The organism is Microbacterium sp. A93 (assembly GCF_051842835.1).
The window spans coordinates 569,830-624,949 of record NZ_JBPXMT010000001.1 but is presented as its reverse complement, the minus strand read 5'-3'; the positions used below and the strand labels follow the sequence as shown (position 1 = coordinate 624,949).

Below are 55,120 nucleotides of genomic sequence, written 5' to 3'. Positions count from 1 at the left end.
AGTATGTTGACCGCCAGTCCGATGGCTACACCGAGGCCCATCTGGGTGAGGTATCCGAGCGAATACGCATCTGCGTTCTGCCCGCCGATGATGAGCACGAACAGCGCGGCGATTGGTATGTACTCTTGCCCGGAACCGAACCAGCCTGTCCCGGATACAAGGACACCGAGGCCGACGACAATGGGGATCGACCACCAGCTCGGGCCGACGGCAACCACCACGAGCGCTGCGAGCCCGATGCCTGTCACGAGCCCGAGAACGGTCTGCAGGCTGGAACGTAGCGAGCTCATCAGCGTCGGGTACATGCTGACGAGTGCACCGAGCGGCGCGTAGTACGGGTAGTCATCGGTGACACCTGGCAGGTGCGGTGCAATCATCCACGCTAGACCGACCGCGAGTGCCGTCTTCGCCACGAGCAATAATCGTGCGGGGAGCACTGCGCCCTTTAGCGAACGAACGATGCTCGCCGCTCGCCGCACAGACGGCGGATTGCTCTCACTCAATGCGAGCTCTTCCCTTTTTTGCGCAGGTTTGGATGCCCACTGGGATAGGAGTATCGCTTGTCACGGCGGGTGCCGTCCCTGTGGAGTGGCTTCGAACACGTCAAGGCTTGGCTTTCACCCGCCCGACGGATTTTCCAGCGGGAACCCGTTCTCGTCGGTCGTTTCTGGCAAGCTGTCCTGCCGGTGCGGCTTGTCTCCGACGATGATCGGGGCTTCCCCGGGTGCCCCGCCGTCAGTGATTCCGCCGCTCGGCTCAGCATCCTCGATGGCATGCCGGGAGCCATGTGTGTGGGCGAACTCGCTTCCTTCCGAAATTGCCTCGATGCGACTACCGAAGCTGCGCGATAGCTCATTCGCGCCTTCTACTTCATTCACCCACTGCCCGTTTTTACTCCGGGTCGTGACGTCGAATTTGGCCATGTCTACACTCCTTGCTTATCCCTATTTGTGGGTTCTGATGAGAATAGGCTCCCGTCTCCGCGCCTACGACAGCCTTGACGTCGGCACCTCGGAACGCTAAGAGGCGGGTGGTTCCGTATCGAGGCTGTCTACGTCAGTGCCGCTCGTCGGTGCATACCGCACCTGATCTGGTGGGGTCGGATCTATCGAGATTTGTTGGGACGTGATAGCTCGCCCCAGGTGCGATGTCAATGGGCATCACAACGGCCGGTCTGGTTGAGAGGGTGTCCACTACGAAGATGTCTAGGACCGAAGGAGAGAAGAATGTCAGATCCACAGGAAGTACCGGATCGGGACCGACCAGTCCTACCGGAAGAAGACGACAGGGTGGAGCGCACCGGGGTCCAAGGTGACCTCGCACCTGAAGACGAGCGGGATGCCGAAGCGGAGACTGAACCGTCGACCGAAGATTTGCAAGAACCAAGCACGGAGAAAGAGCCAGGCGAAGAACCGAAGGCACCGGACAGGAGGCACGAACCACAGCCGAGCCATGAAGCTGTGGGCATCGGTGTAATCGGGAGGCCTCAGACGGACATTGATGAGACGTCAGAGCGCTGAATAGGTAGCGAACCATCGAGCGAAGTCACCTCGCGGCAGACCCTGCCCGCGTTTAACTAAGCGATCGAGTAGGAGATCATCATGGACACACAAGACGCAGGAACGCTTGTCAAGCTCAGTGAGACCGATGAAACGATCGGCAGTCGCGATGAGGACATCCGCAACCGCGACGTCAAAGACCGAGACGGCGCAGACTTGGGCAAGATCAAGGATTTGCTCATCGATGACGCCGAAGGCAGAGTGCGGTTCATCGAGGTTGCCTCGGGAGGCTTCTTGGGAATGGGACAGGACCGGACGTTCGTCCCGGTTGACGCCATCACCTCCATCACCGAGGACGAGGTGCGAATCGATCAGACCCGCGAGCACATCGCTGGCGCGCCCACGTACGACCCGGAACTGGTCCGTGTACGTGAAACGTATGGGAGCATCCTCGGCTATTACGGGTACGCCCCATTCTGGACACCGAATTATCAGTACCCCAACTACCCTTACTACCGCTGACCTAAGCAAGGAAAGATCCCCACCCGCTCTGAGGCAGGGTGGGGATCTTTCTGTGCGCTGAGGCTCGGTGTGAAGCCTCTCGGTCCATTGTCACGCCGTTGCGGGGTACCCGTCGCCCCGCAACAGCGTTGCTAGGTGAATCGCGTTGGTCAGCGCTGCTGTCATCGATGCCGTGACGGCCGAAGGGGTCTGGTCGAGGTCTTTGTAGTCGATTGTGTGCATTGCTTCACCGTTCCAGTACACGCATCCTTGTGCGGGCACGGTGAAGCCGACATCGTTCAGTGCCTGGTAGAACACTCCGACAATGTGGTGCGCGCCGTCCTCGTTTCCCACGACACCGGCGACTGCCACCTTGTCGAAAAGGATGGGACGGCCTTTATCGTCCGTTTCTCCCAACTCGGCGTCGAGACGCTCGAGAACCCGTTGAGCAACACTCGAATGCTGTCCCAGCCACGTGGGTGTCAGGAGGACAAAGATGTCTGCACTCAGCACCTTCTCGCGCAAAGCCGGCCACGCATCGCCGTCTCCCATGTCTTTGTCCACACCGGGGAGAAGTACATGGTCGACTGCACGGACGTTCACACATTCGACGTCCTGTTCCGCCAAGAATTTGGCGATCTGGTCGCCCATGACGTCCGTGCTCGACGCAACCGGCGATGGCTTCAGCGTGCAGTTGATCGTGAGGGCAGACAGCTTCGTGTCCATGACCACGTCCTCGGGTCAGGTGCGGCTGCGTCCGCTGATGACACGGAAGAGGAATGCGATGAGCGCGATTACGGCGACGACTACGGCAACCCAGAGCAGCCAGTTGAGAGCGGTATTCAGTCCACCGACGATTGCTAAGACAACCGCGATGACGATGATGATGATGAGAGCGATATTCATGCTGTTCCTCCTTCTAAAAGCGGAGAGCGGCGATGGCCGCCTCGGTAAGCACCTTGAGCTTGGCAGGACTTGTGCAAGTAATCGCGGGGGTTGACGTCAGGGGCGGACGATGCTATTTATGCGACTCGTCGCTGATACTGTCAACCCCCTCGCGACAGTGCGGGGGAGTGGTCAGTATCTTCCTAAACAAGAAGGAGAAACCCATGCCCGGAACACGTGGCGGTAACAGCCTCAAAGATCCGGAGCTCTATGAGGAGCTTCGCGAGGACGGCAATTCGAAAGAGAAGGCCGCACGGATATCGAATGCGGCAGCACGAGATGGCCGCGCTGCTGTCGGCAGACGCGGCGGGAAAGCAGGTGACTACGACGACTGGACCGTTGACGAGCTTCGTAAGCGTGCGAAAGAACTCGGTATCACCGGCTATTCAGGCAAGCGCAAGGCGGAGCTGATTTCGATGCTCCGCGACCATTGATTGGCGATGTGCCGTGTCGAGGCTCGTTCGGGCGAGTCCTAGAGTTGACCCCGGGTTTCGGCGAGTGCATGCGGGGCGGGGCTTTCGCTACCTCGACGTAAACGGCAAGCTCGTCGCGGAATCGGTCCGACGACGCATCCGCGATCTGATGATTCCACCAGCGTGGCTGGACGTGTGGATAGCGGCCGACCCGATGGCGCACATCCAGGCGGTCGGAACGGATGCCGCGGCGCGTAGACAATACATTTACCACTCACGCTGGCGTCAACGTCAGGACCGTAACAAGTTCGCCCGAGCACTCGCGTTGGCGGCGGCACTACCGCACGCACGCGCTTACGTCACAATGGCACTGCGACGTGAAGGCTTCGACCGTGAACGGGCTTTGGCGGTGGCGTTCCGGCTGTTGGACGAAGTAGCGCCCCGCGTTGGCTCCAGCCGGTATCTCGCTCGTCATGGAAGCCGAGGCCTCACGACATTACGACGACGCGACGCATCCGTCACAGGCTCCGTGGTGACCCTCGCATTTCCAGGGAAGAGCGGCAAGCGAGCGCATCTGGAGATTGAGGACGAGGATCTTGCTGAGGTGATATCGGTTCTACACGCGGGCCGCCCCGGATCTGCTCTTCTTTGGTATTACCGGGGAAGACGGCAGATTGCGCTCACCGCGTCTGAGGTCAACGACCACATCCGGGTACTCACCGGCGGCACGTTCACGGCCAAAGATTTCCGGACCTTGCGCGGCACGACACTCGCAGCTGAGGCACTCGCGCGCATCGGGGCTGTCGACAAGGTGCGCGAGCGAGGGGCGGCGGAAAAGCTCGCCGTAGCTGCGACAGCCGATGCCCTTGGCAATACTCCGGCCGTCGCGCGCAGAAGCTATATAGATCCTCGTGTCTTCCGGCGATACGCAAAAGGAGAGCTTCTTGACCTCGCCTTGAGTCCAGAAAGCGCGATCCGACGTCTGCTCGAGCCGAGTCAGGCGAGCGAGCGACGCAAAAAGAGTAGGCGATGACGCCGCGGAGGGCGAGTTCTTATCCTCGTCGAACTCACCGTTCTGGACAGGCCGAGACACTGCCCATCACAGTTTCTCAGCTAATCGCCATCGTGGCGGGTCTGCTGAGGCCCGCCGAGCCACCCGCGGTGTCGAAACAGCATGTAGGCGAGCAGATCGGTTGCGACCACGACGACGGCAACGGCGACCCAGCCGTACTCCCAATCGATAAGGGGGAGATTCTTGAAGTTCATCCCATAGAGCCCGGCCAAGACGGTCGGGATTGCCAGCAGCGCTGCGAAAGCCGAGATCGTGCGCATGTCCTTGTTCTGGCGAGTGGCAACGTTGCTTTCGTGACTGCTAACGACCGCATCCAACGAGAGATGTTCGGCGGCAGCAAGTTCAGAGACGCCATTCGCATCATGCTCAAGGTGCAGGAGATAAGGCTGCATGCTAGGTGCCGTCGCAGTTGCGGTCTGAATAGCATCCTGGCCCGATTGGAGAGCTTCGGCCAGGCCCCTCGCCGCGCGGTCGATTCGACCTATCCGTTGTCTCAATCGATAGATACGTGAGTAATCCTCACGAACGCGGCTATTGAAGACTTCGGCCTCAAGATCTTCGAGGTCATGCTCGATCTCAGCACCCAACTCTACGAAGTCCATCACTACCGCGTTGAGAACCCGGTACACCGCAGCGATTGAGGCAGGTGCCGAAACCGGGCCTGACGCGCCAACCAGGGCATCGAGGTCACGCAAGCCATGGTCGGGCCCGCGCTGAATTAGCAGAAGCTCTCGTGCGTTGAAAATCAGAGCAAGGTCGGTATCTACCCCTGACAGATCATCACCTTCGCGATTTAAATCCCACAGAGAGACGTAAAGATGTTCGTCGAAACGCTCGAACTTCGGTTGCTGGCGCCTCCCAAGTACGTCCCCGACTATCAGCGGATGCACATTGAAACGTCGCTGAGCCTGCATCAATTCGGCTTTGGATGGGTTCACGAGCACCACACATTCCACTCGCTCTTCGACTGCGTCGTGTGTCTTCAACATCGTCGTCCCTTCGGCTTCTGTCTGTCTCCGGAGTGAAATCTTGTGGGGTAGCTGGCGGAAAGCGGTGGCATCCAAGTACCGCCCGCAGGAACGACTTCGATCTGCTCAGACGGCTTGGGTCGCCGCTTCGTCGGTTCCTCGTTTTGGATATCGATATCACTCATGTCGTACCGTCTTGCCGGTCAGAGGGCGCATCGCCGCTGATGATATCGGGCTCGTTGTCTTGAGGCTCAGGCTGGTGTTTCTCAGATTCACTGCCAGTGGCGAGGCGGTCTGCGCTCGCGCTATCGACAAGGTCGGCGTTGACGTCGGGATCCAGCGTGGTTTCGCCATCGACTTCCGTTGTCACCAGATCATCCGGATCTTCTGCACTTGGTACGGGAATTGGGGCAATGTTCGGGTTTGACATGAGTACGTCCCTTTCGTGTTGTGGGTTCACCGTAAGTCCGCAAGGGCGAGGTTGCGATTGGGTTGACCATCGCTCGTTCGTGAGCTATGCAGACGAGCTCGCAATTCTGCGTGTGCGGTATCGCTGGGTGTCCCGAGGAGCGTCGGGCGATTGTCAAGGGACACGGCAGTTTTGCTCATTCGGCTCTAGTTTGAGGCGACAGCGATGATCCACAGAGGCTGAGGCGCCGTCCCCAGCTGCTTCGCGATCATGGGACCGATGCTGTTCGCCTTCATTCTGGGTGACGTCCTGGGTGCCGGAATCTACGCGCTCCCAACTGGGGCGACGTCGAGGGAAGAAAACGAATTGTTCACTGGAAGCCTGAGCGAGGCAAACGTGCGGCTGTACGAGGAATGCGGGTATTGCCTCGCCGAACGGGTCGAGCAAGGGAACGGCACGTCACAGATACTCATGCGCAAGCCACTCAACTCCTCACAACGCGGAGCGTAACTGCGGTTTCGAGGCGCTACGTGCGCTCAGCGTGTGGGCGGATAGTGCGGGATGTGTTGCCGTTGGACGGATCGGGAGAGACGGCCCTCCGCTATCGCTACGTCGAGGTCGGCCAAGAATTCCTCAATGTCGCGGTAGCGCGATCGCGTTGGGCAGGGGCTCCGTAGCCAAAGCACATCAAGGCTTCCGGTCTCGCTGCGATCCAGATAAGCCACAAGCCGTGAGGGATCCATCGGCTCGCGAGCACTGTCGCAGACTCTCCACGCGTTTTCTCCCAGAGGGAGCACCTCCCAAGCGGCCGCTGACTTCGGACGCTCCGGGGATGCGAGTGTCATAGTGGCATCTCCCTGGTGACGCTTCTCGTCTGGGTGTGGTTCATTGCCATTCTGATCGCCTCATTGAGTTCAGTGTGATTGACACTTTCCCCTATTCACGTGTACCAACCAAGGGGGTTGACACCTTGGATGAGCTGAGCGTGCTTAAGTACGACAGCGAAGCCAACCTTGCGGAGTTGCCACTAACGTCGACAGTAAAGCTCAGACCGGCGGGTCTCAGAGCCCCATGAAGTCCGCTACATTTCAAGTATGGGCAGGATTCATTACGGTGGACTTGGCGAGCCAATCTATATTGAGGACCGTGCACTGTCGCATTTGAAGATTGTCATTGCGACGAAATTGCGCCGACAGGAGAGCTTCACGCTGTCCTGGGTGCACTCGGACGGAGACGCGGAAGGTCGCTCCACTATCTGGTTCCACCCTTCGATTCCGTTGCGGTTTGTGTTCGATGCAAAGGACAGTCCGCAGTTGAACTCGCAATGGATCGAGAGGCTGATGCATTCTGCCAACTCGACGGGCGGGATCACGCTTGTTGACGAGATGATTGACACTCCAGAACCTACGTGAGCGCGCACCTTTTCTGGCACAGCTGTCTCTGCTGAATCTCGTCTCCGAGGAACAGAGACTCTCGATTCTGCGGCATCGTGCATTCCCGTCCCTACCCGCAGTTCGCGTACCGGTCAATGCCCTTTGCGTCGCTCCGTTCGTCTGTCATGGTGTGTTGACCGATCGATAGAAGGAGTCCACAATGCCCGACGCTAAGGACCCGCGCGAGGAGCAACAGCGGGCAGATGTGCCGCTTGAAGAGACTCGCGAAGACGACAGCTTTGAGCCCATCACACCCGACGGTGTCGACAAGGGGAAGCCTGCGGTGCCAGACCCCAAGGATTCTCAGAATCCTCCTCCTCGACCGCTCTGATGCCGATGTGACGACCAGGTGTGGCGGCTCGCATTGTGCGGTCCGCCATCCAATCCTGGAGTCGGTATGTATCGCCACGGATGGGGACGCGTGACAGGAATCGACTCCATCACCGAGGTGGTTCGATACCTAAGTGCGGATTAGTCGGCCGACGGCACAGATACCTCGCCCGTGGCAGATCCATCCCCGGTATCAGCAGGTTCAGGAACAAGGTAAAGACCGGTTGGGGTGTTTGCCGTGAATGCCAAGGCATCGACCCACGCGCGGTTGATAGACGGCTGGCGACCGCCGTAGTACTTGTAGACGAGCGAGCTTCCGGGGTGGACCCAGACCGTGGTCCGCCCGCCCCCGACGCTCGCATCCTCGCGCCAGCTGAAAGCGAACGGCTCTCCCCGGCGCAACTTTGCACTGATGACGAGCTGCAAGTGAGTGAGCGCACGATCTTCGATCTCGACCTTGATGCCAACGTCGTAGATGAGCTTTCCCATTTGTGTACTACGTCCTTTGTGAAACGCTCGCTCAGCCGAGCGTGCTCCGTCGCGTGCTGTTCCCTTTCGCAAGAGTATCTGCGTTCCCTCTTCGAAGAGTTCACACTGAGAGAAATACGACAAGGGGAGTGCTTCACGGATAGCGTCGAGCCGTAGCCGCGCAGCCAGTGTGGTTGGCGTGTCGTCCGCCTCGGTAGAGTACCTGCATGGTTGCGATGAAAGTGTTGTTCATAGGTGGGACGGGGAATATTTCCTCGGCAGCGAGTGAGCTCGCATCGACGCGTGGCATGGACGTGACGCTGCTAAATCGCGGTCAGTCTCGCCGCGCGCCCGCGGACGGGGTCGAGGTGCTGAGGGCAGACATCTCGGATGCTACTGCAGTCGATGCTGCGCTCGCGGGTCGCGAGTTCGACGTCGTCGTGGACATGATTGCCTTCACTCCTGACCAGGTTCAGCGCGATATCGATCGCTTCGAGGGTCGGACGGGACAGTACGTCTTCATCAGCTCCGCGTCGGCCTATCAGAAGCCGGTCGCGCACCTGCCGATCACCGAATCGACGCCGTTGCGCAACCCGTACTGGCAGTATTCTCGCGACAAGATTGCGTGCGAGGATCTGCTCACCAGGGCGTACCGCGACCGGGCTTTTCCGGTGACGGTGCTGCGCCCATCACACACCTACGACAAGTGGACGATCCCCGCATTTGGAGGTTGGACGGCGATCGATCGAATCCGCCGAGGCGAGGAGATTATCGTTCACGGTGATGGCACATCTCTGTGGACCCTCACACACGCGAGCGACTTCGCGGTGGGATTCGTGGGACTCCTTGGCAACTCGCTCGCGTACGGAGACACGTTCCAGATCACGAGTGACTTCGTTTACACATGGAACGAGATCTATTCGATCCTCGGACGAGCGGCCGGGGCGGAACCGAAGCTCCGCTACGCCACCAGTGCCGCAATCGAGCGGGCCGCGCCGGAACGTGCGGGGCAGCTCACCGGCGACATGGCACACTCGGTTGTCTTCGATAACACCAAGATCCGTCGAGTGGTGCCCGACTTCAACCCAACCGTCGCGCTCCACCACGCCGCGAACGAACTCATTTCGTGGCATGACGCGCACTCGGAACTGCAGCGCCTTGACCCGGGTCTGAACGCGCTCTTTAACGAGCTCATCGGCTAGCCAACAACGTGCGACGGTGATCACTTCGCCGCCGGCGAGTTCTTGTAGCCCGCGCCGATGCTCCTCTTTCTGCATGTCGCGCGCAACCGGACCAATACACCGTATTGGTATCTGTGGTACCATCGATCGATTCGACCAATACAGCGTATTGGTTGCCTCTCGATCGAAGGAGTGTGCCGCATGCTGAGCGATCGTCAGCGCCGCGAGGGTGCGAACCGCACGGGTGCCGGTGACGGGCGCCCGCTTGAGCCGTTTCGCTGGTGGCACCTGCTCTCCGGGCGGAAGCTACTCCGGCTGCCGCTCACCTACGCAGATGGCAGCCGTATCGACTACGTCGTCGACGTCCGCACGTCCGGCAAGCAGGCCCGAGACGACGACACAGACCTGTACGACGGCATGGCGCACCTGTACCTCAATGGTTGGCACCATTCCGCGTCACCCCTGCCCGCTGTTATGCCCGTCGAAGGGGGTGTGGTCGAGGTGTCCCTGGGGTCGGCCGGACTACGACGTGCCCACTATCTGCCGGACGACGGCACTGCCCAACGCCTGATTCCGCACCCTAAGACAGCGATCGGCCGCAGGCTTCGTTTCGATCGAGAGCATCCCACGCTCAGCCACTTGCTGGGCGCGATCTCGATCATCGTGTTGGTCATCGGCGTGGGTGTGAACGGGGTGCAGCTGTTGGAGCAGCTCTCCCAGATTCCGCCGGTCGCCGAGCGCTTCGGGCATTTCGACTCGCCGCTAGACCTCCCGCTCTGGCTCAACATCGCACTGGGTTTCGGCGCTGGACTCGCCGCCACTGAACGTGCGCTCCGACTGAAGTTCCACTGGCTGCTCGACGCTTTCGGCGCCTGAGCACCTACGTCAACCCACCACATAACCGCTCAGTAATCATTCGATTCGAAAGGAACCAACATCATGAACCAGCGCACCAAAATCATTCCGCCCGACGTTGAGTATCACCGTGTGCTCGCAGGGGAGAAGCGACGGATCGGTCGAGGCATCCTCGCGATTGTGCTCCTGATCGGCGGGATGCTGTTCTTCAGCATCCTGTTCTCCGCCGTGGTAACGATGGTGCAGGGCTCTCGCGCCGACGGCACTGTGGCGTACACACCCCTGTTCCACGCGGCAGGCATGGCCTCAGTCGCGATACTCATCCCGTGGAGCATGCTCATCCAGCGCTGGCTCTACGGTCTGAAGGGCGCATCGTTGCATTCGGTGATCTCGCGTTTCCGGTTCGACATCTTCGGGCGGGCGCTGCTCTTCCTCGTCCCCGCGTGGACCGTCATCACGGCCATCCTGTACTGGGCGCCGCTGCCGGAGACCACCTGGAGCCAGACGGATGTGGTCTGGTTCCTTATTGCCACGCTGCTGCTCACCCCACTCCAGGGAGCCGGCGAAGAATACGGGTTCCGTGGGTTGATCCTCCGGGTCGCCGGCGGATGGGCGCGCGGAGCACGGGCGGGCCTCGTGGTCGGCATCGTCGTTTCGAGTGTGCTGTTCGCTCTCGTTCACTTCTCGACTGATCTGTTGCTGAACGTTAACTACCTGATTTTCGCCCTCGGGACCGCGCTGGTCACCTGGCGCTCGGGCGGCATTGAGATCGCGGTGGTACTGCACGCAGGTTTCAACACCTTGGGCTTCCTTTTTGACGCGGCACTGCACGTCGATATCACCGCCGCGTACGATCGCACGGCCGGCGTCGGAACGATGACGACACTTCTCCCCGGAGTGGTCATCGCCATTACCGTTCTTATCGTGTGGATGCGCACCCGCCGCACTGGTCCGGCGCGAACCCCGCACAAGATCAAGTCGAACGTTGGGGCAGGGGTAGCCTAGAAACACAATACGGCGTAACGGGAGGTACCAGATGGAAGCTCGTCCACCGGAAGGCCTGAGCAGCCGCGACAAGATCCTCTGGGCGGCGGCGACGATGCTGGGAGGGGAATCCGCGACGACGCCGAGCGTTCGGGCAGTCGCCGCACGGGCCGGGGTAAGTGCGGGGTCGGTGCAGCACCACTTTCCCACCCAGCGCGAACTGATGGACGAGGTGCTCGTCCTGGTCTACGACACCGTGCTTCCCGACGACAGCGTGCACGACTCGTCCATACCAGCGAGAGATCGACTCGTCGCCTCCCTTCAGCGCCTGCTCACACTCGGAGTGGAAGGCCTGGAACCGCGCGACACGTGGGGTGAGGCCTTCGACCGTTACGTGAGGCCTGCGCCGACAGACGCGGCGCGCGAGGAATACCTGGCGAGCGAGCGGGAACTGCGCCGTCGCATCGAGTATTGCCTCACGGTTCTCCAGGGTGAGGGTTCGCTCGTGCCGGGGGACAACGCACGCCGAGCCAGGTTTCTCCACACCGTGGTCAACGGGCTCTCAATCGCGCAGGCGTTCCCCGCTGAGGCTCCGCTCCTGCCGGTGGAGCTCGACGTGTTGCGGACGGCCACCGACTACGTCCTGAACGAGCAGCTGCCTTAAACGCTGACGGTGATCACTTCGCCGCCGGTGAGTTCTTCGAGCAGGTCGAAGGTCAGTGGCATGACCGTGTGCGGGTGGCCGGCAGCGGCCCAGATCTCGTCGTGCTCGCGCAGTGCAATGTCGATGAAGGTGCGCAGCGGTGAGGGGTGTCCGATCGGCGCGACGCCGCCGATTGCTTGGCCTGTCGACTCCCGGACGACGGACGCGGGAGCCATCGTCACGTTCTTCGCACCGATGCTCTCTGCCAGGACAGCGAAATCAACGCGGTGTCCACCGCTGGTCATCACCAGTATCGGAGCGTGATCTGCGAGCAGAACCAAGCTGTTGGCGATCGCGGCAACTTCGCATCCGATGGCCGACGCCGCTTCGGCGGCAGTGCGTGCCGAATCGGGGAGCACACGGATCTCTGCTGTGATGCCGGCACGGTCGAGATGCCGTTTGACAGCCAGACTGCGTTCAGGGAGGGGCAACGTTGTGCTCATCGCTCCAGCGTATCGAAAGCAGAAGCGAGCGCGGGCTTGACGAAAGCGCAAGCCGGATTTAGAGTTTAGAAAACCTGAATCAGCTTTCAGGTTCAGCGTCAAGACCTTCCAACGGCGAGAGGCATTCACATGCGATTTTCAAAGAAGTTGCTCCTGGGGTCCGTGGTTGCCACGGCCGCCCTCGTTCTGGCGGCGTGTGCGCCACAGACCGGCACAAGCAGCGACACCGGCGGCACCAGCGGCGATGAGGCCTCCGGCCCTGCCGAAATCATCGCGGGCGTCATCACCAGCGAGACCGGGCCCCTCGCCGGCTACGGCAAGCAGTACCTCGACGCGTTCAAGGCGGGCCTTGACTACGCCACCGACGGCACTGACGAGGTGGACGGCACGAAGATCATCATCGAGTATCGCGACGACGCTGGCGACCCTGACACCGCAGTGACCGCAGCCAAGGAACTCATCGGCGACGGCGTCAACATCCTCTTGGGCAGCGCATCCTCCGGCGTGGCATTGGCGATGGCCGAGCAGGCCGCCCAGAACCAAGTCCTCTTCATCTCTGGCCCCGCCGCCGCTGACGCGATCACCGGAGTCAACGAGTACACCTTCCGCTCCGGTCGGCAGTCGGCACAGGATGTCGCGACAGCGGGCAGCTTCCTGGACGACATCAACGGCAAGAACATCGCCGTGTTCGCTCAGAACAACGCGTTCGGGCAGGGCAACGTCGCAGCCGTCGAGGCGATTCTCGGTGCCGAGGGTGCAACGGTCACTCCCGTTCTCGTCGCAGAGGACGTCACGGAGTTCACGCCGTTCGCGCAGCAGGTGCTGAGCGCACAGCCTGACCTCGTGTTCGTGGCCTGGGCAGGTGCGACGTCGGGTGCCATGTGGCAGGCGATGAGCCAACAGGGCGTGCTCGATAACGTTCCCGTTGTCACCGGTCTCGGTGACGCCGCGACCTTCGGCGCCTATGGCGAGGCGAGCGAGCAGATCAACTTCTTGAACCACTACTTCCCGGGGGCTCCCGACAACGAGGTCAACGCCGCGATGGTGGACGCGATCGAGGCCGCGGGCGGCACTCCCGACCTGTTCAGCCCCGACGGCTTCAACGCGGCCATCATGCTCGTGCAGGCCGTCAAAGAAGGCCAGGGCGACGTGGATGCCATGATCGCAGCGCTGGAAGGCTTCGAATTCGAGGGTCCGAAGGGCACGAACACCGTCCGCGCGGAGGACCACGCACTCCTGCAGGACATGTATCAGGCGCGTCTCATTGCTAACGGTGACTCGTTCGTCGCGGAGCTCATCGACACGGCGGATGCCGCCGACGTCGCTCCGTGACCGAAAGGCTGACCAGCATATGAGTACCCCAGTCCTGCCCGAGATCCCGTCCTTCGGTGCGGCTCTGCGCGTCGAAGGGCTCGGTCTTCAGATCGGCGGAGCGACGATCCTCAAGGACGTCGACCTCGATATCGCCCCGGGCTCCCTCGTCGGAGTCATCGGCCCCAACGGTGCCGGCAAGACCACGCTGTTCAACGCCATCTCGGGAGTGATCAAGCCCACATCGGGCCGAGTCCTGCTCGACGGTGAGGACATCACGCGGCTGTCTGTTCCGCGACGTGCCAGGGCGGGACTGGGGCGCACCTTCCAGACTTCGAGCTTGTTCCCCAAGCTGAGCATCCTCGAAAACGTTCGCATCGCGGCGCAGGCCACCCACGGTGGCAGCTATTCACTGCTGAAGTTCCCCCGCCGCGACGACCCCGCGACTCAGCAGGCGATCGCCGTGCTGGAGGAGGTCGGACTCGGCCACCGGCTCGACACTCTCGCGGGTGACATCAGCCACGGCGACAAGCGCAAGCTCGAGATCGCGTCGCTGCTGGCCACGCACTCTCGCCTTGTGCTGCTCGATGAACCGATGGCAGGAGTCGCTTCGGGTGATGTGTCCGGACTCGTCGAGAACATCCGCGTCATGCAGCGTGAGAAGGGCTGCACGGTGCTCATGGTCGAACACCACATTGATGTGCTGATGGGGCTGGTTGATCTTGTCGCCGTCATGTACTTCGGCACGATCATCGCTCTTGACACGCCCCAAAAGATCATGGAGAACCCGACCGTGCAGAGCGCCTATCTCGGAACGGGGACAGCAGCATGACCGATCCGATTCTTCAGGTACGCTCCCTGCGAGCATCCATCGCCGGACAGCAGGTCGTCGAGGACGTCTCCTTTGACGTACCCGCCGTGGGTATCACTGCCATTCTCGGCCGAAACGGCGTCGGCAAGACCTCGACGCTGCGCGGCATCCTCGGACTCATCACGCGCCGCGGTGAAGTCCTGCTGGATGGGGAACGGATCGACAACCTACCCACCCACAAGATCGTGCAGCGTGGTGTCGGCTACGTTCCAGAGGACCGAGAGGTGTTCGCCGGTCTCACCGTCGCGGAGAATCTCGCTCTCGCAGAGCGACAGCGCGATCCGCGTCACGAGTTCGTCGCCCACCTCTTCCCCGACCTTGTACAGCGCCGTGACCAGCGCGCGGGAACGCTCTCCGGTGGGCAGCAGCAGATGGTCTCCGTTGCACGTGCCCTCCTGAACGACAACCGGATCATCCTCGTCGACGAGCCCACCAAAGGCCTCGCTCCGAAGATCGTCAAAGAAGTGTCGGATGCTCTCGCCGAAGCCGCCAAGACCACGCCGATCCTGCTCGTGGAGCAGAACCTCGAGGTCGTGCGGCAACTCGCCGACGGTGCCGTGGTGATCGCGGGTGGTCGCGTCGTGCACACGGGATCCGCACGCGCAATCCTCGACGACGCCGATCTCACTCGCCGGCTGCTCGGAGTCAGCGCGGAGGCCCACGCATGAGCGTACTCATCCTCACCCTCGTGATCGGCGTCGGCCTCGGCGCCCTGTACTTCCTGGTCGCGAGCGGCCTGAGCCTCATTTACGGACTCATGCACGTGCTGAACTTCGCGCACGGCGCCTTCCTCACCCTCAGTGCCTTCGTTGGCTGGGCAGTCGCGCAGGCGATTGGCGCCACGACCTGGCTGGGGTTCCTGGTCTCAATCCTGGTCGGCGCGGTCGTCGGAGCGGTCTTCGCGACGCTCACGGAACTGGTGCTGATCCGGCCGCTCTACGAGAGACACATCGAGCAGGTACTCGTCACCGTCGGTCTTTCCTTCGCCGCGATTGCGCTGTTCGAAGGAATCTGGGGCACTGACGCCATCACGATCGCCGGGCCGCCCTGGCTCGGACAGACCACAGATGTGCTCGGCGCCAGCATCCCGAATAAGTACTGGGTGCTGATCATCGCGGCGGGCCTGGTTCTCGCGGGACTGGTGCTCTTTCTGAAGAAGACTCGCTACGGCATGATCATCCGCGCTGGCGTCGAGAACCGGGCCATGGTCACCGCGCTCGGCATCGACGTGCGCCGATCCTTCACGCTCGTGTTCGCGATCGGCGGGGCCGCAGCAGGAATCGGAGGAGTGCTCGCCATGCACGCCATGACTTACGTCTCTGCGCACCTGGGCTCGACGCTGCTCATCTTCGCTTTCATCGTCACTGTGGTTGGCGGGCTCGGATCTCTGACCGGTGCAGCCGTCGCCTCCGTGCTGGTCGCGGTGCTGCAGCAGGTCGCCAACACCTATCTCGGCGGAACCGGCGACTTCATCGTCGTCATCCTGCTCGCCGTGGTGCTGCTCGTGCGACCTGCGGGCCTGATGGGGAGGAAAGCATGATGTCGTCCCTCAAGCGCTTCGCGCCCGTGATCATCGGCGCCGTGATCGTCGTCGTGATGGCGGTGCTGCCGCTATTGAACCTGTCGCTGCCCGGCATCCTGCCCGGCCCCACCTACACGCCGGGCTCGCTCGCTTTGATGTCGCTGTGCATGGTGTTCGCCGCCCTCGCGCTGTCGTACAACCTGCTGCTCGGCACTGCGGGCATGCTTTCCTTCGGCCATGCGCTGTACTTCGGTGCGGGAGCCTACGGACTCGGCATCCTGCTGAAGGCGTTTGAACTGCCGCTCGCCCAGGGCGTGTTCATCGCCCTCATCGGAGGCATGGTGATCGCTCTCGTCACTGGCGCGGTCGCCATGCGCGTCAATGGCATCCCGTTCGCGATGGTCACGCTCGCGTTCGCGCAGGCCGGCTCCGTACTCGTCCGTCGCAACCAGGCGATCACCGGCGGGGAGGAGGGTCTCGGACTCAACACCGCCAGCGTGCCGGACTGGCTGGTCGGGGTGATGAATACCCGCAACCTGTATTGGTTCGCGCTGATAGTCGTCGTCATCGTCTACCTCCTGGTGCTGTGGGTAGACAAGTCCCGCCTCGGCCACCTCGCCGCCGCATCGCGCGAGAATGAATTGCGCGTGCAGGTTCTCGGCCTCAAGCCCGCTCGCGCGAAGCTCATCGTCTTCGTGATCGCCGCCATGTGCGCGAGCCTTGCCGGTGTCGCCTATCTGCTGCTGCAGTCCGGCACCCAGCCCAGCGCGGTCGGGGCTGACCTCACCATCACAGTGCTCGTGATGGTGGTGCTCGGCGGCGTCGGATTCCGTTGGGGGGCCGTCGTTGGCGGCGTGCTCTACACGATCCTCGACCAACGATTGACAGTGCTGGCACGTGCCGACGGCATCCAGACGCTGCCCGACTTCCTGCGCATTCCGCTCTCCGAGCCGCTCTTCCTGCTCGGCGTGCTCTTCATCCTCGTGGTCATGTTCCTGCCTGGTGGCATCGCCGGTACCGTGGACTCCTGGCTGCGACGCCGTCGCGGGGCGGCGGTGGCCGCGGCCGGATCCCTCGGCGCCCTCGACGACAGCGATCTTCAGGGAGCGGAGGTGGGAGCGCGATGAACCTCGAGGTTGATGGATCTCACACAGTGGGCAGATGGCTGCGTGAACGCGCGGCATCCAACCCGCACAAGGTCGCGATCGATGACCGCGGAGTGGGCGTGGACTACGCGACGTTGACGGGTCGTGCAGAGCAGCTTGCGACTCGTCTTCAGGAGGCGGGGTACGGGGCAGGTCAGCGCATTGCCACCGTGTCGGGGAACTCGACCGACCACGTTGTCGCTTTCTTCGCCTGCGCGTTCCTCGGCATCGCGTTCATCCCGCTGTCGTGGCGGCTGACGCCGACGGAGCTGTCCGCTCTCATCAGGCGAAGCGGCGCAGGACTGGTGCTCGTGGAAGATGAGCACATCGCGCTTGCGGGAACGGCGCTTCAGATGCTGGAGCACGAGGCGCCCGCGTATGTCTTCCTCGGCGCCACCGGGGTTGAGGCGCAGGTTCCCGTCCCGGCAATCACTGCTGTGAGGCGGCCGGTGCGCGACGATGACCCGCTACTGGTGATCTTCACCTCCGGCAGCGAGGCCGCGCCCAAGGGCGTCGTGCTCACCCACGAGAACTGCTTCTGGACGAACATGGCGCTGTCGCGGATCATGCCGATGATCTCCACCGATGTGGTGCTGGCCATGTTGCCGCAGTACCACGTCGCCGCGTGGAACGTGCAGCCGCTGCTGGCCTGGTGGATGGGCGCGACGGTTGTGCTCGAGCGATCCTTCCAACCAGGACGTGTCTTGCAGCTCATCTCCGAACGCCGGGTGACAACGATGATGGGTGTGCCGACGCAGTACCGCATGTTGCAGCAGGCTCCCGGCTGGCAAGGCACCGACCTGTCGAGTCTGCGCCACGTATTGGTGGGCGGGGCGACGATACCGGAGACGCTGGCTGAGGTCTGGGCAGACCGCGGTGTCGGCATGACCCAGGGGTACGGGCTCACCGAGGCCGGACCCAATGTGCTGGCTCTTCCCGCCGAGGAGCTCGCCACGCACCGCGGCACGGTAGGGCGTCCATACCCGTCCGTCGACGTCTGCCTCGTCGATGTCACGACAGAGCTGGAGCTCGAGGGCGAGACGACCGGAGAGCTCTGGGTTCGCGGCCCGAGCACCTTCGCGGGTTACCTCGATGATGCGGATGCCACCGCCCGTGCGCGTTCGGGGCCGTGGCTGCGCACCGGTGACCTCGCGCATCGGGACGCCGAGGGCATTTACCGCATCGTCGACCGACTCAAGGAGATCTACGTCTCCGGCGGAGAGAACGTCGCCCCGGCTGAGGTCGAGGGCGTGCTCGCGCAGCATCCGCTCGTGGACTCCGTCGCTGTCGTCGGTGCACCCGATCACGTCTGGGGCGAGCGCGGCATCGCGTTTGTCGTCGCCCGCACGCCGTTCTCCGTCGACGAGCTGCTCGCCTTCGCGAGGGAGCGACTCGCCGCCTTCAAACTCCCGGCACGGATCGTCTTCGTGGACGAGCTGCCGAAGTCGACGATCGAGAAGATCGCTCGTGCGGCGCTGCGCCGAAGGGCCGCCGAGCTCGTGTCGGCAGATCAGGAAGAGGATGCTGATGACCGAGTCCGTTGAGATCATCGCCGACGTCAACGTGTCGCAAGCGACCGGGCGTCCACTCACCAAACGCGGCGAAGCGACCAGGCGCAAGCTGCTGGAAGCGGCGGAGTCGGTCTTCGCCGAGCTCGGATACCACGAGGCGTCGATCGTGAAGATTACCGAGGCGGCAAGGGTCGCGCTCGGGACTTTTTACCTGTATTTCGACAGCAAGCAGACGATCTTCGAGGCGCTTGTCATCGACTTGAACCGTCGCGTTCGTCACTCGATGTCCGAGTCGATGGCGGAGGCCGAGAACCGTATCGAGGCAGAGCGGCTCGGGTTCGAGGGCTTCTTCCGTTTCACCGCGGCCCACCCCGCGCTGTACCGCGTCGTACGGGAGGCGGAGTTCGTGTCGCCGGCGACGTTGAAGCTGCACTACGAGCGCATCGTCGACGGCTACCGTGCAGGGCTACGCGATTCCCAGCAGAACGGTGATGTCGACCCGCAGCTTGACCCCGAAGTAGCAGCCTGGGCGCTGATGGGCGCCGGCGAGCTGATCGGTATGCGCTACCTGCTTTGGGAGCGCGATGCGGATGGCCACACACCTGCCGCAATCGACCCTGCGGTGATCGATGGGATGACGCGGTTCATCGGCAATGCGCTGCGCCCCACTGGGGTCGCACGAGCAGCGGCCGAGATGCCGGAGAAGGAGAACGAGAATGGCTGAGCAAGATCTGGCCGGACGCCGCGCCGTCATCACCGGGGGAGCGAGCGGAATTGGACTCGCGTGCGCGCAGGAGTTCGCCGCACGCGGGGCCCACGTGGTCATTGCCGATCTCAACAAGGATGCGGCGGAGGAACACGCTGCTGCCATCGGCGGCGAAGCCTGGGCGGTCGACCTGTCCGACACCGCGGCACTCGACACGCTGAAGTTGGATGCAGACATTCTCGTCAATAACGCCGGCATCCAGCGGGTCAACCCGATTCAGGATTTCGTCCCCGATGACTTTCGCACGATACAGCGCATCATGCTCGAAGCGCCCTTCCTTCTCATCCGCGCTGTGCTGCCGGGCATGTACGAGCGCGGGTGGGGGCGGATCATCAACATCTCCAGCGTGCACGGCCTGCGCGCCAGCGCCTTCAAATCCGCCTATGTCGCAGCCAAGCACGGCTTGGAGGGCCTGTCGAAGGTGACCGCACTTGAAGGCGGCCCGCACGGCGTGACCAGCAACTGCATCAACCCTGCCTATGTGCGCACCCCGCTGGTCGAGAAGCAGATCGCCGATCAGGCGAAGGTACACGGTATCCCGGAGAGCGAAGTCGTCGAGAAGATCATGCTCACGGAGAGCGCTGTGAAGCGACTCGTAGAGCCTGGCGAGGTCGCGTCGCTCGCCGGCTGGTTGGCGTCACCGCACGCGTCGATGGTCACCGGAGCGTCATACACGATGGATGGCGGATGGAGCGCTCGATGAACACGCACAGCTATCGGACGATCGACGTCCCCGTCAGCGGCGGCAATCTGCGCGTAGGGATCTGGGATCCGGTTGTGCCTGCCGACGGCGCACCATCGGTTCTCGCGATCCACGGTGTGACCGCATCACACCTGGCCTGGCCGTTCGTTGTCGCTGAGCTCGCCGGCGTGCGCGTGATCGCACCCGACCTGCGCGGGCGTGGAGCGAGCAACTCGATCGCGGGCGCCGCGGGGATGGCCGCGCACGCGGATGATCTGAGCGCCGTGCTGGATGCTCTGGCGATCGGGTCAGTGCCGGTGATCGGTCACTCCATGGGAGCCTTCGTCGCAGTGGTCCTCGCGCACCGTCACCCCGAGCGCGTGCAGCAGTTGATTCTCATCGACGGCGGGCTTCCATTGGACGTTCCGTCCGGTGTGGAACCCGAGCAGCTGGTGTCGCTGATCCTTGGACCGACAGCAGATCGCCTGTCGCGCCGTTGGACCAGCGTCGCCGATTACACCGACGGGTTCTGGCGGCACCATCCCGCATTCCAGGATGACTGGAGCGAAGAGCTCGAGCAGTACATCGCGTACGACCTTCATCCGGATGGAGATCAATATCGTCCGGCGACGAGTTATCAGACGACGGTCGAGGACACGATCGACCTGAACCTCGGCTCCGCGCTGACGGAGGCACTTGCGGTTCTCCGGCATCCGACGCTGTTCATCACCGCGTCCCACGGACTGCAGAACGAGGAACCAGGGCTGTACTCCGCCGCGCACCGCGCGAAGCTTCTCGCCGCGTATCCTGCGATCAGGCATCAGCACCTCGACGGGCTGAACCACTACACAGTGGTGATGAGCGCGCGAGGTGCGAAGGGTCTGTCGCCTCTTCTTCGGGTGGACCTCGGTACTGCGATCGTCTGATCGGAGCGAATTCAGCGCCTCGTGCTCGCGATCCGCGAGGACAGCTGGTGCGCGTGCGCGAGCAGGGTGCGTCCGAGTTCGGCGACGCGGTCTGGGCCGAAGCGGAATTCCACGCCGGTCAAACTGAGCGCCCATTCTGGCCGTCCCGTCCGGTCGAACACCGCTGCCCCCATTCCCCAGCTACCTTCGACGATCAGCCCAGGATTGATAGCGAAGCCACGCTCCTTCGTCTCAGCCACCCTCGTGCGCAGCGGTTTTGTGCTGTGGGTGCGTCCCCAACGTTCACTGAGTTCCGGATGCCGTTCGAGGTAGGCATCCACATCGTGGTCAGGCAGGAACGACAGGATCGCGAGGCCTGCGCTGGCCACGCCGAGTGGGAAGCGCACACCCTCGCTGAGGACGAAAGAGCGGATCGGGAACGAGCCTTCTTCGCGTAGCAGGCACACGGTCTCATCAGCGCGCCGTACCGAGAGGAATGCACTCTCCTCTGTCTTCACAGCGAGTGAGCGAACGATGTCGCGTGCCAACGCCGTCACGTCGTATCGCGCCGCGGCGACAGCGCCCATGAGGAACAGTTCGGGGCCGGGCATCCATCTGGCCGTCTGGTCATCGCGATCAACCAAGCCCTCTACGCGCAGGGCGCTGAGCAGCCGATGCGTCGTGGAGCGCGACAGATCTGCCTGACGCGCGAGGTCCTGCAGGCTCGCACCGTTCTCGCCTCCTGCAGTGACGAGGCGCAGCAGGCTCGCGGCGCGGGCCACTGCCTGCGTTCCGGGGACCGAAGGTGCTGAACTGTTCACAATGTGGACGTTACCGAGAAGAACACCCACATCGCAAGACCGGAGCTTCCGTCGGGCCGGAAAGAGGCGGATGCTGGAAGTAGACCTCACACGAAGGAGTGCTGCATGATCGACAAACAATGGGCCACTGCGGCAGAAGCAATCACTGACATTCCGAACGGCGCGTCCCTGGCAGTCGGAGGCTTCGGGCTCTCCGGAAACCCGATTGCCCTCATCGAAGCGCTGCTCGCACAGGGCACGACCGACCTGAGCATCGTCAGCAACAACTGCGGCGTCGATGACTGGGGCCTCGGCATCCTGCTGAATGCCCAGCGCATCCGCAAGATGACATCGTCGTACGTCGGTGAGAACAAGGAGTTCGAACGACAGTTCCTCTCCGGTGAACTCGAGTTGGAGCTGACTCCCCAGGGCACGCTGGCTGAGAAGCTGCGTGCCGGAGGATCCGGTATTGCCGCATTCTTCACTCAGACCGGCGTCGGCACACAGGTCGCCGAGGGTGGACTGCCACGGCGCTACAACCCGGACGGCACTATCGCCGTCGCCTCCCCGGTCAAGGACACCCGTACCTTCGATGTCAACGGAACGCCCAAGGAATTCGTGCTGGAAGAGGCGATCACGACAGACTTCTCGATCGTGCACGCGCTCATGGGCGACCGGCACGGCAACCTGGTCTTCAACAAGGCCGCCCGCAACTTCAACCCGATCGCAGCCATGGCGGGTCGCGTCTGCATCGCGCAGGTGGAGCAACTCGTTGAGCCGGGTGAGATCGACCCGGATCACGTGCATCTGCCTGGCGTGTTCGTGCACCGTGTCATCGAGGTGGGCACCGACATCGAGAAGCGCATCGAGCGCCGCACCATCACGAAATCCGAAACCGCAAAGGCAGGAGTCTGACATGGCACTCACCCGCGAACAGATGGCGGCCCGTGCGGCTCTCGAGCTCACCGATGGCTCCTATGCGAACCTCGGAATCGGTCTGCCGACCCTGGTTCCCAACTATGTCCCAGAGGGCATCACCGTGGTGTTGCAATCCGAGAACGGCATTCTGGGTGTCGGTCCGTATCCGACCGAGGACGCCGTCGATGCGGATCTCATCAACGCCGGAAAGGAGACCGTGACGACGCTGCCCGGCACGGCATTCTTCGACTCGGCCACCAGCTTCGGCATGATCCGCGGCGGGAAGATCGATGCGGCCATCCTCGGCGCGATGCAGGTTTCTGCAAAGGGAGATCTCGCCAACTGGATGATTCCAGGAAAGATGGTGAAGGGCCCAGGCGGCGCGATGGACCTCGTGCACGGCGCAGGCCGGCTCATCATTCTGATGGAGCACGTGGCCAGGGACGGCTCCGCGAAGATCGTGAACGAGTGCTCGCTGCCGCTGACCGGGCGGGCAGTGGCACACCGGATCATCACCGATCTCGCCGTCATCGACATCACAGACGCCGGCCTCGTCCTCGTAGAGACCGCACCAGGCGTAAGCGTTCAGGAAATCATCGACGCAACAGAGCCGCCGCTGATCATCTCACCAGAGCTGAAGGAACAGTCATGACCGACATCGTCATCGTCGCCGCCGCACGCACACCCCAGGGCCGCCTGAAGGGACAGCTTGCCTCGTTCACGGCTCCCCAACTCGGGTCCTTCGCGATCAAGGGTGCACTTGCGCAGGCATCCATCGATCCCTCGGCGATCGATGCCGTGATCGTCGGGCAAGTGCTCTCAGCGGGCTCTGGACAGAACGCCGCACGCCAGGCTGCGATCGGCGCTGGACTCGGTTGGGACGTCCCTGCGCATTCGGTCAACAAGGTCTGCCTGTCTGGCCTCACCGCCATCATTGATGCCGCCAGGATGATCCGCACCGGGGATGCCACGACCGTCGTGGCCGCCGGTATGGAGTCGATGACACGCGCACCGCACTTGCTGATGGGCTCGCGTGACGGCTGGACCTACGGCAGCGTCGAGGTTCTGGACCACATGGCCTTTGACGGGCTCACCGACGCCTACGACGAAGAGAGCATGGGCGCATCGACCGAGCGTCACAACGACCGCTTCGAGCTCACCCGCGAGGCGCAGGATACGGTGGCAGCGCTGTCGCATCAGCGTGCTGCCGCAGCATCCGAAGCGGGTATCTTCGACGCCGAGATCGTACCGGTCGAGGTACCTCAGCGACGGGGGGAGCCGGTCGTGGTGACCCGTGACGAAGGCGTTCGGCCTGAGACGACCGTCGAAACGCTCGGCAAGCTCCGCGCGGCGTTCGCCGAGGGCGGATCAATCACTGCCGGCAACTCCTCGCAGATCTCGGACGGGGCCTCTGCCGTCGTCGTGACCTCGCGAGAGAACGCCGAGGCGCAGGGATGGCCGGTGCTCGTCACAATAGGTGCCAGCGGCCAGACCGCAGGTCCGGACAACTCGCTGCAGGCGCAGCCGGCGCAGGCGATCCAGCGGGCGCTCGAAAAGCAGGGGATCACCGCCGCAGATCTCGATGTGCTGGAAATCAATGAGGCGTTCGGCGCTGTTGTCGCCCGCTCTCAGACTGAACTCGGCGTGTCCAGCGACATCGTGAACGTCCATGGAGGCGGGATCGCGATCGGGCATCCGATTGGCGTGTCCGGCAACCGACTGGTTGTGCACCTGGCTCACGAGCTCGTTCGCCGGGGGAGCGGCACTGCCGCTGTCGGGCTGTGCGGTGGTGGCGGTCAGGGAGAGGCACTCATCCTTACCCGCTGATCTCACCCGCTGACGGGAAGGAAGCCTCAGCGCTTCTGGGCGGCCTTGAGCTGCTTGTCGAGCTGTTTGGCTTCCTTCTTCATGCGCTTGGTCTGCTTTGCCGCAAGCGGAGAGTCCATGGCGACGGTGACGCCACGTTCGTTGCGGCGCATATCGACCGCGGCACCGATTGCGAGCGCGAGCGTGATGCCCCAGCTCAGCCACGCAAGCGCGGCGCGCCAGGTGATCGGCGCCTCACGCGTGCCGCGAAGCAGTGACACACCCGTGGTCAATGCTGCGATGAGCCCGGTGCTGAAGAGGTAGCGCATTCCTCCAATCTACCTTCGCTCAGGTGGCGCGGCTAGAATGGGCGGCGGCGCTTCGGCGTCTGAAGCTGTGTAACTACCGGCCGTCGGCACTCCGACGGACAGCGGCGGCACCAGATCCCCGCGTCCTTGGGCGCGCGAGAGTCATGACCCACACACACGCACCCACTCAGCCTCCCGAGCCGACGAAAACCAGCCTGCTTCACGTCGCAGGTTTCCCCTACTTCCTGGTCGCCTTCGTGGCCCGCCTCCCGTTCGCGATGATGGTGGTTGGCGTTCTCACCGTCGTCGTCTCCGCCCGCGGATCACTGTCTCTCGGCGGGCTGACCTCAGCTGCTGTCGGCCTCGGCACCGCCTGTTTCGGACCGCTGCTCGGTGCGGCTGCTGATCGATTCGGCCAGCGAGGCGTGCTCGTGCTTCTCGCCGTCTCCAACGCAACGATGCTCATCGTCTTCACGCTGGTCGTCTACAGCGGGTCTACGGATGCCTTCGTGCTGTTGGCCGCGTTCGGCATCGGCGCCACCGCACCGCAGGTTGCCCCGATGTCGCGCTCTCGACTCGTTGCGATGATCAACGAGCGGATGCCGGAACGCACGCGCGTGCGCACAGTGTCGCGCACCATGGCGTACGAATCGGCTGCAGACGAGACTGTTTTCGTTTTCGGCCCCTTCATCGTCGGTGTCGCCGCCTCAGTGATCGCCCCCTGGGCACCGCTGGTGGGCGCCGCGGTGCTGACGGTGTTGTTTGTCGGTGCCTTCGCCCTGCATCCGAGTGGACGCCATGTCTCGCAGGAGCGCGATGCCGACGGCCGGGCGCCCTCGAAGGTCACCGAACTCTTCCGTCCGCAGCTGCTTGTCGTGGTTGTCGGAATTCTCGGCGTCGGCATTTTCTTTGGCACGATGCTCACCGCATTGACGTCGTTCATGGCCGATCGAGGCGCTCCCGAGCAGGCGGGTGTTCTGTACGGCGTGATGGGCGTCGGATCCGCGATTCTCGCTCTCGGAGTGGCGTGGCTGCCACCGCGATTCTCCTTGCGCGCGCGTTGGTTGGTCTTCTCCAGCATCCTGCTGCTCGGTTCGCTGTTTCTCGCCGTGGTCGACACACCCGGAGCCATGATGGTGGTCCTGGGCGTCATGGGAATCGGAATCGGACCGACACTGGTCACCCAGTACAGCTTCGGCGCGGCACGCAGTCCGCTGGGCCGCTCTGCCACCGTCATGACGATGCTCGGCTCCGGTGTGATCGTCGGCCAGTCGATCGGAGCAGCGGTCACCGGAGAGATCGCGGAAAAGCTGGGCACCACCCCTTCGCTGCTGCTGCCGATGATCGCGGCGGCGATCGCCTTCCTCGCCGGCGTCGTGAACTGGTTCCTGAGCAGGGTCCAAATAAGGACTCGCTAGCCTGGGGTCACTGATCCACTGTGTGAGGAGTCACCATGGCCACCGCAGATTTCGTCGTCGTTGCTAACAGGCTGCCGGTCGATCGCGTGGTGGGAGCGGACGGCACCGAGATCTGGCGCACCTCGCCGGGCGGTCTGGTCGCGGCGCTTGAGCCGGTGATGCAGCAGGTGGATGGCGCCTGGGTCGGGTGGGCAGGTCAAGCCGACCTGGAGCTCAAGCCCTTCGAAGCCAATGGCATCCGGCTTATCCCGATCGCACTGTCCGCGCAAGAAGTCGCCGAATACTATGAGGGTTTCTCGAACGACACGATCTGGCCGTTGTACCACGATGTCATCGCCCCACCGCAGTTTCACCGCGAGTGGTGGGACTCATACGTCATCGTCAACAGGCGCTTCGCCGAAGCAGCGGCCGCTACTGTTTCGGAGAACGGCACAGTCTGGGTGCACGACTACCAGCTGCAGCTCGTCCCAGAGATGGTGCGTGCACTGCGCCCAGACGTGACGATCGGGTACTTCCACCACATCCCGTTCCCGATGCACGGGCTGTACGCACAGCTGCCGTGGCGCGATCAGATGCTGCGAGGTCTGCTGGGCGCCGATGTCGTCGGGTTCCAGCGGGTGCAGGACGCCTCCTACTTCCTGGCTGCCGTTCGGCGCCGACTGAAGTATGAGGTGAAGTCCACGACCGTCGCGGTACCAGGCGAGGATGGCGCCCGGACGGTCATCGCGAAGGCCTTCCCGATCTCGATCGACACCACGCCATATCTCGAACTCGCGGCAAAGCCGGAGGTACAGGCCAGAGCCATCGAGATCCGCGAGAGCCTGGGCAATCCGAAGACGATCCTGCTGGGCGTTGACCGCCTCGACTACACCAAGGGCATCCGTCATCGGATCAAGGCCTACGGTGAGCTGCTCGCAGAGGGACGTCTCGAGGTCGAGGATGTCATCCTCATCCAGGTCGCGAGCCCGAGTCGTGAACGGGTGGAGGCCTACGTGCAGCTGCGCGACGAGATCGAACTCGCCGTCAGCCGCATCAACGGCGACACCGACACGATGGAGCACTCGGCGATCCGCTACCTGCACCAAGGATTCCCGCGTGAGGAGATGGTGGCGCTGTATCTGGCCGCCGATGTCATGCTCGTCACGGCGCTGCGCGACGGTATGAACCTTGTGGCAAAGGAGTACGTCGCGACACGCACCGACAACCGGGGCGTGCTCGTGCTCAGCGAGTTCACCGGCGCTGCCGACGAACTCCGTCAAGCGGTTCTCGTCAACCCGCATGACATCGAGTTCCTGAAAGACGCGATTATGACTGCGGTGGAGATGAGGCCCGCTGAGCAGGGCAAGCGGATGCGGTCGCTGCGGCGCCGTGTACTCGAGCACGATGTCCAAGCCTGGTCATCCTCGTTCTTGAACGCTCTCGCGACAGTCCGCTCCCAACGTGCGTGAGAGGCTGGTCGGGATCGAACCCGATGAGGAGACGCTGTGACCCGCACCTGGACCCCTGGATCCGTTGATGACGCGCTGACGAAGATCGCCAGCACACCGCGACTTGTTGTCGCGCTGGATTTCGATGGCACCGCGTCGCCGCTTGTGGCTGAGCCCATGGCGGCGCGCGCGCTCCCTGAGGTGAAGGCGCAGCTCGAGCGACTCGCGGCGCTGCCCGACACGTTCATCGCGTATGTGTCCGGTCGCAGCATGCACGATCTGAAGGAGATCACCGAGCACACCCCCGACTCGCTCGTCGCTCTGGCAGGCTCTCATGGTGCCCAGTACTGGTTTCCCGGGACCGGCGATGCCGACACGCCCGGGGACACCACGCAGGAGGGTGCTCGCGAGGCGCTCTGGGCGGCCGCTCAGCCGATCGTTGACCGCTACGAGAACGTGCGCCTCGAGCCGAAGACTTTTGGCATGGGCATCCACACTCGCCAGGCGACGCCCGAAGTTGAGGCCGCCGTGTTCGCGGAGATCGACGCTTTGGTTGCGGAGCGTTTCCCGCAGTGGCGGCGCCGGTCTGGTCATCGCGTGCTGGAGTTTTCATCACGTGTCGAGGGCAAAGACGCCGCGATGACCGTGCTGCGCGAGCACTTCGGTGCCACCGGCATCCTGTTCGCTGGCGATGACGTGACCGACGAAGACGCGATGCGGGTGCTGCAGCCGGGTGATCTGGGCCTGCGTGTCGGCCCAGGGGAGTCTGCCGCGGCGCTCCGTGTGGACTCTCCACAAGAGATGGCCGCTCTTCTGGAGGCGCTCGCGACCGAGCGGGCCGCCGGACGGGAATAGACTGCCGTCATGTCCTCGCAAGATCCTGCTTCGAACGCGCCCATCGACATCAAACCCCGCAGCCGTGTCGTCACTGACGGCATCGAGGCTACGACCTCCCGCGGCATGCTTCGTGCCGTCGGTATGGGGGATGCCGACTGGGACAAGCCCCAGATCGGAATCGCGTCCAGCTGGAACGAGATCACGCCGTGCAACCTGAGCCTGGATCGTCTTGCTCAGGGCGCGAAGGAGGGCGTGCACTCCGGCGGCGGCTATCCGCTCCAGTTCGGCACCATCTCGGTCTCTGACGGCATTTCGATGGGCCATGAGGGCATGCACTTCTCGCTGGTCTCCCGCGAGGTCATCGCCGACTCGGTCGAAACGGTCATGATGGCAGAGCGGCTCGACGGCAGCGTGCTGCTGGCCGGCTGTGACAAGTCCATCCCCGGCATGCTCATGGCCAGTGCGCGTCTGGACCTGTCCAGCGTGTTCCTGTACGCCGGATCCATCGCACCCGGCTGGGTCAAGCTCTCGGATGGCACCGAGAAGGACGTCACGATCATCGACTCCTTCGAGGCCGTCGGCGCGCACCGTGCCGGTCTCATGAGCGAAGAGGACCTCAAGCGCATCGAGTGCGCGATCGCCCCGGGCGAAGGCGCCTGCGGCGGCATGTACACCGCCAACACGATGGCGTCTGTCGCCGAAGCGCTCGGACTCAGCCTCCCCGGTTCAGCGGCGGCGCCTGCGGCAGATCGCCGGCGTGATTACTACGCGCACCGCTCTGGCGAGGCCGTGGTCAACCTGCTTCGCCAGGGCATCACGACACGCGACATCCTCACTCCGGAGGCGTTCGAGAACGCGATCGCACTCGCGATGGCGCTCGGCGGCTCGACGAACGTCGTCTTGCACCTGCTGGCGATCGCCCGTGAGGCGGAAGTCGAGCTGAACCTTCACGACTTCAACCGGATCGGCGACAAGGTGCCGCACATCGCGGACATGAAGCCGTTCGGCAAGTACGTCATGAATGACGTCGACCGTCAGGGCGGCATCCCCGTCATCATGAAGGCGATGCTCGATGAGGGTCTGTTGCACGGCGACGCGCTCACAGTGACGGGCAAGACCCTCGCGGAGAACCTCGCGGATCTCAACCCGGCGCCGATCGACGGCGAGGTCATCCACACGTTCGACAACCCGATCCACGCCACCGGAGGCCTCACCGTCCTGCACGGTTCGATGGCACCAGAGGGCGCAGTCGTGAAGACGGCTGGCTTCGACGCGACCGTGTTCGAGGGCCCGGCTCGCGTCTTCGAGCGCGAGCGTGCGGCGATGGATGCTGTCGCGAACGGCGAGGTCGAGGCAGGCAGCGTGGTCGTGATCCGCTATGAGGGCCCCAAGGGTGGGCCCGGTATGCGTGAGATGCTCGCGATCACCGCAGCCATCAAGGGCGCTGGCCTCGGAAAAGATGTACTACTGTTGACTGACGGACGATTCTCAGGCGGCACAACCGGCCTGTGCATCGGCCACATAGCACCCGAAGCGGTGGACGCAGGTCCAATTGCCTTCGTGCGCGATGGTGATCTGATACGGGTCGATATCGCAGCTCGCTCTCTTGACTTACTCGTCGATGATGCAGAGCTCGCATCCCGCCGTTTTGGCTGGGAACCACTGCCCCCGCGCTATACCCGTGGCGTTCTTGCCAAGTACGCAGCCCTCGTGCGCTCCGCCGCCGAAGGCGCGACGACCGGTTGATCCACGTCGGCGTACTGTCGACGACACTTCAGATCATCAAGGAAAGACATGACTGCTGATTCTGGTTCGGCCGTGCCTCGGCCGCCATCCTCAAAATCCACTGCTCCAGAGATGAGTGGCGCGGAAGCCGTCGTTCGCTCGCTGGAACTGCTCGGTGTCACCGACGTGTTCGGTCTGCCCGGGGGAGCGATCCTCCCGGTCTACGACCCGCTGATGGATTCCACCGCTCTTCGGCACATCCTTGTGCGCCATGAGCAGGGTGCCGGTCATGCCGCGGAAGGATATGCCTCGGCATCCGGTCGCATCGGCGTCTGCATCGCGACCTCCGGCCCCGGTGCAACGAACCTCGTCACAGCGATCGCGGACGCCTACATGGACTCGGTTCCGATCGTGGCGATCACCGGCCAGGTATTTTCCACGCTGATGGGGACGGATGCCTTCCAGGAGGCAGACATCATCGGCATCACGATGCCGGTGACCAAGCACTCCATCCTCGTGAAGAATGCCGCCGATATCCCCGGTGCGATCGCAGCGGCCTTCGAGATCGCTGGCACCGGGCGCCCCGGCCCCGTCCTCGTCGACATCACGAAGGATGCGCAGCAGGCCACCGCACCCTTCATCTGGCCGCCCAAGATCGACCTGCCTGGCTACCGTCCGGTGACCAAGGCCCACGGCAAGCAGATCCAGGCTGCGGCCGCGCTGCTGGTCGAAGCCAAGAAGCCGGTGCTGTACGTCGGTGGTGGCGTCATCCGTGGCAAGGCCTCGGCCGAGCTGCTCGAGCTCGCTGAGTCGACCGGTGCGCCGGTGGTCACGACGTTGATGGCTCGCGGCGCGTTCCCCGACTCGCACCCGCAGCACCTGGGTATGCCCGGCATGCACGGCACGGTACCTGCGGTGCTTGCGCTGCAGGAGGCCGACCTGCTCATTTCTCTTGGCGCGCGGTTCGATGATCGTGTGACAGGCAAGGCCGCGTTGTTCGCTCCCAACGCGAAGGTCGTGCACGTCGACATCGACCCGGCGGAGATCTCCAAGATCCGCACGGCAGATGTGCCGATCGTCGGCGACGTGCGTGACGTCCTGATCGATCTGGATGCCGCCTTCCGTGGCGCGCTGGACGGCGCGAAGGTCGACACCGCTGAGTGGTGGTCGTACCTCGATGGTCTGCGCGATGAGTTCCCGCTCGGCTATTCCGAGCCCAGCGATGGCTTGCTCGCACCGCAGTACGTGATCAAGCGCATCGGCGAGTTGACCGGTCCTGAGGGCATCTACGCCGCGGGCGTCGGACAGCACCAGATGTGGGCTGCACAGTTCATCAAGTACGAGCGGCCGAACGCCTGGCTGAACTCGGGTGGCGCCGGCACCATGGGGTACTCGGTTCCTGCGGCCATGGGTGCCAAGGTCGCAGAACCTGACCGCGTGGTCTGGTCGATCGACGGGGACGGATGCTTCCAGATGACGAATCAGGAGCTTGCCACCTGCGTGATCAACAACATCCCGATCAAGGTCGCGATCATCAATAACTCGTCCCTCGGCATGGTGCGCCAGTGGCAGACGCTGTTCTACAACGGGCGTCACTCGAACACCGATCTGAACACCGGGCACGGCACAATTCGGATTCCCGACTTCGTCAAGCTCGCCGAGGCCTACGGGTGCCTCGCGATCCGCGTGGAGAAGGAAGAAGAGGTCGACGCCGCGATCAAGCTCGCGCTGGAGACCAACGACCGCCCCGTCGTGATCGACTTCGTCGTCTCCGCCGACGCGATGGTGTGGCCGATGGTGCCACAGGGCGTCAGCAACAACTACGTGCAGTACGCACGCGACCACGCGCCCGCATTCGACGAGGAGATCTGAGCCATGTCAACTCACGTGCTGAGTCTCCTTGTGGAGAACACCCCGGGTCTGCTGACCCGCGTCGCCGGGCTTTTCGCTCGTCGCGGGTTCAATATCGAATCTCTCGCCGTTGGCGTGACCGAGGTTCCTGGTATCTCCCGGATCACCGTCGTCGTCGATGTCGACGAGCTGCCGCTCGAGCAGGTGACAAAGCAGCTGAACAAGCTGATCAACGTCATCAAGATCGTCGAGCTTGATCCGGCATCCTCTGTGCAGCGACAGCACGTCCTCGTGAAGGTGCGCACCGATAATGCGACCCGCTCCAACGTGATCGAAGTCGTAAACCTGTTCCGCGCTTCGGTTGTTGACTACGCCTCAGATGCACTGGTGATCGAGGTCACCGGCGACAAGGGCAAGGTCGAGGCGCTGCTGCGTGCACTCGAGCCGTTCGGCATCAAGGAGCTCGCACAGTCTGGGCTGCTAGCCATCGGTCGCGGCGGCAAGAGCATCACCGAACGCGTTCTGCGCGGCTGAGCACTGACTAACACAAACCTCCAGAAGAAAGAGAAACACAACGTGAGTACTGAGATCTTCTACGACGCTGATGCCGACCTGTCCCTCGTTCAGGGCAAGAAGGTCGCGATCGTCGGTTATGGTTCGCAGGGCCACGCCCACGCGATGAACCTTCGCGACTCGGGTGTCGAGGTCACGATCGCGCTGAAGGACGGCTCGAAGTCGATCGCCAAGGCAGAAGAAGCCGGCTTCCCGGTCAAGAACGTGGCAGATGCCACCGTCTGGGCTGACCTCATCATGATCCTGGCGCCCGACCAGCACCAGCGCACGATCTACGCTGATTCGATCGCGCCGAACCTGACCGCGGGCAAGACCCTCGCCTTCGCACACGGCTTCAACATCCGCTTCGGCTACATCGACGCACCCGAGGGCGTTGACGTCATCCTCGTCGCGCCGAAGGCTCCGGGGCACACCGTGCGTCGCGAGTTCGTCGCGGGCCGTGGCATCCCGGACATCATCGCCGTCGAGCAGGACGCGTCGGGCCAGGCCTGGCAGGTCGCCCTCTCGTACGCGAAGGCCATCGGTGGCACCCGCGCCGGCGTCATCAAGACGACGTTCACCGAAGAGACCGAGACCGACCTGTTCGGCGAGCAGGCTGTGCTCTGCGGTGGCGTGAGCCACCTCGTGCAGGCCGGCTTCGAGACCCTCACCGAGGCGGGCTACCAGCCGCAGATCGCGTACTTCGAGGTGCTGCACGAGCTCAAGCTCATCGTCGACCTCATGTGGGAGGGCGGCATCGCCAAGCAGCGCTGGTCGATCTCCGACACCGCTGAGTTCGGTGACTACGTCTCCGGCCCGCGCGTCATCGACGCTCGTGTCAAGGAAAACATGCAGAGCGTGCTGGCCGACATCCAGTCTGGCGCATTCGCCAAGCGCTTCATCGAGGACCAGGACAACGGTGCCGAGGAGTTCCTCGCGCTGCGCGCCAAGGAAGAGCAGCACCCGATCGAGGTGACCGGCAAGGAGCTGCGTTCGCTCTTCGCCTGGAAGCAGGAGGACGAGGACTACGTCGACGGTTCGGCCGCGCGCTGATCCATCGCTTCACAGAACGGGCGTCCCTCGCGGGGCGCCCGTTCTTGCGTTCAGGGACGGGTGAGTTCCTCAAGAACCTCAACCACGTGGCGGTAGGGCTTGCCGGTCGCGCGGCTCATGCCGATTTCGCACGTGCGGTTCGCCGAGACGAACGCGTCGAACCCGTTCCGCTCAGCGTCTGCCGCGGCGACCTCGGCAGACTCGACAGCTGTGGCGCTCTCGGTGAGCTCAGGATGCAACATGCCACGGTCGCCGGCGAAGGCGCAGCAGCCCCAGCCCTCCGGCACGTACACCTCGTCGGCGACCGCGGAAGCGAGCGCAGTCAGCGCTCCGCTCGCGCCGAGCGCGGTCGTCGAGCACGTCGGGTGCACTGCAATCGAGTCGATCTTCTTCGTGACGCCTCTGTTCAGCGCCGTCAATCGGGGGAGCACCTCGCGTGCGACATAGGTCGTCGCATCCTCGATGCGCAACCCTGCGTACTCCGGGTACTCCTCCAGCGACTTCTCCAGCATCGTATGCAGGCCCTCCGTGCAGGATGCCGCATCGCACACCACCGGCAGCTCGCCAAAGCGGCTGGCAACCCACAAGGATGCGAGAACACGCTCGGTCATGCGGTCGTAGCCGGTCAGATGTCCCTTCGACTTCCACGGGGTGCCGCAGCAGAGGCCTCCGGTGTCGTCCGGAATGGCAAAGGGGATGCCCGCGCGATCGAGCAGAGCCTGTACAGCGTCACGCGATCCGATGCCGTGATCCTCCGGGCCGAACATCGTGCCGATGCACGCGCCGAAGAACACGGCCTGCGCATCTGCAGGCGATGACGTGGCCGGAGCCTTGGAACCGCCGCGGGGGAGCCCGGCGTCGTACAACGGCATGGTGTCGGCACCGAGTACGGCGCGGCCGAGCTGGGTGACACCCTTCACGAGCGGTACGGGCATCGCATCGGCGACGGTCAGCGCCACACCGCCAATCCTCGTCACCGCACCCCAGCTCTTCGCTGCGACGTCCCACAGGCCGTCCTCGACCTTCGACGCCTCCTCCGCGCGCAGACGTCGCACCAGATCGCCCGTGTTGATGTCGACGGGGCAGGCGACTGCGCACATGCCGTCGACTGCGCACGTCTGCACGCCGTCGTAGTCGTAATCGGCGCGCAGTTCCTTGAGCAGTTCGTGGTCGCCCTGCTCTTCCGCCCATGCCATGTCGCGTCGAAGCACGATGCGCTGGCGCGGTGTGAGCGTGATGTCCTTGCTAGGGCAGGTCGGCTCGCAGTAGCCGCATTCCACGCAGCGGTCGACTTCGCTTTCGACAGTCGGCACGCGTTTGAGGTCGTACAGGTAAGAGTCGGCGTCTTCGGAGAGAACAACACCAGGGTTCAGGATGCCAGCCGGGTCAAGCAGTCGCTTGATGTCCCACATCATGTCGGTGAGGAAATCGCCGTACTGACGCCTCACGAAAGGCGCCATGATCCGGCCTGTCCCGTGTTCGGCCTTCAGCGAGCCTCCCTGGCCCAGCACGAGGTCGACGAGGTCGGCGGTGAAGCGACGGTAGCGCGCGACGCTGGCGTCATCATCGAAGCGCTCATTGAGCAAGAAATGCACATTGCCGTCCTTGGCATGGCCGAAGATCACCGAGCCTTCGTAATCGTGCTTCTCGAACAGTACGATAAGCCGCTCGCACGTCGTCAGCAGACGATCCACCGGAACCACAATGTCTTCCAACAGAGCAGTCGTGCCGGACGGTCTGGCGCCGGCAACAGCCGTGTACAGCCCCTTGCGCACGCTCCATAGCGAGGCGCGCTCTGCAGCGTCGGTGGTCAGTGCTGCCGTGACAGCGAGAGGGAGTGCGTTGAAGTGCGCCAGCGCGCTGTCGCTCGCGCTGGTGAGCTCGTCGACGCTCGAGCTGTGCACCTCGACGAGGAGCGCCGCATGATCAAGGACGTCAATGGCGGCGATGGATGCCGGAACATCGCTCAGCCCCTGTGCAACGCGAAGCGATGCGGCATCCATCAGCTCGATCGTGGCGAGACCCTGTTCGGCGAGCCCAGGAAGCGCAGCCATGGCATCGGCGAGGCCTGCGAACACGAGCAGACCGGTCGCGATCTGCGGGCGGATCTCGATCGTGCGCAACCGCGCCTCAGCGACGAACGCCAGGGTGCCTTCTGAGCCGATGACGAGATGTTCGAGAATGCGCACGGGATCATCGAAGTCGACAAGCGCATTGATTCCGTAGCCCATGGTGTTCTTCATGGAGAACTGCTGGCGGATGAATGCTACGGAATCGGGTGCGGCCAGCAGTCGCTCGCGAATGGCGAGCAGCCCGGAGGCGATCTCAGGTTCTGCAGACTGAAGCTGCTCGAGAGCATCGGGTGCACCGGTGTCGAGAATCGTTCCGCTGGGGAGCACGAGGAGCAGCGATTCGACGGTCTGGTACGAGTTCTCGGTGATTCCGCATGCCATGCCGCTGGAATTGTTGGCGATGACACCGCCGATCGTGCAGGCGATCTCGCTGGCCGGATCCGGACCGATCTTTCGCTTATAGCGGCCGAGGCGCGTGTTGACCTGCCGCACGGTGACGCCGGGGCCGACGCGGGCGATCCGACCGTCATCTTCGATCTGGATGCCGCGAAAGTGGCTGCGCGTGTCCACAAGGATGTCTCCGGAGACGGCCTGCCCAGACAGGCTTGTCCCGCCGGAGCGGAAGGTGAGCGTGCGACCGGCAGCGCGAACTGCGTCGAACGCTCGAGCGACGCCGGCAGCATCTCGGGGTGTGAGTACGGCATCCGGGATCAGGAGGTAGTGCGATGCGTCATGAGCGCGCGCGAAGCGGTCGATGGAGCGAGAGGTGACTGTGGTATCCGGGCCGAGCATGTCGGTGTCCAGCGGATGCGCGAGTGTCGTCGACACGGCGGCTCCTTCGCTCAAATTGTCAGACAAGATTACCGAGCAGTCTAGTCTCCTCTACGCTGAGTACATGACCCTCTCAGATGCGTCGCTCGGTGTGGTCGGAATCGTCGATGCCGTCACACGGCGGTTGCGCGTGCAGATCCTGGCAGGCGACATTGCTGCTGGCACGGCGCTGACCGAGGCGAAGGTGTCTGAGATGTTCGGTGTCGCACGCCCCAGCGCCAAAGCAGCGATTGAACAGCTGGTGGCGTCGGGACTTGTCGTGCGCACAGCACATCGCTCGGCGCGCGTGGTCGCGATCGACGCGGCCATGGTGCGCGATGTCTATCGCACGCGCACGCGGCTGGAGAGTGCGGCGCTGCGCGAGCTTGCCGCGATGAAGCGTGTGCCGCTGGATGCGGCCGCGGCCAACGCCGAGATCCTCGCGATGCCGCAGGGCCCCGACCCCGCGACGGTCGGCCCCGACTTGCGCTTCCATACCGCGTTGATCGATGCCGTCGGCAGTGAGCGCACTTCGCGGATGTATCGAAGCGTTCTCGACGAAGTACGTCTGTGCATGGCGCAGGTGCAGGGACGACGACTGCTCGATGCCCAGGTCATCTCCGCCCAGCACGCCGAGATTCTGGATGCTGTCGCGGCAGGCGATGGGGATCACGCCGCCGCCTTGCTCGCTGCGCACCTCGGCTCGGCCGAGGAACGGCTGGTCGAGGCGCTGGGGGAGTAGTCCTACTCGGCGTCCTCCGCCGGTGCATCCTCGATGACGATCGGGGGCACCGAACCGTCCGCCCACACTGGCTCCGGCAGGACGATGCTGGCGTCGCCGGCCTGAATCTCACGGAGTGCGTCGGTGATCTCCTCGGCGTTATCCGGCACCGGCAGACCGCACGCCCGCATCTCGGACGCGAACTTCAACGTCAGGCGGTACTTGCCCGCTTCGATGGCCTCGGCCGTGGTGCCGGTACGCTTCTCGCTGCCGGTCTGAATATCCGAGACCTCTTCGCAGACGTGATAGACCGCACCGCCGTCGACCCACACGACCTCGTCCTGTCCGAGCAACTGGATCACTGTGGACTGGTCGGCGGTGTACTGCTCCACGGACGGCGGGTTGAAGTCGACACCGATCACGGTGGCGAGGACGGCCAGCACGATGCCGATGACGCCGGCCGTGGCCTTCTGCCCCTTGTCCATGTCCTTGTTCAGGAAGATGAGGATGATCAGCGGCACGAACGCGATGATCGCGATGATCGCACCCAGTTGGTTCTGCACGAAGAAGCGCACGGTCTCCGACTTCTTTGCCGGGTCGAGTCGGTTCGCTTTCTTCCACAGCACGGAGCCGGTGATCGCCAACGCGGCGATGACGACGAGCGCCACGATGAGCGTGATGAATGCCCACTGCGGGAACTGCGCTGTAGCGTTCTGCGTCTCCAGCAGCCCGGTGTCCGCGTTGCGGACGAGTGTGCCGTCCTCGCCAACGAACTCGCGCTGTCGCAGCAGCCAGAAGATGGCGACAGCCTCCGCTGCGATAGCGAGAACCCATAGTGCGACGGCGATCCAGCGGAACGTCGTCGCCTTCTTCTTCGCCGTGGGCGTCGGAGTCCAGTCCGCTCCCGACGTCTCCTCGGCCTCATTCGCCGGGGTGGCGGTCGATGCGTCGACCTTCTTCTTACGCTCAGCCACAGTTGGTCCCCTCTAAATGATGATCGCCCCGATCATATCGGTCGGCGCGCGAGCATCGCTACGCTGTAGACATGACATCGGATGCTGACGACGCCCTCTCCTGGGATGGCGACGACGACGGGACCGTGCAGAAGCCGGTAGCGAAACCAGTAGAGAAACCGGTCCAGAAACCGGTGCTCCCACACGGCTGGAACGCGGTGGGGAAGGACAGCGAATCAGTCGGGCGTCCTGAGGACGACATTGCCGTCGCTGAGCCGGCAGAGCTCCGGCCGCTGAGCACTCCGATGCTTCTTATCGTCGGAATCATCGGCGGCGTCTACCTGCTCTACACGGTGGGGTGGATCGTCGGTGGTCTGAAGCTGCAGGGCAGCGCGCTGTTCCTCATTCCCGGAGTCATGTACCAAGTCGCGCTCTGGGCGGCTGTGCTGGCGCCGGCACTGTGGTTCGCGGCCGTCTGGCTGCTGACGCGGCGGTCCGCCGGATGGATACGTGCGCTGGGCCTCCTCGCCGGTGCGGTGCTGCTGGTTCCGTGGCCGTTCGTCATGACAGGGGTGGTGGGATCATGAGCGATCAGAGCGCATCGACCACGCAGGCCCTTGGCCTGTGGAAGACGATCATCGTCGGGCTCGCCGGGCTGTTCTATGCCTACGGCGTCTGGAACGCAGTGGCATATCTTGTTACCGTCGCGGGCTACGGCATGAATGCGTACGGGTGGTTCGTCCTCATCTTCTCGGTGATCTTCCCCATCCTGGTATTCGCGGCCGCCTATGCGCTCGGTCGGCGCCGCAATGCGGGAGAACTGTCCGTCACCATGATCGCCGGCCTGGCCTTGGTCGCGGTGTTCTGGATGAACGTCGTCGCACTGAGCACATTGAACTTCGCCTCGTTGACGACCTGACGCGCGGCGTCACACGTCACGGAGCAGTGTTCACCCTCCGGTAAGGTGGAATCGATCGCGCCCCCACGGTGTGCGGCGCATCGATCCCATCCGCGCTGTGTCGCTAACCTCGAAGGATCCGCTGTGCCGAAGCCAGTCGTGCTCATTGCCGAAGTTCTCTCGCCCGCCACGATCGAGGCCCTTGGCCCCGACTTCGACGTCCGCCAGGTTGATGGCACCGATCGCGAGGCGCTCTTCTCATCACTCGCTGACGCGCATGCCGTGCTCATCCGTTCTGCGACGAAGATCGATGAGGAGGCGCTGAGCCACGCGCCGAAGCTCAAAGTCGTCGCCCGTGCCGGGGTCGGACTCGACAACGTCGACATTCAGGCATCCACCAGGGCCGGCGTCATGGTCGTCAATGCGCCCACCTCGAACATCATCTCTGCAGCAGAGCTCACCTGCACGCACATTCTCAGCCTTGCCCGCCACGTACCGGCAGCTCACGCATCGCTGGCAAGCGGGCAGTGGAAGCGCAGCTCGTACACCGGTACCGAGCTGTTCGAGAAGACTCTTGGCATCGTCGGACTCGGCCGTATTGGTGCGCTCGTCGCAGCCCGCATGCAGGGCTTCGGCATGAAGGTCATCGCTTTCGACCCCTACGTTACGAGCGCACGCGCGCAGCAGCTGGGCGTCGAACTTCGCACGCTCGACGAGCTGGTCGCGGAGACTGACTTCCTGACGATCCACATGCCGAAGACTCCCGAGACGACCGGCATGATCGGCGCGGAACAGTTCGCAGCGATGAAGAAGTCGGCCTACGTCGTCAACGTCGCACGTGGCGGACTCATTGACGAGGTTGCGCTGCGCGAAGCTCTCATCGCTGGGGAAATCGCGGGCGCAGGCCTCGACGTCTTCACTTCGGAGCCGCCAGTCGAAGGTGGCTCCGCACGCGAACTGCTGGAGTTGCCGAACATCATCGTAACGCCGCACCTGGGTGCTTCGACCGACGAGGCGCAGGAGAAGGCCGGCGTCTCGGTGGCTCGTTCCGTCAAGCTCGCCCTCGAAGGCGATCTCGTACCGGATGCTGTCAACGTCGCCGGTGGCATCATTGACCCGTTCGTGCGTCCTGGTATCGCCCTGGTCGAGAAGCTCGGCCAGATCTTCAGTGGCCTGACCACCTCTGCGCTCACCAGCCTCGACATCGAGGTGCGTGGTGAACTGGCCGATTACGACGTCAGCGTCTACCGTCTGGCAGCGCTCAAGGGCATCCTTTCCAACATCGTCAGCGAGAACGTGTCCTATGTGAACGCCCCGCTGTTCGCTGAGCAGCGCGGAATCGAAGCCCGCCTGATCGTCGACAAGGAAAGCCCCGAGTACCGCAACCTCACCACTCTGCGCGGCGCGCTTGCCGACGGCACAGTGCTCACCGTTGCAGGAACACTTGCTGGCACTCGCATGGTTCAGAAGATCGTCGGAATCAACGGTCACGACATTGAAGTGCCGATCGAGACGCACCACATCGTCATGCAGTACACCGATCGCCCAGGCATCGTCGCGGTCTACGGTCAGAAGTTCGGCGAGGCTGGTATCAACATCGCCGGAATGCAGGTCGCCCGCCGCGAGGCCGGTGGCCCGGCGCTCACCGTGCTGACTGTCGACTCGCGCGTGCCCGAAGAGCTCCTCGCCGAGGTCGGCGAAGCCATCGACGCCAAGGTGATCCGATCGATCGAGATCACCGAGGTCTGATCGCGGTTCTGCCCGGCACGATCAGGTTGATGCGCGCAGTCAGGTCGATGCGCGCAGTGCGAGAGCGATGAGCTTCTCAAGCTGCGCGCCAGTCGGCACGGGGGTGGCGAGCCCGGTGCCTGCGGCATCCAGTGCGTTGTTGTAGTAGAGCCCGTCGCTGAGAAGCATCACGAGGTCGAGCGCGGTCTCGTCGCGCACATGTGGGCGCAGCGCATCAGACCACGACTCCCGAATACGCCGCAGCGCATCGGCTGCCACAGTGGATCCCCCCTGTGCAACGCGCGCTGCGGCGACGAGCGCGCGGTCGAGGTCTGCGTCTTCCATGACGGATGTGCGCAGGAAATAGGAGATCGGCCCGTCGGGAGCTGCCGCCATTCGCGTCAGATCCGCTGCGGCGAGCCGTTCCAGCCGTTCTAGAAGCCCGGCGACGAGCTCTTCCTTGGACGCGAAGTGGTAGAGCAGTCCGCCTTTGGAGACCCCAGCGGACTTCGCCGTGGCGTCCAGCGTCGCCGTGCGTTCACCGTCTTCGATGAGGATCGTCTGGAAGGCATCGAGAACTCTTTCGCGTGCCAGGGGAGGTCGAGCCATGGTGCTAACTGTACCAGCCGGACGGTATAGTAAGGAAGTTCATTGATGCGAGGGAAGATACGTGATGGCTGATACTGCGCCGCTCGAGACGGGCGGCATCCACGCGCCTCGCGCCGGCGCTCGCGCATGGTTCGCGTTGGTCGTGCTGATGCTGCCAGTGCTCCTGGTATCGGTGGACAACACCGTGCTGAGCTTCGCGTTGCCCAAAATTGCCATCGATCTCGCACCGTCCGGCGCTGAGCAGCTGTGGATCATCGATATCTATCCGCTCGTGCTCGCTGGTCTCCTGGTCACGATGGGCACGCTGGGTGACCGATTCGGGCGCCGCAGGATGCTGCTCATCGGCTCGACCGGATTCGCTGCTGTCTCCGTGCTCGCCGCGTTCGCGCCCACTGCCGCGCTCCTGATCGCCGCGCGAGCACTGCTGGGTCTGTTCGGGGCCATGCTCATGCCGTCGACGCTGTCGCTGCTGCGCTCGATCTTCCGGAATCGTGATCAGCGCCGTCTTGCGATCGCCGTCTGGGCGTCGGCGTTCTCGGCGGGCTCAGCGCTCGGTCCGATCGTCGGCGGTTTCCTGCTTGAGCACTTCGCGTGGGGCTCGGTGTTTCTCATCGCGGTGCCCGTGCTGATCCCGCTGTTGATCGCGGCACCGCTTCTCGTGCCGGAGAGTCGTGACCCGAATCCGGGCAAGATTGATCCGATCAGCATCCTGCTCTCGATGGCCGCGATGATTCCCGTCGTCTATGCGATCAAGTCTCTTGCCGTTGACGGCCCGACGTTTGGCGCGGCTGCGTGGGCAATCCTGGGCCTCGGGATGGGCGCGCTGTTCGTGCGCCGTCAGCTGCGTGCAGAGAGTCCGATGCTGGATATGGCACTGTTCCGTCGTGGCACGTTCTCCGGCGCGATCCTGGTGAACTTGCTCAGCGTCGTTGCCCTGGTCGGATTCCTGTATTTTGTTCCGCAACATCTGCAGCTTGTTCTCGGTATGTCACCGATGGAGGCAGGGCTCGCACTTGTTCCCGGCATGCTTGCCATCATCGTCGCGGGGCTCACTGTCGTGCCGATCTCGCGCCGGGTACCGCCGCACCTGGTCGTGCCGATAGCGCTTGTCTTCTCCTTCATCGGCTACCTGCTGGTCGCCTTCACAACAACTGGTCACGGTGCGCTGCCGTTGGTCATCGCCTTCGTGGTGCTGGGCATCGGGATCGGTGCCGCGGAGACAATTTCCAATGAGCTGATCCTCTCCAGCGCGCCTTCGGCAAAGGCCGGAGCTGCGAGTGCCGTTTCTGAAACGGCCTACGAACTCGGCGCAGTGCTGGGCACCACGATCCTCGGTGGAATCATCACCGCGTTGTACCGGGGCGCGCTCGTCATTCCTGACGGGGTGTCGACGGAGGCAGCGCATACCGCCCGTGAGACTCTCGCCGGGGCCTACACGACTTCTCAGACACTGCCGCAGCCGCTCGGGTCGGTGCTGTGGGATGCTGCGGCATCCGCCTTCGAATCCGGGGTGATGGTCACCGCACTGATCGGCGCAGCGCTGGTCGCACTGGCGGGAGTGATCGCAGCCGTCACCCTGCGCACGAAGGGTTCGCGCTGACCAGTACGCTGGTGGGTACATGCCCGAGCGATGTCGCGCAACGGGCGCCATCCGGTGCAAGGAGTGTCATGTCGCGTGTCGTCAAGCTTGCCGTCATCCCCGGTGACGGTATCGGTCCCGAGGTCGTCGCTGAAGCGGAGAGAGTGCTGGACGCTGTCACCGCAGACAGTGACGTGACGTTCGAGAAGACACACTTCTCGCTGGGAGCGGCGCGCTTCCTCGAGACAGGGGACACGCTCACCGATGAGGACCTCGCCGCGATCAGCGCGAATGACGCCATTATGCTGGGCGCGGTCGGCGGCACGCCGGGCGACCCGCGTCTGAAGGATGCGAACATCGAGCGTGGGCTGCTGCTGAAACTGCGCTTCACGCTCGATCACTACGTGAACCTGCGCCCGTCGAAGCTGTACCCCGGCGCCCCTGGCCCGCTCGCCGACCCTGGCGAGGTCGACTTCGTCGTCGTTCGCGAGGGCACTGAAGGGCCGTACGTCGGCAACGGCGGCGCAATCCGCACCGGAACGCCGCATGAGATCGCAAACGAGACGAGTGTGAACACTGCGTATGGCGTCGAGCGGGTGGTCCGCTACGCTTTCGAGCTCGCCGAGCGTCGGAGGAACACGCTCACGCTGGTGCACAAGACCAACGTTCTCGTGCACTCGGGCGGTCTGTGGCAGCGCATCGTCAACGAGGTGGCGCAGGAGCACCCCGGAGTGGTCGTAGACTATCTGCACGTCGATGCGGCCACGATCTTCCTGGTCACAAACCCTTCCCGCTTCGACGTGATCGTCACCGACAACCTCTTCGGTGACATCCTCACGGATCTGGCAGGCGCCGTCACCGGTGGCATCGGCCTCGCTGCTTCAGGAAATATCAACCCTGACGGCGCGTTCCCCTCGATGTTCGAACCCGTTCATGGTTCGGCGCCGGACATCGCAGGCCAGCAGAAAGCCGACCCAACGGCGGCGATCCTGTCTGTCGCACTCCTGCTCGATCACCTCGGGCTCCGGGAGGAATCAGGTCGCGTCACTCACGCGGTCGAGGCAGACATCGCCGATCGAGCCGGTTCTCGGACCACCAGCCAGACGGGTGACGCTATCATCGCAAGGCTCCAGGCGTAGTCTGGACGCACGCGAGCGCCGCCCGCATCAACCGCAGGATGTGACATGACAACCACTGAAACCGAACTCGCCCCGCTCGAGTTCGCCGTGACCAAGAACCTTGCCGCGAAGTCGGCTGCCGCGCGTGAAGAGATCTTCAAGGACCCTGGCTTCGGCACGGTCTTCACCGACCACATGGTCGATGTGTGCTGGTCAGCGCGCGGCGGCTGGCACCGCCCGAGAGTGCAGCCCTACGGACCGATTTCGCTCGACCCGGCGGCTGCCGTCCTGCACTACGGGCAGGAGATCTTCGAGGGCATCAAGGCCTACCGTCACGCTGACGGGTCGATCTACACGTTCCGTCCAGAGCAGAATGGTGCACGTCTGCAGCGCAGCGCGCGCCGAATGGCGCTGCCGGAACTGCCCGTGGAGTACTTCATCCAGTCGATTCGTGAGCTCATCGCTGTCGATGGCGCGTGGGTTCCGTCGGGTGCGGACCAGAGCCTTTACCTGCGTCCCTTCATGTTCGCGAAGGAAGCATTCCTCGGCGTGCGTCCGGCCGAGAAGGTTGCGTACTATCTGATCGCGAGCCCGGCGGGTTCGTACTTCAAGGGCGGCGTGAAGCCGGTGCGGATCTGGCTCTCGGAGCAGTATGCACGCGCGGGAAAGGGCGGCACTGGCACCGCCAAGACTGGCGGCAACTACGCGTCCAGCTTGCTGCCGCAGGCGGAGGCCTATGACAAGGGCTGCGACCAGGTCGTGTTCCTCGATCAGGACGGCAACGTCGAAGAGCTCGGTGGCATGAATGTCGTGTTCGTCTTCAAGGACGGATGCGTCGTCACACCTCATTCGGACAGCATCCTCGAGGGAATCACTCGAGACTCGCTGCTGCAGCTTGCCGAAGACCGCGGCCACAAGGTCGAGCGGCGCGCGGTCTCGCTGCAGGAATGGCGTGATGGTGTTGCCTCCGGCGACATCGTCGAGGTGTTCGCCTGTGGCACGGCTGCGGTGGTGACCCCGATCGGTGCGCTCGTGACGGCAGACTTCGAAGACGAGCAGCCGATCGGTGATCTGGCGCTGTCGCTGCGCGAGGAACTCACCGACATCCAGTACGGCCGTCGCGAAGACAAGCACGGCTGGTTGCTGCGCCTCGACGCCTGACGTTTCTCTCGCGGAGACGGGGCATCGGCGCCTTCCTCACTCTCTCTTTCGCCGACCCCCCGTCTTCTCGTCGAGCCCCCGTCGTATTGACGTCAATACGACGGGGGCTCGACAGCAAGACGGGGGCTCAGCGGGTGTTGACTCGTTCTGCACGGACGAGGTTCAGAGGCGGAAGCTGTGAATAGCGGTTGTGAGGCGCTGCAGGCCGCCACGATGGCGGGATGCGTAAGAGAATTTCCTTCGCCCAGGCCGATGAAATGCTGCTGTCCCGCGATGCCCTGTTGAGCACAGGCTGCACAGAACGTGAATTGCGTGACCGTGTGATCAGCCAGACGATCGTGCGCGTCCATCGCGGATTTTACGTCGATGGGACGGAGTGGGAACGCCTGTGGCCGGAGGGTAAACATCTGCTGCGCGTGATCGCGGTGAAACGAGCAAGCCCAGGCGCGGGGCCCGTCTTCACCCATCTGTCTGCCGCCGTGCTCTGGGGCCTCCCGCTCTACCGCATCGCGGACGTGCTGGTCCATGTGCTCATCGCAGGGGCGCGACACAGCCGTGTTGCTGCCGGGGTTGCCAGACACGAGTCCGACGTCGCGGAGGATGAGATCAGCGAACGCTACGGCATCATGTGCACCTCGCTGCACCGCACCGTGTTCGATCTCGCGCGCACGACTCGTCTCGAAGCTGCAGTATCCGCCGGCGATGCCGCGCTGAGGTCGATCGCCGTGCACGGGCAGGAGTACGACGCGGATGCGGCAGCCCAGTGGCGCGAAGAACTCGAAAGGTTTGCGGGGCCAGGTCTGCGTGGAGTGAGACAAGCACGCTGGGTCACGGATTTCGTGGACGGACGCGCTCAGTTGCCGGGGGAGAGCGTGAGCAGATTGCAGTTGTTCCGGCTAGGCTTTCATGCCCCGGATCTCCAGGTCCCCGTCGTCGGTGCCGAGGGCGATCGATACTTCCTGGACTTCAGGTTTCGGCGCTCGCGGACATTCGGCGAGTTCGACGGCGAGGGCAAGTACCTCGAGCCGGAACTTCGTACTGAACCAACACCCGTCGACGCGATGCTCGCGGAGAAGCGCCGCGAGGATGATGTCCGCGGAGTCACAGGCTGGTCGTTCGCACGCTGGGGAAGTATGCACATCGGTTCACCGGACACGCTGGGCGATCGCCTCGCTCACTTCGGCGTCACACCTCCAGGTTGACCCCGGCGTTCCGTCGACCCCGTGCCCCGACTCGTTTGTTCCGCCGAGCCCCCGTCTTCCCAGCAAGCCCCCGTCGTGAAGACGTCAATACGACGGGGCCTCGGCGCCAAGACGGGGGCTCGGCGGAGTAGATAGGGGAGGAGTCGGGTCGCTAGGCTGGTCGAGTGAAGATCGCTCGGTTCAGCCACAATGACGCAATCCGCTACGGCATCGTCGATGAGCGGGAGCTCGTCGTCCTCGCTGGTGACCCGATGTTCGCCGGATATGAGACCACGGGTGAGCGCGTGCCGCTGGCGGATGCCGCGCTGCTCGCGCCGGTGATCCCGCGCTCCAAGGTCGTCTGTGTCGGCAAGAACTATCACGATCACGCCGCAGAGATGGGGGGAGTGGCACCCGAGGAGCCACTGCTCTTCCTCAAGCCGAACACCTCGGTGATCGGTCCCGGCGACACCATCGTGCGTCCGACACTGTCAGAGCGTACTGAGCATGAAGGCGAGTTGGCCGTCGTCATCGGTCGGATCGCGAAGAACGTCAAGGCGGAGAATGCCCTGGACTACGTCTTCGGATACACGATCGGCAACGATGTCACCGCGCGCGACCTGCAGAAGAAGGACGGTCAGTGGACCAGGGGCAAGGGCTTCGATACTTTCTGCCCGCTCGGGCCGGTCATCGAGACAGAATTCGATGCCAAGGACGCCACGCTCGAGACCCGCGTGAACGGTGAGGTGCGTCAGCACGCTCCTCTGAGCGACATGATTCACTCCGTCCAGGCGATCATCGAGTATGCCTCCGCAGTTTTCACGCTGCTTCCCGGTGACGTGATCCTGACGGGCACTCCGGCTGGAGTCGGCCCCTTCGCTGCCGGAGACACTGTCGAAGTCGAGATCAGCGGTCTCGGCATCCTGCGTAACTCTGTGCGCGACGCACTTCCGGTCGCATGATCGAGGTCGCGGCCGTCAACCAGGCGGCCGTGCAGCGGCGCACGGTGCTCGTGCTATCGCTCGGACAGGTGCTCGGCGGTATTGCGTTCGGGGCCACTGTTTCGCTCGGGGCGCTGCTCGCGGCCGACCTCTCCGGCGACGATGCGCTGTCGGGGTTGGCGACCGCATCTGTGACCCTGGGCGCCGCTCTGTGCGCGATCCCGCTGGCACGGTTGGCTAGCCGCGTCGGACGCCGTCGCGCGTTGACCCTCGGCAATCTGTTCGCGCTGGTGGGCATCGGCGTCGTCATTCTGGCCGCAGCGCTGCGGAACTTTCCGATGCTGCTGGCGGGCATCCTCATGATCGGTGCCGGCAACGCAGGTAATCTGCAGTCCAGGTTCGCCGCGACCGACCTTGCCTCACCTCAGCACCGTGGGCGTGACCTCTCCGTGGTCGTCTGGGCGACCACGGTCGGCGGCGTCTCGGGGCCGCTACTGCTCGGGCCGGGCGAGATCGTCGGTCAGGCGATCGGAATGCCGCCCCAGACCGGTTCCTATCTGTTCTCGCTGGTTGCCCAGGCCGCCGCCTTCCTCCTATACATCGTCGCGCTGCGCCCAGACCCGCTGCTGACCGCGCAACGGATCGCTCGGGATGCCGCCGCATCACTCTCAGGGCCGCTGTCGCAGCTAGACCGGCCGACGGTCGCGCGCTACGCGATCTTCGTGATCGCCGGCTCGCACGTTGTGATGGCCTCGGTGATGGCGATGACGCCGATTCACCTCTCCCATATGGCGCACAGCGCTCATGGCGGCCATGCCTCGAGTACAGATATCTCGGCGTTGGTGGGTGTGACGATCGCGCTGCATGTGGCGGGGATGTACGGGTTGTCGCCGGTATTCGGCATCCTCGCTGACCGACTCGGACGCCTGCGCGTGGTATTGCTCGGACAGGTGCTGCTGGCGGGGGCTCTCGGATTCGCGATCTTCGCGAACGATTCCGCCAGTGGGGTGATGACTGCGCTTGTGCTGCTCGGCCTCGGTTGGAGCGCCGCGACTGTCGCCGGTGCTGCCCTGTTGACCGAGGCGAGCGCCCCGGAACTCCGTACCCGACGTCAGGGCCGCAGCGACTCGCTCATGAGCCTGTGTGCGGCGGCGGGTGCAGTGCTCGCCGGCGTGATCCTGGCAAACTTCCAGTACGCGGGGGTAGGCATCGCGGCATCCGTTCTCTTGATCGTCATGGTGGTACTCGCGCCGCTGGGGCGAACCCCGAAATGAGAGAGTGGGCGGGTAAGGGCGAGGCGTATGCCGCCTCGTATGCCGCGCTGTGTGCTGGCACTCATGACGCTCTTGTCGCCAGGCTCGGACCAGCACGTGAACGTCGACTGCTCGACGTAGGCTCCGGCACTGGAGCTCTGGCAGCGCATCTGTCAGCCGCAGGGTGGAACGTCACCGGGTGTGAACCCGAGGAGACGATGCGCGTGGTGGCCGGACGACAGCATCCGACGCTCGCCCTGGTCGAAGGCGCATTGCCCGCGCTGCCGTTTGCAGACGCTGAATTCGATGCGGTGACGGCGAACTTCGTACTCAACCACGTAGACGATCCCCGAGTGGCTGCACGGGAAATGGCGCGCGTGGCGGCTCCGGACGCAGTGTTGGCGACGACGATCTGGATCGTCTCGCCTTCGTGGTTCTGGTTGTCTGTATGCGAGCGCGCAGGGCTTGCACCCGCCGCGGGCAATCGACTGCCGCCAGAAAGGGACTTTGAGCGAACGGCATCCGGATTCGGGCGGATGCTGTCGGAAGGCGGCTGGCACAGGATCAAGGTCGCAGAGCTCACCTGGAGCTGGCGTGCCACTATTGATCAGCTGTGGGCCTCCGCTGAAGGTGGAGTCGCCTCTGCCGGGGCGTTCTATCAGTCGCTCATCGTCGCCGATCGCGTGCAGTTTCGTCGCGCGTTCGATCAGCTCTGCGCTGAGCACGTTGTCGACGAAGCGGTCGCGCTTGAGCACACGGCTGCAGTGGCAGTCGGTCGACCCGGTTGAACAGACCAGCGGGCATCGTTCACACGCGTAGGATTGAGGAGATATGGCTACTCCTCACGCTCTGACCACAACCGCCAGCGGTGCCGACGTCCGCGTCCGGTTCTGCCCTTCGCCGACCGGCACACCGCACGTCGGCATGGTCCGCACCGCGCTGTACAACTGGGCGTATGCCCGGCACAACGGCGGCAAGATGATCTTCCGCATCGAAGACACCGATGCTTCCCGCGACAGCGAGGAGAGCTTCCGACAGCTCGTTGACGCGCTCACCTGGTTGAAGATCGATTGGGATGAGGGCGTCGAGGTCGGTGGACCGCACGCGCCGTACCGTCAGTCTGAGCGCCACGATATCTACCGTGGCATCATCGAGAAGCTGACAGCCACTGGTGCGCTCTACGAGAGCTACTCGAACGCCGAGGAGATCGACGCCCGCAATGAGGCGAACGGTCGGGCGAAGCAGCTCGGTTATGACAATTTCGATCGGGATCTGACCGACGAGCAAAAGGCCGCCTTCCGTGCAGAGGGCCGTCAGCCGGCCTTGCGTCTTCGCGTGCCGGATGAAGACCTCACATACGTCGACCTGATTCGCGATGAGGTGACGTTCCCGGCTGGTTCCTTCCCCGACTTCGTCGTCGTCAGGCCGAACGGCGTCCCGCTGTACACCTTCGTGAACCCGGTCGACGACGCGCTCATGGGTATCACTCACGTGCTGCGCGGCGAAGACCTGATGCCGTCGACCGCGCGTCAGCTGGCGTTGTACGCCGCATTGATCGACGCGGGCGTCACGACCTTCGTGCCGCGATTCGCGCACATGCCGCTCGTGCTGGGGGAGACCGGCAACAAGAAGCTCTCCAAGCGTGACCCTCAGGCCGATCTGTTCCTGCACCGGGACCGTGGCTTCATTCCCGAGGGTCTGCTGAACTACCTCGCGCTCCTCGGCTGGTCGATCGGTCCAGACCGCGATGTTTTCTCGCTGGAGGAGTTCATCGCCGCGTTCGATATCGAGAACGTGAACCCGAACCCGGCACGCTTCGATCAGAAGAAGGCCGAGTCGATCAACGGCGATCACATCCGGATGCTGGATGTGAAGGACTTCGCGGAGAGGACGATCCCGTATCTTGCCGCTGCGGGACTGTTCGAGGAGCCGACTCATGAGCAGCTCGTGCTCGCATTCCGCGCCGCACCGCTCGTGCAGGAGCGTGTGCAGCTGCTCGGCGATGTGCCTGGCATGCTCGGTTTCCTGTTCGGCGATGAGGTGTCGTATGACGCCGACGCACTCAAGGGGCTGCCGGCGAACGCCGCCGAGGTTCTCGATGCATGTGTGACTGCACTCGAGCCCGTCTCCGAGTTCACCCCGGAGAAGATCCAGGATGCTCTCGCCACGGCGCTCGTCGAGAAGCTAGAGCTCAAGCCGCGCGTCGCCTACGGGCCTCCGCGCGTTGCCATCACTGGTCGCCGCGTGTCTCCGCCGCTCTTCGAATCGATGGAGCTCATTGGCAAGGACGCGACGCTGACGCGTCTGCGGGCGCTTTCTGCCCAACTGGGATCCTGACGGCGCGCCCGGGCGACGTCGCATGCGCGTCACTTTGGCATTATGGCCAAGCTCGGGTAAGCTTAACTCTCGGTGCGAGGCTCACGTTTTGCCCTTGGGGTATGGTGTAATTGGCAACACGGCGGTTTCTGGTACCGTTGTTCTTGGTTCGAGTCCAGGTACCCCAGCCAAAGAAAAACCCCCGCTCACGCGGGGGTTTTCTTTTTTGGATTCAGGCCCGGCCGTGCATTGTCCGGCTGCGGCGGGACGCGGCATCCAGCATCACGGCGATGAGGAGCACCGCACCCGTAATCATGTATCGGAACGATGAATCGAGATTCACATCTCCTGTGCCGCTGCTCTGAGCGGCTGCCGCAAGCTGTCCTGCGGCGAGCATTCCGCCGACTGCGGCCAGTGACGAGCAGAGCATGAAGACGGACATGTAGGTCCAGCCGACGTTGATGCCCGCGCGACGTGCTGCTTCACGATTGCCACCGACGGCGAAAACCGAGCGGCCCCACTTCGTGCGGGTCAGCCCATACTGCATGACGACGACGAGTACGACGAAGAAGACGAACATCCAGCCGATGCCGCGGGCACGGCGAGCGTAGTGAAGGATCACATTCGGGCGGAGTTTGCGGTCATAGGAGCGGACTGTGCAACAACGAAAAAAGGCCCAGCCCCACAAAGTGGGACTGGGCCTTAGAAGCTCTAATTAGAGAGCGTTGATGTTCGTCGCCTGGGGGCCCTTGGGACCCTGCTCCGTGTCGAACTCGACCTTCTGTGCTTCCTCGAGGTTGCGGTGTCCGCTACCCTGAATCGCGCTGAAGTGCGCGAAGACATCGGCAGATCCGTCATCGGGAGCGATGAAGCCGTAGCCCTTGTCGGAGTTGAACCATTTGACAGTACCAGTGGCCATGCTGTGTTTCCTTTGTGTTGTTGGGCCGAGCTTCGACCCGTAATGCCTCGACGATATTCGGCTCGGCAGCTTATGGGGCTCTCAGGGTAACGGCGAAAACTCGCGGCGTTACGCGGCTGGGAGCGTGAGGTAGGTGAAGGAAAATGATCGAGTGGCCACCATGCATGTTACGCATTCGGGCCGATGAACAGCCGGAGATTCCGAAGGTCATCGTGAATGTTATCGCCCCAGCTTAGCCCATTCTTGTGCGATCTTGCTGACAGTTACCGTGTTGACACATGAAAAGATGGAGCAATGAGCTCTGCCAACCTGACCAGGCAGGAGACGGCCGCGCGTTCTGCGGGCGTCACCGTGCACACCATTCGCGTCGAGCTTGACCTTTTTGATGCGCAGAATCAGGAGCATCCGGGCTTCGGCGTCACCACGACACTGGTGTTCGATGCCACCGCATCTGAGACGTGGATCGACTTCATCGGCGAGTCCGTGAATAGAGTCACGATCAATGGAGCCGAACAACCCGTCGCCTACGACGGCGCCCGGATCGCAGTGACCGGACTCGCGGCCTCCAACACCGTCGTGGTCGAGGGGGTCGGGCTCTACAGTCGATCCGGCGAGGGTCTGCACCGATTCGTTGACCCTGTCGACGGTGAGACCTACCTCTATACCCAGTACGAGCCGGCGGACTCGCGGCGAGTCATGGCGTGCTTCGAGCAGCCCGATATGAAGGCAGCGTTCACATTCATCGTGCGTGCGCCCCTCGGCTGGCACGTGCTGTCGAACCAGAGCGCGGTGTCGGTAGACGAGCACGACGGCGCCCAGACGGTCGAGTTTGCGCCGACGCTGCCGCTGTCCAGCTACATCACCTCAGTGGCGGCAGGGCCCTATCACCGAGTGGATGCCACGTGGACCCGGGGTGAGCAGAGCGTCGCACTCGGCGTGCTGTGCCGTCCCTCACTGGCTAGGTTCCTCGAAGCAGACGAGATCATCGAGGTCACGCGTCAGGGGCTGGACTTCTTCACCGACTCGTTCGATTTCCCCTACCCATGGGGCAAGTACGACCAAATCTTCGTGCCGGAGTACAACTTGGGCGCGATGGAGAACCCCGGCCTGGTGACTTTCACTGAGGCATACCTGTCGCGCGGTGCAGCGACCGACGCGCAGCGTGGAGGCCGCGCCAACACGATCCTGCATGAGATGGCTCATATGTGGTTCGGAGACCTCGTCACCATGCGCTGGTGGGACGATCTCTGGCTCAAGGAGTCCTTCGCCGACTACATGGGCGCCCACGCCTCGGTGGCTGCCACCCGCTTCACTGACGCCTGGGTGCGCTTCGCCGCGAACCGTAAGGCATGGGCGTATCAGCAGGATCAGTTGCCGACGACGCATCCGATCGTTGCCGACATCACAGACCTGGAAGCTGCGAAGTTGAACTTCGACGGCATCACCTACGCAAAGGGTGCGTCGGTGCTCAAGCAGCTGGTCGCCTTCGTCGGCGAGGAGCAGTTCTTCGAGGGTGCACAGCGCTACTTCGCAGCGCACGCCTACGGCAACACCACGCTGGATGACCTACTGGTGCAGCTCGAGGAGGCCTCTGGCAGAGACCTGCGCGCGTGGTCGACGGCCTGGTTGGAGACGAGCGGTGTGTCAGCCCTCTCGCTCGAGGAAAGTGCGGACGGCGAGCGGATGCTGGTGCAGACCGACCCGCGCCCGCACCGCCTGCGCGTTGGACTGTACAACCTCACGGACGGGTGCTTGTCGCTGCGTGAAAAGGTTGATCTGGACATTGCCGACGAGCGCACACCGGTGGCTTTCGAGGAGGCCGACTTGGTGCTGATCAACGATGACGATCTGACCTACGCCAAGGCACGCATCGACGAGCGCTCGTTGGCGTCCGTGGAGAAGGCCCTGTCGACGCTCGAGCCCTTGCCGCGCGCGCTGGTGTGGTCGTCGCTGTGGAACTCCACACGTGACGGCGAGCTGGCTGCCGCGCGCTATCTGGCGATCGTGGGCGCGCACGCGCCTGCAGAAGAGAACATCGGCCTTCTGAGTGGGGTGCTAGCGAATGCCGCCTACGCGGTGGGTCATTTCGTCTCGGATGCAGCGCGGACCGCGGAGCGCACCGCATGGCTGGAGACGACCTGGACGGCTCTCAATGCGGCAGATGCCGGAAGCGACGCGCAGCTGTCCTGGGCGCGTGCCTTCGCCGCAGCGTCCGCCTACGACGACGCACGCGCCGAGCATGTGCGGGCGATCCTTGACGGCGATGCGCCGGAGGGCCTGACCGTCGACCCCGATCTGCGCTGGGCGCTGCTCACCGCGCTCCGTACGACCGAGCACGCGACGGGCGACGACGTATCCGACGAGCTCGAGCGCGACGGTACGGCGAGCGGACGAACGGCGTCGCTTACTGCGCTGTGGTCGAAGCCGAGCATCGCCAATCGAACTGTCGCCTGGCACGCCGCGTGGGAAGATCTGTCGCTCAGCAACGATCACCTCAGCGCCACGATCAACGGTGTCCGTGCTGGCGGGCGCCGTGATCTGATCGCCGATCTCGACGAAGGGTACTTCGAGCGGATTCTCGGCGCTTGGCAGGACCGCAGCATTGAGCTCGCTCGCAGGCTCGTGATCGGGCTGTTCCCGGCATCCGATGATCTCCAACAGGTCGACGCATGGCTCGCCGCCAACCGGAGCGCGCCGGCGGCACTGCGGCGCCTTGTGATCGAGCAGCGTGATCACCTGGCGCGCGACCTGCGGGTGCGTGCGGGGCAGTCTCAGCTCGGCGAGGGCTGAGCCGCCGGCTCGACTGCCATTCCCATGACTGTGCGCACGATCCACGGGTGCGCACGGTCATCCGCGATGTGGGTCATTCCGAGATGCTCAGCCACTCGTCGGGAAGCGACGTTTTCGGGATGGATGATCGCAGTGAGCAGCGTGGGGGCGTATTCGCGTCGCACCAGCTCGAGGCACTCGCGCGCCGCTTCGGTGGCATAGCCGTTTCCCTGAACGTCGCGTCGCACGTGGTAACCCACCTCGCGCACCGGCGTGTCGTTGTACGACTGCCAGGTGATGCCGCAGTCGCCGACGAACTCGCCAGTGAGAGTTTCGATCAGCCAAAGGCCGTGACCGTCCGAGGCATAGCGGCCCTGCATCCGACTGATCCATTCGGCGCTCTCCGCACGCGTCTTAGGCGCGGGGTAGAAGGCCATCGTTTCCGGATCGCCGAGCATCCGCGCCATGTCGTCGAGATCG

At 63.7% G+C, this 55,120-nt stretch carries 57 protein-coding genes and 1 tRNA gene (2 of these 58 running past the window's edge); 42 read left to right on the top strand and 16 right to left on the bottom strand.

Translation table 11 applies throughout. The annotated features are described in order from the left end of the window. Positions 1-503, bottom strand: the 5' end (the start) of a protein-coding gene (locus ACSU1G_RS03125) for an FUSC family protein (RefSeq protein ID WP_439278428.1). Its footprint begins 598 nt before the window's first position; 503 of the gene's 1,101 nt are visible here — the first part of the coding sequence; its start codon is at positions 501-503; its stop codon lies beyond the left edge, outside the window. 114 nt (positions 504-617) lie between these two features. Then, positions 618-923, bottom strand: a complete 306-nt coding sequence (locus ACSU1G_RS03120) for a DUF2188 domain-containing protein (RefSeq protein WP_439278427.1) — start codon at positions 921-923, stop codon at positions 618-620. Positions 924-1,601: 678 nt separating this feature from the next. On the opposite strand from ACSU1G_RS03120, the gene ACSU1G_RS03115 reads away from it, so the two are divergent. After that, a complete protein-coding gene (locus tag ACSU1G_RS03115; RefSeq protein ID WP_439278426.1) occupies positions 1,602-2,021 on the top strand; it encodes a PRC-barrel domain-containing protein in 420 nt (139 codons plus the stop codon). A 90-nt stretch (positions 2,022-2,111) separates the two neighbouring features. On the opposite strand, the gene ACSU1G_RS03110 is transcribed toward ACSU1G_RS03115, so the two are convergent. Beyond that, entirely contained in the window at positions 2,112-2,726 is a 615-nt protein-coding gene (locus tag ACSU1G_RS03110) for a flavodoxin family protein (RefSeq protein WP_439278425.1), read from the bottom strand. A 15-nt stretch (positions 2,727-2,741) separates the two neighbouring features. Further along, a complete protein-coding gene (locus ACSU1G_RS03105; RefSeq protein WP_439278424.1) occupies positions 2,742-2,906 on the bottom strand; it encodes a hypothetical protein in 165 nt (54 codons plus the stop codon). Positions 2,907-3,109: 203 nt separating this feature from the next. On the opposite strand from ACSU1G_RS03105, the gene ACSU1G_RS03100 reads away from it, so the two are divergent. Further along, on the top strand, positions 3,110-3,379 hold the full coding sequence (locus ACSU1G_RS03100; protein ID WP_439278423.1) for a DUF7218 family protein: 270 nt from the start codon (positions 3,110-3,112) through the stop codon (positions 3,377-3,379). Between the two features lie 13 nt (positions 3,380-3,392). Then, a complete protein-coding gene (locus tag ACSU1G_RS03095; RefSeq protein WP_439278422.1) occupies positions 3,393-4,391 on the top strand; it encodes a DNA topoisomerase IB in 999 nt (332 codons plus the stop codon). 80 nt (positions 4,392-4,471) lie between these two features. Here ACSU1G_RS03095 and ACSU1G_RS03090 read toward each other — a convergent pair whose 3' ends face one another. Next, positions 4,472-5,419, bottom strand: a complete 948-nt coding sequence (locus tag ACSU1G_RS03090) for a CorA family divalent cation transporter (RefSeq protein WP_439278421.1) — start codon at positions 5,417-5,419, stop codon at positions 4,472-4,474. A gap of 160 nt (positions 5,420-5,579) precedes the next feature. Further along, entirely contained in the window at positions 5,580-5,828 is a 249-nt protein-coding gene (locus ACSU1G_RS03085) for a hypothetical protein (protein ID WP_439278420.1), read from the bottom strand. Positions 5,829-6,901: 1,073 nt separating this feature from the next. Here ACSU1G_RS03085 and ACSU1G_RS03080 point away from each other — a divergent pair. Both ACSU1G_RS03080 and ACSU1G_RS03075 read left to right on the top strand, forming a co-directional pair. Continuing rightward, on the top strand, positions 6,902-7,219 hold the full coding sequence (locus tag ACSU1G_RS03080) for a DUF7882 family protein (RefSeq protein WP_439278419.1): 318 nt from the start codon (positions 6,902-6,904) through the stop codon (positions 7,217-7,219). A gap of 181 nt (positions 7,220-7,400) precedes the next feature. Then, complete coding sequence (locus tag ACSU1G_RS03075; protein ID WP_439278418.1) at positions 7,401-7,571, top strand: hypothetical protein; 171 nt, start codon at positions 7,401-7,403, stop codon at positions 7,569-7,571. 140 nt (positions 7,572-7,711) lie between these two features. Here ACSU1G_RS03075 and ACSU1G_RS03070 read toward each other — a convergent pair whose 3' ends face one another. After that, positions 7,712-8,059 (bottom strand): DUF7882 family protein, encoded by a 348-nt coding sequence (locus ACSU1G_RS03070; RefSeq protein ID WP_439278417.1) that lies wholly within the window; start codon positions 8,057-8,059, stop codon positions 7,712-7,714. 206 nt (positions 8,060-8,265) lie between these two features. Here ACSU1G_RS03070 and ACSU1G_RS03065 point away from each other — a divergent pair, with 206 nt between their 5' ends. The 4 genes from ACSU1G_RS03065 to ACSU1G_RS03050 all read left to right on the top strand — a co-directional run bounded on the left by ACSU1G_RS03065 (position 8,266) and on the right by ACSU1G_RS03050 (position 11,722). Next, complete coding sequence (locus ACSU1G_RS03065) at positions 8,266-9,240, top strand: SDR family oxidoreductase (protein WP_439278416.1); 975 nt, start codon at positions 8,266-8,268, stop codon at positions 9,238-9,240. Between the two features lie 180 nt (positions 9,241-9,420). Next, positions 9,421-10,095 carry a hypothetical protein gene (locus tag ACSU1G_RS03060; protein ID WP_439278415.1) on the top strand — a complete coding sequence of 225 codons (675 nt, stop codon included), beginning with the start codon at positions 9,421-9,423 and terminating at the stop codon, positions 10,093-10,095. Positions 10,096-10,158: 63 nt separating this feature from the next. Continuing rightward, positions 10,159-11,079: a lysostaphin resistance A-like protein gene (locus ACSU1G_RS03055; RefSeq protein ID WP_439278414.1), complete on the top strand. Its 921-nt coding sequence runs from the start codon at positions 10,159-10,161 to the stop codon at positions 11,077-11,079. Between the two features lie 31 nt (positions 11,080-11,110). Next, a complete protein-coding gene (locus ACSU1G_RS03050; protein WP_439278413.1) occupies positions 11,111-11,722 on the top strand; it encodes a TetR/AcrR family transcriptional regulator in 612 nt (203 codons plus the stop codon). On the opposite strand, the gene ACSU1G_RS03045 is transcribed toward ACSU1G_RS03050, so the two are convergent. After that, the gene (locus tag ACSU1G_RS03045) at positions 11,719-12,204 is read right to left on the bottom strand and encodes a YbaK/EbsC family protein (RefSeq protein WP_439278412.1); all 486 of its coding nucleotides are present in this window, start codon (positions 12,202-12,204) and stop codon (positions 11,719-11,721) included. The genes ACSU1G_RS03050 and ACSU1G_RS03045 overlap by 4 nt on opposite strands. Before the next feature lie 129 nt (positions 12,205-12,333). Here ACSU1G_RS03045 and ACSU1G_RS03040 point away from each other — a divergent pair, with 129 nt between their 5' ends. From ACSU1G_RS03040 to ACSU1G_RS03000, 9 genes are read left to right on the top strand one after another with little or no spacing between them, the layout of a single operon-like run. Continuing rightward, positions 12,334-13,536, top strand: coding sequence for a substrate-binding domain-containing protein (locus tag ACSU1G_RS03040; protein ID WP_439278411.1), 1,203 nt, complete (start codon positions 12,334-12,336; stop codon positions 13,534-13,536). 19 nt (positions 13,537-13,555) lie between these two features. Further along, entirely contained in the window at positions 13,556-14,347 is a 792-nt protein-coding gene (locus ACSU1G_RS03035; protein ID WP_439278410.1) for an ABC transporter ATP-binding protein, read from the top strand. Next, positions 14,344-15,054, top strand: coding sequence for an ABC transporter ATP-binding protein (locus ACSU1G_RS03030; RefSeq protein WP_439278409.1), 711 nt, complete (start codon positions 14,344-14,346; stop codon positions 15,052-15,054). The genes ACSU1G_RS03035 and ACSU1G_RS03030 overlap by 4 nt, the downstream gene beginning before the upstream one ends. Continuing rightward, positions 15,051-15,926, top strand: a complete 876-nt coding sequence (locus ACSU1G_RS03025; RefSeq protein ID WP_439278408.1) for a branched-chain amino acid ABC transporter permease — start codon at positions 15,051-15,053, stop codon at positions 15,924-15,926. Before ACSU1G_RS03030 ends, ACSU1G_RS03025 begins: the two co-directional genes overlap by 4 nt. Next, positions 15,923-17,035 carry a branched-chain amino acid ABC transporter permease gene (locus ACSU1G_RS03020; RefSeq protein ID WP_439278407.1) on the top strand — a complete coding sequence of 371 codons (1,113 nt, stop codon included), beginning with the start codon at positions 15,923-15,925 and terminating at the stop codon, positions 17,033-17,035. Before ACSU1G_RS03025 ends, ACSU1G_RS03020 begins: the two co-directional genes overlap by 4 nt. A 26-nt stretch (positions 17,036-17,061) precedes the next feature. Further along, the gene (locus ACSU1G_RS03015) at positions 17,062-18,597 is read left to right on the top strand and encodes a class I adenylate-forming enzyme family protein (RefSeq protein ID WP_439278406.1); all 1,536 of its coding nucleotides are present in this window, start codon (positions 17,062-17,064) and stop codon (positions 18,595-18,597) included. Continuing rightward, complete coding sequence (locus ACSU1G_RS03010; protein WP_439278405.1) at positions 18,581-19,288, top strand: TetR/AcrR family transcriptional regulator; 708 nt, start codon at positions 18,581-18,583, stop codon at positions 19,286-19,288. The genes ACSU1G_RS03015 and ACSU1G_RS03010 overlap by 17 nt, the downstream gene beginning before the upstream one ends. Then, positions 19,281-20,033: a 3-hydroxybutyrate dehydrogenase gene (locus ACSU1G_RS03005; protein WP_439278404.1), complete on the top strand. Its 753-nt coding sequence runs from the start codon at positions 19,281-19,283 to the stop codon at positions 20,031-20,033. The genes ACSU1G_RS03010 and ACSU1G_RS03005 overlap by 8 nt, the downstream gene beginning before the upstream one ends. Then, a complete protein-coding gene (locus ACSU1G_RS03000) occupies positions 20,030-20,938 on the top strand; it encodes an alpha/beta fold hydrolase (RefSeq protein WP_439278403.1) in 909 nt (302 codons plus the stop codon). The genes ACSU1G_RS03005 and ACSU1G_RS03000 overlap by 4 nt, the downstream gene beginning before the upstream one ends. 11 nt (positions 20,939-20,949) lie before the next feature. On the opposite strand, the gene ACSU1G_RS02995 is transcribed toward ACSU1G_RS03000, so the two are convergent. Next, the gene (locus ACSU1G_RS02995; RefSeq protein ID WP_439278402.1) at positions 20,950-21,738 is read right to left on the bottom strand and encodes an IclR family transcriptional regulator; all 789 of its coding nucleotides are present in this window, start codon (positions 21,736-21,738) and stop codon (positions 20,950-20,952) included. Between the two features lie 105 nt (positions 21,739-21,843). On the opposite strand from ACSU1G_RS02995, the gene ACSU1G_RS02990 reads away from it, so the two are divergent. Genes ACSU1G_RS02990 through ACSU1G_RS02980 form a run of 3 tightly spaced genes read left to right on the top strand, consistent with a single transcriptional unit; the run spans position 21,844 to position 24,462 of the window. Then, a complete protein-coding gene (locus tag ACSU1G_RS02990; RefSeq protein WP_439278401.1) occupies positions 21,844-22,632 on the top strand; it encodes a CoA transferase subunit A in 789 nt (262 codons plus the stop codon). A 1-nt stretch (position 22,633) separates the two neighbouring features. After that, a complete protein-coding gene (locus ACSU1G_RS02985) occupies positions 22,634-23,287 on the top strand; it encodes a 3-oxoacid CoA-transferase subunit B (RefSeq protein ID WP_439278400.1) in 654 nt (217 codons plus the stop codon). After that, positions 23,284-24,462 carry an acetyl-CoA C-acetyltransferase gene (locus tag ACSU1G_RS02980; protein ID WP_439278399.1) on the top strand — a complete coding sequence of 393 codons (1,179 nt, stop codon included), beginning with the start codon at positions 23,284-23,286 and terminating at the stop codon, positions 24,460-24,462. Before ACSU1G_RS02985 ends, ACSU1G_RS02980 begins: the two co-directional genes overlap by 4 nt. A 26-nt stretch (positions 24,463-24,488) precedes the next feature. Here the strand turns inward: ACSU1G_RS02980 and ACSU1G_RS02975 are convergent, their stop codons facing one another. Then, complete coding sequence (locus ACSU1G_RS02975; protein ID WP_439278398.1) at positions 24,489-24,770, bottom strand: hypothetical protein; 282 nt, start codon at positions 24,768-24,770, stop codon at positions 24,489-24,491. Positions 24,771-24,913: 143 nt separating this feature from the next. Here ACSU1G_RS02975 and ACSU1G_RS02970 point away from each other — a divergent pair, with 143 nt between their 5' ends. From ACSU1G_RS02970 to ilvC, 7 genes are all read left to right on the top strand, one after another. Continuing rightward, positions 24,914-26,167 carry an MFS transporter gene (locus tag ACSU1G_RS02970; RefSeq protein WP_439278397.1) on the top strand — a complete coding sequence of 418 codons (1,254 nt, stop codon included), beginning with the start codon at positions 24,914-24,916 and terminating at the stop codon, positions 26,165-26,167. A 35-nt stretch (positions 26,168-26,202) separates the two neighbouring features. Further along, complete coding sequence (locus ACSU1G_RS02965) at positions 26,203-27,615, top strand: alpha,alpha-trehalose-phosphate synthase (UDP-forming) (protein WP_439278396.1); 1,413 nt, start codon at positions 26,203-26,205, stop codon at positions 27,613-27,615. Positions 27,616-27,651: 36 nt separating this feature from the next. Further along, positions 27,652-28,449 (top strand): trehalose-phosphatase, encoded by a 798-nt coding sequence (gene otsB / locus ACSU1G_RS02960; RefSeq protein WP_439278395.1) that lies wholly within the window; start codon positions 27,652-27,654, stop codon positions 28,447-28,449. Positions 28,450-28,458: 9 nt separating this feature from the next. Further along, entirely contained in the window at positions 28,459-30,177 is a 1,719-nt protein-coding gene (gene ilvD, locus ACSU1G_RS02955; RefSeq protein WP_439278394.1) for a dihydroxy-acid dehydratase, read from the top strand. Positions 30,178-30,288: 111 nt separating this feature from the next. After that, entirely contained in the window at positions 30,289-32,028 is a 1,740-nt protein-coding gene (locus tag ACSU1G_RS02950) for an acetolactate synthase large subunit (RefSeq protein ID WP_439278393.1), read from the top strand. A 3-nt stretch (positions 32,029-32,031) separates the two neighbouring features. Next, positions 32,032-32,541, top strand: a complete 510-nt coding sequence (gene ilvN / locus ACSU1G_RS02945; RefSeq protein WP_439278392.1) for an acetolactate synthase small subunit — start codon at positions 32,032-32,034, stop codon at positions 32,539-32,541. 42 nt (positions 32,542-32,583) lie between these two features. Further along, entirely contained in the window at positions 32,584-33,612 is a 1,029-nt protein-coding gene (gene ilvC, locus ACSU1G_RS02940) for a ketol-acid reductoisomerase (protein WP_439278391.1), read from the top strand. 50 nt (positions 33,613-33,662) lie between these two features. Here ilvC and ACSU1G_RS02935 read toward each other — a convergent pair whose 3' ends face one another. Beyond that, positions 33,663-36,512 (bottom strand): FAD-binding and (Fe-S)-binding domain-containing protein, encoded by a 2,850-nt coding sequence (locus ACSU1G_RS02935; protein ID WP_439278390.1) that lies wholly within the window; start codon positions 36,510-36,512, stop codon positions 33,663-33,665. Between the two features lie 67 nt (positions 36,513-36,579). Here ACSU1G_RS02935 and ACSU1G_RS02930 point away from each other — a divergent pair, with 67 nt between their 5' ends. Then, on the top strand, positions 36,580-37,236 hold the full coding sequence (locus ACSU1G_RS02930; RefSeq protein WP_439278389.1) for a GntR family transcriptional regulator: 657 nt from the start codon (positions 36,580-36,582) through the stop codon (positions 37,234-37,236). 2 nt (positions 37,237-37,238) lie between these two features. On the opposite strand, the gene ACSU1G_RS02925 is transcribed toward ACSU1G_RS02930, so the two are convergent. After that, positions 37,239-38,189: a hypothetical protein gene (locus tag ACSU1G_RS02925; RefSeq protein WP_439278388.1), complete on the bottom strand. Its 951-nt coding sequence runs from the start codon at positions 38,187-38,189 to the stop codon at positions 37,239-37,241. A gap of 71 nt (positions 38,190-38,260) precedes the next feature. Here ACSU1G_RS02925 and ACSU1G_RS02920 point away from each other — a divergent pair, with 71 nt between their 5' ends. The 3 genes from ACSU1G_RS02920 (at position 38,261) to serA (ending at position 40,815) form a co-directional block, all read left to right on the top strand. Then, positions 38,261-38,755: a hypothetical protein gene (locus ACSU1G_RS02920; RefSeq protein ID WP_439278387.1), complete on the top strand. Its 495-nt coding sequence runs from the start codon at positions 38,261-38,263 to the stop codon at positions 38,753-38,755. Continuing rightward, entirely contained in the window at positions 38,752-39,087 is a 336-nt protein-coding gene (locus ACSU1G_RS02915) for a hypothetical protein (RefSeq protein WP_439278386.1), read from the top strand. The genes ACSU1G_RS02920 and ACSU1G_RS02915 overlap by 4 nt, the downstream gene beginning before the upstream one ends. 123 nt (positions 39,088-39,210) lie before the next feature. Continuing rightward, the gene (gene serA, locus ACSU1G_RS02910; RefSeq protein ID WP_439278385.1) at positions 39,211-40,815 is read left to right on the top strand and encodes a phosphoglycerate dehydrogenase; all 1,605 of its coding nucleotides are present in this window, start codon (positions 39,211-39,213) and stop codon (positions 40,813-40,815) included. 39 nt (positions 40,816-40,854) lie between these two features. Here serA and ACSU1G_RS02905 read toward each other — a convergent pair whose 3' ends face one another. Continuing rightward, positions 40,855-41,403, bottom strand: a complete 549-nt coding sequence (locus ACSU1G_RS02905; protein ID WP_439278384.1) for a TetR/AcrR family transcriptional regulator — start codon at positions 41,401-41,403, stop codon at positions 40,855-40,857. A gap of 64 nt (positions 41,404-41,467) precedes the next feature. Between ACSU1G_RS02905 and ACSU1G_RS02900 the strand changes: the two genes are divergently transcribed. The 9 genes from ACSU1G_RS02900 (at position 41,468) to ACSU1G_RS02860 (ending at position 51,143) form a co-directional block, all read left to right on the top strand. Next, on the top strand, positions 41,468-43,003 hold the full coding sequence (locus tag ACSU1G_RS02900; protein WP_439278383.1) for an MFS transporter: 1,536 nt from the start codon (positions 41,468-41,470) through the stop codon (positions 43,001-43,003). A 68-nt stretch (positions 43,004-43,071) separates the two neighbouring features. Further along, the gene (locus ACSU1G_RS02895) at positions 43,072-44,121 is read left to right on the top strand and encodes a 3-isopropylmalate dehydrogenase (protein ID WP_439278382.1); all 1,050 of its coding nucleotides are present in this window, start codon (positions 43,072-43,074) and stop codon (positions 44,119-44,121) included. Positions 44,122-44,166: 45 nt separating this feature from the next. Continuing rightward, entirely contained in the window at positions 44,167-45,261 is a 1,095-nt protein-coding gene (locus ACSU1G_RS02890; protein WP_439278381.1) for a branched-chain amino acid aminotransferase, read from the top strand. A 221-nt stretch (positions 45,262-45,482) separates the two neighbouring features. After that, positions 45,483-46,463 carry a hypothetical protein gene (locus ACSU1G_RS02885; protein WP_439278380.1) on the top strand — a complete coding sequence of 327 codons (981 nt, stop codon included), beginning with the start codon at positions 45,483-45,485 and terminating at the stop codon, positions 46,461-46,463. 164 nt (positions 46,464-46,627) lie between these two features. Further along, the gene (locus tag ACSU1G_RS02880) at positions 46,628-47,404 is read left to right on the top strand and encodes a fumarylacetoacetate hydrolase family protein (protein ID WP_439278379.1); all 777 of its coding nucleotides are present in this window, start codon (positions 46,628-46,630) and stop codon (positions 47,402-47,404) included. Then, positions 47,401-48,657, top strand: coding sequence for an MFS transporter (locus ACSU1G_RS02875; protein ID WP_439278378.1), 1,257 nt, complete (start codon positions 47,401-47,403; stop codon positions 48,655-48,657). The genes ACSU1G_RS02880 and ACSU1G_RS02875 overlap by 4 nt, the downstream gene beginning before the upstream one ends. Then, positions 48,654-49,424 carry a class I SAM-dependent methyltransferase gene (locus ACSU1G_RS02870; RefSeq protein WP_439278377.1) on the top strand — a complete coding sequence of 257 codons (771 nt, stop codon included), beginning with the start codon at positions 48,654-48,656 and terminating at the stop codon, positions 49,422-49,424. Before ACSU1G_RS02875 ends, ACSU1G_RS02870 begins: the two co-directional genes overlap by 4 nt. A gap of 43 nt (positions 49,425-49,467) precedes the next feature. Next, on the top strand, positions 49,468-50,973 hold the full coding sequence (gene gltX / locus ACSU1G_RS02865; protein ID WP_439278376.1) for a glutamate--tRNA ligase: 1,506 nt from the start codon (positions 49,468-49,470) through the stop codon (positions 50,971-50,973). Positions 50,974-51,068: 95 nt separating this feature from the next. After that, positions 51,069-51,143, top strand: a tRNA-Gln gene (locus tag ACSU1G_RS02860). A 41-nt stretch (positions 51,144-51,184) separates the two neighbouring features. Here the strand turns inward: ACSU1G_RS02860 and ACSU1G_RS02855 are convergent. Both ACSU1G_RS02855 and ACSU1G_RS02850 read right to left on the bottom strand, forming a co-directional pair. Beyond that, complete coding sequence (locus ACSU1G_RS02855; RefSeq protein ID WP_439278375.1) at positions 51,185-51,574, bottom strand: ABC transporter permease subunit; 390 nt, start codon at positions 51,572-51,574, stop codon at positions 51,185-51,187. A gap of 93 nt (positions 51,575-51,667) precedes the next feature. Continuing rightward, complete coding sequence (locus ACSU1G_RS02850) at positions 51,668-51,871, bottom strand: cold-shock protein (protein WP_036279545.1); 204 nt, start codon at positions 51,869-51,871, stop codon at positions 51,668-51,670. Between the two features lie 294 nt (positions 51,872-52,165). Here ACSU1G_RS02850 and pepN point away from each other — a divergent pair, with 294 nt between their 5' ends. Beyond that, positions 52,166-54,661 (top strand): aminopeptidase N, encoded by a 2,496-nt coding sequence (gene pepN / locus ACSU1G_RS02845; protein ID WP_439278374.1) that lies wholly within the window; start codon positions 52,166-52,168, stop codon positions 54,659-54,661. Here the strand turns inward: pepN and ACSU1G_RS02840 are convergent. Beyond that, positions 54,643-55,120, bottom strand: the 3' portion of a protein-coding gene (locus ACSU1G_RS02840) for a GNAT family N-acetyltransferase (RefSeq protein ID WP_439278373.1). It continues 62 nt past the right edge of the window; 478 of the gene's 540 nt are visible here — the last part of the coding sequence; its start codon lies beyond the right edge, outside the window — the gene reads right to left on this strand; the stop codon is at positions 54,643-54,645. The genes pepN and ACSU1G_RS02840 overlap by 19 nt on opposite strands.

Coding starts and splice junctions, on each gene's coding strand:
- ACSU1G_RS03120 (WP_439278427.1), bottom strand. CDS start 923: ATGGCCAAATTCGACGTCACGACCCGGAGTAAAAACGGGCAGTGGGTG.
- ACSU1G_RS03115 (WP_439278426.1), top strand. CDS start 1,602: ATGGACACACAAGACGCAGGAACGCTTGTCAAGCTCAGTGAGACCGAT.
- ACSU1G_RS03110 (WP_439278425.1), bottom strand. CDS start 2,726: ATGGACACGAAGCTGTCTGCCCTCACGATCAACTGCACGCTGAAGCCA.
- ACSU1G_RS03105 (WP_439278424.1), bottom strand. CDS start 2,906: ATGAATATCGCTCTCATCATCATCATCGTCATCGCGGTTGTCTTAGCA.
- ACSU1G_RS03100 (WP_439278423.1), top strand. CDS start 3,110: ATGCCCGGAACACGTGGCGGTAACAGCCTCAAAGATCCGGAGCTCTAT.
- ACSU1G_RS03090 (WP_439278421.1), bottom strand. CDS start 5,419: ATGTTGAAGACACACGACGCAGTCGAAGAGCGAGTGGAATGTGTGGTG.
- ACSU1G_RS03085 (WP_439278420.1), bottom strand. CDS start 5,828: ATGTCAAACCCGAACATTGCCCCAATTCCCGTACCAAGTGCAGAAGAT.
- ACSU1G_RS03080 (WP_439278419.1), top strand. CDS start 6,902: ATGGGCAGGATTCATTACGGTGGACTTGGCGAGCCAATCTATATTGAG.
- ACSU1G_RS03075 (WP_439278418.1), top strand. CDS start 7,401: ATGCCCGACGCTAAGGACCCGCGCGAGGAGCAACAGCGGGCAGATGTG.
- ACSU1G_RS03070 (WP_439278417.1), bottom strand. CDS start 8,059: ATGGGAAAGCTCATCTACGACGTTGGCATCAAGGTCGAGATCGAAGAT.
- ACSU1G_RS03065 (WP_439278416.1), top strand. CDS start 8,266: ATGGTTGCGATGAAAGTGTTGTTCATAGGTGGGACGGGGAATATTTCC.
- ACSU1G_RS03060 (WP_439278415.1), top strand. CDS start 9,421: ATGCTGAGCGATCGTCAGCGCCGCGAGGGTGCGAACCGCACGGGTGCC.
- ACSU1G_RS03055 (WP_439278414.1), top strand. CDS start 10,159: ATGAACCAGCGCACCAAAATCATTCCGCCCGACGTTGAGTATCACCGT.
- ACSU1G_RS03050 (WP_439278413.1), top strand. CDS start 11,111: ATGGAAGCTCGTCCACCGGAAGGCCTGAGCAGCCGCGACAAGATCCTC.
- ACSU1G_RS03045 (WP_439278412.1), bottom strand. CDS start 12,204: ATGAGCACAACGTTGCCCCTCCCTGAACGCAGTCTGGCTGTCAAACGG.
- ACSU1G_RS03040 (WP_439278411.1), top strand. CDS start 12,334: ATGCGATTTTCAAAGAAGTTGCTCCTGGGGTCCGTGGTTGCCACGGCC.
- ACSU1G_RS03035 (WP_439278410.1), top strand. CDS start 13,556: ATGAGTACCCCAGTCCTGCCCGAGATCCCGTCCTTCGGTGCGGCTCTG.
- ACSU1G_RS03030 (WP_439278409.1), top strand. CDS start 14,344: ATGACCGATCCGATTCTTCAGGTACGCTCCCTGCGAGCATCCATCGCC.
- ACSU1G_RS03025 (WP_439278408.1), top strand. CDS start 15,051: ATGAGCGTACTCATCCTCACCCTCGTGATCGGCGTCGGCCTCGGCGCC.
- ACSU1G_RS03020 (WP_439278407.1), top strand. CDS start 15,923: ATGATGTCGTCCCTCAAGCGCTTCGCGCCCGTGATCATCGGCGCCGTG.
- ACSU1G_RS03010 (WP_439278405.1), top strand. CDS start 18,581: ATGACCGAGTCCGTTGAGATCATCGCCGACGTCAACGTGTCGCAAGCG.
- ACSU1G_RS03005 (WP_439278404.1), top strand. CDS start 19,281: ATGGCTGAGCAAGATCTGGCCGGACGCCGCGCCGTCATCACCGGGGGA.
- ACSU1G_RS03000 (WP_439278403.1), top strand. CDS start 20,030: ATGAACACGCACAGCTATCGGACGATCGACGTCCCCGTCAGCGGCGGC.
- ACSU1G_RS02990 (WP_439278401.1), top strand. CDS start 21,844: ATGATCGACAAACAATGGGCCACTGCGGCAGAAGCAATCACTGACATT.
- ACSU1G_RS02985 (WP_439278400.1), top strand. CDS start 22,634: ATGGCACTCACCCGCGAACAGATGGCGGCCCGTGCGGCTCTCGAGCTC.
- ACSU1G_RS02980 (WP_439278399.1), top strand. CDS start 23,284: ATGACCGACATCGTCATCGTCGCCGCCGCACGCACACCCCAGGGCCGC.
- ACSU1G_RS02975 (WP_439278398.1), bottom strand. CDS start 24,770: ATGCGCTACCTCTTCAGCACCGGGCTCATCGCAGCATTGACCACGGGT.
- ACSU1G_RS02970 (WP_439278397.1), top strand. CDS start 24,914: ATGACCCACACACACGCACCCACTCAGCCTCCCGAGCCGACGAAAACC.
- ACSU1G_RS02965 (WP_439278396.1), top strand. CDS start 26,203: ATGGCCACCGCAGATTTCGTCGTCGTTGCTAACAGGCTGCCGGTCGAT.
- ilvD (WP_439278394.1), top strand. CDS start 28,459: ATGTCCTCGCAAGATCCTGCTTCGAACGCGCCCATCGACATCAAACCC.
- ACSU1G_RS02950 (WP_439278393.1), top strand. CDS start 30,289: ATGAGTGGCGCGGAAGCCGTCGTTCGCTCGCTGGAACTGCTCGGTGTC.
- ilvN (WP_439278392.1), top strand. CDS start 32,032: ATGTCAACTCACGTGCTGAGTCTCCTTGTGGAGAACACCCCGGGTCTG.
- ACSU1G_RS02930 (WP_439278389.1), top strand. CDS start 36,580: ATGACCCTCTCAGATGCGTCGCTCGGTGTGGTCGGAATCGTCGATGCC.
- ACSU1G_RS02920 (WP_439278387.1), top strand. CDS start 38,261: ATGACATCGGATGCTGACGACGCCCTCTCCTGGGATGGCGACGACGAC.
- ACSU1G_RS02915 (WP_439278386.1), top strand. CDS start 38,752: ATGAGCGATCAGAGCGCATCGACCACGCAGGCCCTTGGCCTGTGGAAG.
- ACSU1G_RS02905 (WP_439278384.1), bottom strand. CDS start 41,403: ATGGCTCGACCTCCCCTGGCACGCGAAAGAGTTCTCGATGCCTTCCAG.
- ACSU1G_RS02900 (WP_439278383.1), top strand. CDS start 41,468: ATGGCTGATACTGCGCCGCTCGAGACGGGCGGCATCCACGCGCCTCGC.
- ACSU1G_RS02895 (WP_439278382.1), top strand. CDS start 43,072: ATGTCGCGTGTCGTCAAGCTTGCCGTCATCCCCGGTGACGGTATCGGT.
- ACSU1G_RS02890 (WP_439278381.1), top strand. CDS start 44,167: ATGACAACCACTGAAACCGAACTCGCCCCGCTCGAGTTCGCCGTGACC.
- ACSU1G_RS02885 (WP_439278380.1), top strand. CDS start 45,483: ATGCGTAAGAGAATTTCCTTCGCCCAGGCCGATGAAATGCTGCTGTCC.
- ACSU1G_RS02875 (WP_439278378.1), top strand. CDS start 47,401: ATGATCGAGGTCGCGGCCGTCAACCAGGCGGCCGTGCAGCGGCGCACG.
- ACSU1G_RS02870 (WP_439278377.1), top strand. CDS start 48,654: ATGAGAGAGTGGGCGGGTAAGGGCGAGGCGTATGCCGCCTCGTATGCC.
- gltX (WP_439278376.1), top strand. CDS start 49,468: ATGGCTACTCCTCACGCTCTGACCACAACCGCCAGCGGTGCCGACGTC.
- ACSU1G_RS02850 (WP_036279545.1), bottom strand. CDS start 51,871: ATGGCCACTGGTACTGTCAAATGGTTCAACTCCGACAAGGGCTACGGC.
- pepN (WP_439278374.1), top strand. CDS start 52,166: ATGAGCTCTGCCAACCTGACCAGGCAGGAGACGGCCGCGCGTTCTGCG.